35 protein-coding genes are annotated in these 42140 nt (G+C 43.5%); 19 read left to right on the forward strand and 16 right to left on the reverse strand.

What is annotated here, in order from left to right; translation table 11 throughout:
* Positions 1 to 224 precede the first annotated feature (224 nt).
* Positions 225 to 1424 (forward strand): acetate/propionate family kinase, encoded by a 1200-nt coding sequence (locus HMPREF9304_RS00005; protein ID WP_036925402.1) that lies wholly within the window; start codon positions 225 to 227, stop codon positions 1422 to 1424.
* 140 nt (positions 1425 to 1564) lie between these two features.
* Here the strand turns inward: HMPREF9304_RS00005 and HMPREF9304_RS00010 are convergent, their stop codons facing one another.
* The 6 genes from HMPREF9304_RS00010 to rpmH all read right to left on the reverse strand — a co-directional run bounded on the left by HMPREF9304_RS00010 (position 1565) and on the right by rpmH (position 7286).
* Positions 1565 to 2221: a NigD1/NigD2 family lipoprotein gene (locus tag HMPREF9304_RS00010; protein WP_036925405.1), complete on the reverse strand. Its 657-nt coding sequence runs from the start codon at positions 2219 to 2221 to the stop codon at positions 1565 to 1567.
* On the reverse strand, positions 2212 to 3363 hold the full coding sequence (locus HMPREF9304_RS00015; protein WP_036925458.1) for a 1-acyl-sn-glycerol-3-phosphate acyltransferase: 1152 nt from the start codon (positions 3361 to 3363) through the stop codon (positions 2212 to 2214). Before HMPREF9304_RS00015 ends, HMPREF9304_RS00010 begins: the two co-directional genes overlap by 10 nt.
* Positions 3364 to 3370: 7 nt before the next feature.
* The gene (locus HMPREF9304_RS00020; RefSeq protein ID WP_036925407.1) at positions 3371 to 4372 is read right to left on the reverse strand and encodes a D-alanine--D-alanine ligase; all 1002 of its coding nucleotides are present in this window, start codon (positions 4370 to 4372) and stop codon (positions 3371 to 3373) included.
* Positions 4373 to 4391: 19 nt separating this feature from the next.
* Positions 4392 to 5459 carry an RluA family pseudouridine synthase gene (locus HMPREF9304_RS00025; RefSeq protein ID WP_036925410.1) on the reverse strand — a complete coding sequence of 356 codons (1068 nt, stop codon included), beginning with the start codon at positions 5457 to 5459 and terminating at the stop codon, positions 4392 to 4394.
* Positions 5460 to 6299 carry a PASTA domain-containing protein gene (locus HMPREF9304_RS00030; protein WP_036925461.1) on the reverse strand — a complete coding sequence of 280 codons (840 nt, stop codon included), beginning with the start codon at positions 6297 to 6299 and terminating at the stop codon, positions 5460 to 5462.
* 831 nt (positions 6300 to 7130) lie between these two features.
* On the reverse strand, positions 7131 to 7286 hold the full coding sequence (gene rpmH / locus HMPREF9304_RS13880) for a 50S ribosomal protein L34 (protein ID WP_008124876.1): 156 nt from the start codon (positions 7284 to 7286) through the stop codon (positions 7131 to 7133).
* Between the two features lie 190 nt (positions 7287 to 7476).
* Between rpmH and efp the strand changes: the two genes are divergently transcribed.
* The 8 genes from efp (at position 7477) to HMPREF9304_RS00075 (ending at position 14132) form a co-directional block, all read left to right on the forward strand.
* The gene (efp, locus tag HMPREF9304_RS00040) at positions 7477 to 8043 is read left to right on the forward strand and encodes an elongation factor P (protein WP_036925415.1); all 567 of its coding nucleotides are present in this window, start codon (positions 7477 to 7479) and stop codon (positions 8041 to 8043) included.
* Positions 8044 to 8404: 361 nt separating this feature from the next.
* Positions 8405 to 9457, forward strand: coding sequence for a glycosyltransferase family 2 protein (locus tag HMPREF9304_RS00045; protein ID WP_036925417.1), 1053 nt, complete (start codon positions 8405 to 8407; stop codon positions 9455 to 9457).
* A gap of 56 nt (positions 9458 to 9513) precedes the next feature.
* Entirely contained in the window at positions 9514 to 10293 is a 780-nt protein-coding gene (gene radC, locus HMPREF9304_RS00050; RefSeq protein WP_262502953.1) for a RadC family protein, read from the forward strand.
* 67 nt (positions 10294 to 10360) lie between these two features.
* On the forward strand, positions 10361 to 10543 hold the full coding sequence (locus HMPREF9304_RS00055; protein ID WP_036925419.1) for a hypothetical protein: 183 nt from the start codon (positions 10361 to 10363) through the stop codon (positions 10541 to 10543).
* Between the two features lie 216 nt (positions 10544 to 10759).
* The gene (locus HMPREF9304_RS00060; protein ID WP_036925421.1) at positions 10760 to 11542 is read left to right on the forward strand and encodes a ZIP family metal transporter; all 783 of its coding nucleotides are present in this window, start codon (positions 10760 to 10762) and stop codon (positions 11540 to 11542) included.
* Between the two features lie 122 nt (positions 11543 to 11664).
* Complete coding sequence (locus tag HMPREF9304_RS00065; protein WP_036925424.1) at positions 11665 to 11985, forward strand: metal-sulfur cluster assembly factor; 321 nt, start codon at positions 11665 to 11667, stop codon at positions 11983 to 11985.
* A gap of 50 nt (positions 11986 to 12035) precedes the next feature.
* Positions 12036 to 12800 carry a UDP-2,3-diacylglucosamine diphosphatase gene (locus HMPREF9304_RS00070; RefSeq protein WP_036925427.1) on the forward strand — a complete coding sequence of 255 codons (765 nt, stop codon included), beginning with the start codon at positions 12036 to 12038 and terminating at the stop codon, positions 12798 to 12800.
* A gap of 105 nt (positions 12801 to 12905) precedes the next feature.
* Entirely contained in the window at positions 12906 to 14132 is a 1227-nt protein-coding gene (locus tag HMPREF9304_RS00075) for an anaerobic sulfatase-maturation protein (RefSeq protein WP_036925430.1), read from the forward strand.
* 102 nt (positions 14133 to 14234) lie between these two features.
* On the opposite strand, the gene HMPREF9304_RS00080 is transcribed toward HMPREF9304_RS00075, so the two are convergent.
* Positions 14235 to 15191, reverse strand: a complete 957-nt coding sequence (locus HMPREF9304_RS00080) for an NAD-dependent epimerase/dehydratase family protein (RefSeq protein WP_036925431.1) — start codon at positions 15189 to 15191, stop codon at positions 14235 to 14237.
* Between the two features lie 194 nt (positions 15192 to 15385).
* Between HMPREF9304_RS00080 and kbl the strand changes: the two genes are divergently transcribed.
* A complete protein-coding gene (gene kbl, locus HMPREF9304_RS00085) occupies positions 15386 to 16573 on the forward strand; it encodes a glycine C-acetyltransferase (RefSeq protein WP_008124856.1) in 1188 nt (395 codons plus the stop codon).
* Between the two features lie 84 nt (positions 16574 to 16657).
* Here the strand turns inward: kbl and HMPREF9304_RS00090 are convergent, their stop codons facing one another.
* From HMPREF9304_RS00090 to argR, 4 genes are all read right to left on the reverse strand, one after another.
* A complete protein-coding gene (locus HMPREF9304_RS00090) occupies positions 16658 to 18322 on the reverse strand; it encodes an AMP-binding protein (RefSeq protein ID WP_036925432.1) in 1665 nt (554 codons plus the stop codon).
* A gap of 13 nt (positions 18323 to 18335) precedes the next feature.
* Complete coding sequence (locus HMPREF9304_RS00095; RefSeq protein WP_008124853.1) at positions 18336 to 18890, reverse strand: helix-turn-helix domain-containing protein; 555 nt, start codon at positions 18888 to 18890, stop codon at positions 18336 to 18338.
* Positions 18891 to 19183: 293 nt separating this feature from the next.
* The gene (locus HMPREF9304_RS00100) at positions 19184 to 19363 is read right to left on the reverse strand and encodes a PspC domain-containing protein (RefSeq protein WP_028901074.1); all 180 of its coding nucleotides are present in this window, start codon (positions 19361 to 19363) and stop codon (positions 19184 to 19186) included.
* Positions 19364 to 19477: 114 nt separating this feature from the next.
* Positions 19478 to 19951, reverse strand: a complete 474-nt coding sequence (argR, locus tag HMPREF9304_RS00105) for an arginine repressor (RefSeq protein ID WP_008124849.1) — start codon at positions 19949 to 19951, stop codon at positions 19478 to 19480.
* A 328-nt stretch (positions 19952 to 20279) separates the two neighbouring features.
* On the opposite strand from argR, the gene HMPREF9304_RS00110 reads away from it, so the two are divergent.
* From HMPREF9304_RS00110 to HMPREF9304_RS00145, 8 genes are all read left to right on the forward strand, one after another.
* Complete coding sequence (locus tag HMPREF9304_RS00110) at positions 20280 to 21485, forward strand: hypothetical protein (RefSeq protein ID WP_036925437.1); 1206 nt, start codon at positions 20280 to 20282, stop codon at positions 21483 to 21485.
* Positions 21485 to 21856, forward strand: coding sequence for a thioesterase family protein (locus tag HMPREF9304_RS00115; RefSeq protein ID WP_197061614.1), 372 nt, complete (start codon positions 21485 to 21487; stop codon positions 21854 to 21856). Before HMPREF9304_RS00110 ends, HMPREF9304_RS00115 begins: the two co-directional genes overlap by 1 nt.
* Before the next feature lie 678 nt (positions 21857 to 22534).
* Positions 22535 to 23707 carry a FecR family protein gene (locus HMPREF9304_RS00120; RefSeq protein WP_052045774.1) on the forward strand — a complete coding sequence of 391 codons (1173 nt, stop codon included), beginning with the start codon at positions 22535 to 22537 and terminating at the stop codon, positions 23705 to 23707.
* Between the two features lie 67 nt (positions 23708 to 23774).
* A complete protein-coding gene (locus HMPREF9304_RS00125; RefSeq protein ID WP_231564421.1) occupies positions 23775 to 27353 on the forward strand; it encodes a TonB-dependent receptor in 3579 nt (1192 codons plus the stop codon).
* A 12-nt stretch (positions 27354 to 27365) separates the two neighbouring features.
* Positions 27366 to 29147 (forward strand): RagB/SusD family nutrient uptake outer membrane protein, encoded by a 1782-nt coding sequence (locus HMPREF9304_RS00130; protein WP_008124839.1) that lies wholly within the window; start codon positions 27366 to 27368, stop codon positions 29145 to 29147.
* Positions 29148 to 29249: 102 nt separating this feature from the next.
* Positions 29250 to 30122: an endonuclease/exonuclease/phosphatase family protein gene (locus HMPREF9304_RS00135; protein ID WP_197061612.1), complete on the forward strand. Its 873-nt coding sequence runs from the start codon at positions 29250 to 29252 to the stop codon at positions 30120 to 30122.
* Between the two features lie 9 nt (positions 30123 to 30131).
* A complete protein-coding gene (locus HMPREF9304_RS00140) occupies positions 30132 to 32291 on the forward strand; it encodes an alpha-N-acetylglucosaminidase (RefSeq protein WP_081953612.1) in 2160 nt (719 codons plus the stop codon).
* An 80-nt stretch (positions 32292 to 32371) separates the two neighbouring features.
* Entirely contained in the window at positions 32372 to 34927 is a 2556-nt protein-coding gene (locus HMPREF9304_RS00145; protein ID WP_036925443.1) for a glycoside hydrolase family 3 C-terminal domain-containing protein, read from the forward strand.
* 69 nt (positions 34928 to 34996) lie between these two features.
* On the opposite strand, the gene HMPREF9304_RS00150 is transcribed toward HMPREF9304_RS00145, so the two are convergent.
* Positions 34997 to 35620 carry an RNA polymerase sigma factor gene (locus tag HMPREF9304_RS00150; protein WP_036925446.1) on the reverse strand — a complete coding sequence of 208 codons (624 nt, stop codon included), beginning with the start codon at positions 35618 to 35620 and terminating at the stop codon, positions 34997 to 34999.
* A gap of 90 nt (positions 35621 to 35710) precedes the next feature.
* Entirely contained in the window at positions 35711 to 36427 is a 717-nt protein-coding gene (locus HMPREF9304_RS00155; protein WP_036925447.1) for a Bax inhibitor-1/YccA family protein, read from the reverse strand.
* A 258-nt stretch (positions 36428 to 36685) separates the two neighbouring features.
* Here HMPREF9304_RS00155 and HMPREF9304_RS00160 point away from each other — a divergent pair, with 258 nt between their 5' ends.
* Entirely contained in the window at positions 36686 to 37240 is a 555-nt protein-coding gene (locus HMPREF9304_RS00160; protein WP_036925449.1) for a sugar O-acetyltransferase, read from the forward strand.
* 86 nt (positions 37241 to 37326) lie between these two features.
* Here the strand turns inward: HMPREF9304_RS00160 and HMPREF9304_RS00165 are convergent, their stop codons facing one another.
* The 3 genes from HMPREF9304_RS00165 to HMPREF9304_RS00175 all read right to left on the reverse strand — a co-directional run bounded on the left by HMPREF9304_RS00165 (position 37327) and on the right by HMPREF9304_RS00175 (position 41742).
* Entirely contained in the window at positions 37327 to 37971 is a 645-nt protein-coding gene (locus HMPREF9304_RS00165) for a TetR/AcrR family transcriptional regulator (RefSeq protein ID WP_036925452.1), read from the reverse strand.
* A gap of 93 nt (positions 37972 to 38064) precedes the next feature.
* Positions 38065 to 39306: a DUF4374 domain-containing protein gene (locus HMPREF9304_RS00170; RefSeq protein ID WP_036925455.1), complete on the reverse strand. Its 1242-nt coding sequence runs from the start codon at positions 39304 to 39306 to the stop codon at positions 38065 to 38067.
* A gap of 48 nt (positions 39307 to 39354) precedes the next feature.
* Positions 39355 to 41742, reverse strand: a complete 2388-nt coding sequence (locus HMPREF9304_RS00175) for a TonB-dependent receptor (protein WP_197061613.1) — start codon at positions 41740 to 41742, stop codon at positions 39355 to 39357.
* Positions 41743 to 42140: the final 398 nt, after the last annotated feature.

Here is a 42140-nt window from a genome sequence, read left to right on the forward strand (position 1 = left end):
TGAACTCGGAATAATTCATAATTCTTAATTCATAATTCATAAACCAACAACTCGTCAACTTGTGAACTCGTCAACTAAAAAAACTACAAACATGCCAAACTAACTACTCCCCTCCCTTTGGGGGAGGGGCAGGGGGAGAGGCTCTTTTAACTCGTCAACTCGTGAACTCGTCAACTAAAAAAAAACTTATAAACTCATCAACTCAAAAACTTAAAAACTTATAAATGAACATCTTAGTATTAAACTGCGGAAGCAGCTCTATCAAGTATAAACTCTACAACATGACCGATGAGTCAGTGTTGGCTCAAGGAGGTGTAGAACGTATTGGTCTCGATGAGGCCTTTGTGAAAGTAACCTTGCCCAATGGCGAGAAAAAGAAAATCATGCACGACATGCCCGACCACAAAGAAGGCGTGAACTTCGTGTTCTCTTTGCTCACCGACCCCGAGATTGGGGCTATCAAGTCCTTAAACGAGATTGATGCCGTTGGACATCGTGTCGTGCAAGGTGGCGACCTGTACGAAAAATCCACCCTCGTCGACAAGAGTGTGGAGGATGGTATTGAGAGTTTATGCGACCTGGCTCCTGTGCACAATCTTGGACACTTGCGTGGACTTAGGGCTGTTGACGCGCTCATGCCTCACGTTCCGCAAGTAGCCGTGTTTGATAATGCGTTCCATAGCACCATGCCCGATTACGCTTATCTTTATGCCGTTCCTTATGAGATGTACGAGAAATATCATGTACGCCGTTACGGCTTCCACGGAACCAGTCATCGTTATGTGTCACAGCGTGTATGTGAGTTCTTGGGTAAGGATATCAAGGACATGCGCATCATCACCTGTCATATAGGTAACGGAGCCAGCGTTTCTGCCGTCAAAGGCGGCAAATGCGTTGACACGTCAATGGGATTAACGCCGCTCGAGGGTTTGATGATGGGTACGCGTAGTGGTGATATCGATGCGTCGGTCGTTACGTTCTTGATGGAGAAGTTGCACAAAACGCCGCAAGAGATGTCTGATTATCTAAACAAGGAGAGTGGCGTGCTTGGTATTACAGGCATCTCTTCTGACATGCGTGATATAGAGAATGCCGCTGCCGAGGGTAATAAGCGGGCACAGTTGGCACTTCAGATGTACGACTACCGTATCAAGAAATACATCGGAGCTTACGCTGCCGCCATGGGAGGTGTCGACATCATCGTATGGACGGCTGGCGTGGGTGAAAACCAAATAGGAACCCGTTTGGCTGCTTGCAGTAACTTAGAGTTCTTGGGTGTGAAGATGGATGCCGAAGCCAACAAGGTTCGTGGCAAGGAAGCTATCATCTCTGCTCCCGATTCCAAGGTAACGGTTTGTGTGATTCCTACCGATGAGGAGATTGTCATCGCACGCGACACCATGCGACTGGTGAACGGAAAATAATTCTCTCAACATCATGTTGAGCAAAGGGGATATGCCAAACGGTGTATCCCTTTTTTGCTACTGTGCCTATAGGTGGGTGGAACGTCGCTTAGCAAACACAAATTTCAAAGTTTCTTATCGCTTCTAAGTTCTTTCTGCTTTTATTTCAAAGCAAAGCTTTTCTTCACCCAACCGCGATAGGTGTTTACAGAAAAACTGAGGGTATCTCCTTTTTTATAAACGTCTGTGGGGATGCTGATATAAAATGTGCGTGCGTAATAGCTGGGAACGTTGTTTTGATGGTGGAATAAGCGCAAGTCATGGGTCTCCTTGCCATTAGCATGATGCGTGTTCTTTTGGGTGACAATCCCAACTTTCTGCTGCAACATCGTGTCTTCTGGAGTGCCCGTCATCACACCAATTCTTACATTCAGGTACTGTTGCGATTTACTCATCCAACAGCCTTCTAATTGCACAGGGTCGGAAGGAATCCTCTTCGGTGCCTTTTGAGGGCGCAACACCCACACATGGAGGGCTGTCATTCCCACTGTCGATTCTTCGTCTTGGGTGTAATATAGCATCGTGCGATACACGCTGTCTGGTACATGAGCCCACGAACAGGTGAACGGTACCGTGAAAGTTAACTTCTTTCCCTCATCCGTCCATGCATAGTCAACCTTATTCTTTGTCGAAGTATGGATTTCTGTCATCTCGGCACGTAGATACGAGTAGCGTCCATCTCCCTTGTCATAGGAATTGATGGTGCAGGCTGTGAACAGTCCGAGTAGAGCGAAGAGTATTCCATGTTTTATTTGCATGCTGCCCAATAGTTTCTTAAAGGGTTGGCATACATGGTTAGCATACATTTGCGCAGATACAGATAATCTTTGTTGGGTATGTCAATTCTCGAAAGTTGTTTTTCTGTATAAGTTTCAAAAGTTTTTTTATCCTCATTAGAGTAATTGCTTGCAAGATTCTCATTCTCGTTCAACATATCCAGAGCTACGTAGTTGTTCGGGAATAGACGATAGTGGCGATGTATTTCACGATCGATATGTTGAGCAATCATGCCAAAGATTTCTGTCTTAGGTGTATCGGTGTCCAAGGTTTGTAAATAATCATCTATACATGTAGCGCAATGGTAGTGAATATTTCCCTTGTATCCCATGATACCAGTTTGCATGCTCATAACATCATCATGTTCGCCTTTCTTCCAATCAGGATTGTCGCGTTTCAGTTGAAACTCGGCAGCCTTCAGATAGTCGCATGGATCGTATTCGTAGGATATACTCACGGGTACGATATGCAGTTGCGTGAGTCGTTCCACGACACTTCCTTCACCGCCCATTGACATCATCTTTAGAACACTTTCAGAGGTCCTGTCATCCGAGTCTTTTGCACGCCCTTCTCGTTGTGCTATCCATACGTTGTCGTGTTTCTCTTGAATAACGAAGTGCATATACTCCGCCAAACGTTTGCTCGATAATAGCTTTTCACGCATGGATAAGCTACGCTCCACAATGAACGACTTGTTGATGCGCACCAAGTCTTTTACCCATGGTAATGATAACAGATTGTCGCCAATAGCAATTTCGCAGGTGGTTTGAAAACCATTGTCCATGAGTAACTTGCATAAAAAGGCGGAATCTAAAACAATATCCCTATGGTTGCTTACAAATGTATAACGGTACTTGTTGTCAATGCTTCTAATGTCGATATCACAACTCTTAGCTGCTTTTCTCAACAAATTGTCGAGGAAGGGGTATGCCATTTTTTGCTGAAACTCCAAGTTCGTCTTGCAGGATAGTATTTGTTTTGCAATGATGTCTATGGGAATGTGTGGGTATAGATGAGTCAATACCAGTCTAAATTGTTCGCTATCCAGTATACGGTTAAAGACTTTGGGTAGTTCTTCTGGCTCAAATGGACGTATAGCGTCGAACTGATGTGGTATGTTCATGGCAACGTTAAAATTGATTTTCAATAATTTCTGTTAGCACATTTTTTATGTCCAGTCCTGCAGCCCGTACCTGTTGAGGGATGAAACTGGTGGCAGTCATGCCTGGAGTGGTGTTGACTTCGAGCATGTTCACTACGTCGTTCCCTTGCTCATCTTTTGTGATAATGTAGTCAATGCGGATAATGCCGTTGCAGTGTAGAATGTCATAAATCTTGCTGGTCTCTTCGGCAACCTTCTTAGCGGTGTCGTCGGCGATGCGTGCTGGTGTGATTTCCTGCACCTGACCGTTGTATTTGGCATCGTAATCAAAGAACTCATTGCTCGTTACGACTTCTGTTGCAGGAAAGACAACAGCCTTCTCGCTCGTCTTATAACAGCCAATCGACAGCTCCACTCCCTTCATATAGCTCTCAATCATGGCAGCCTCGTTCTGCATGAAAGCAACCCGCAACGCAGGTGCTAACTGGTCTGAGTTCTTTACTTTTGTAACTCCAAAGCTGGACCCATCGGCAACGGGTTTGACAAAGCATGGCATGCCCAACTGTTCCTCTATTTCTTGTTCAGAGAGCATCGATTCTTCACCACGCCTTAGCAAAATGCTTTTTGCCACCTTGACGCCAAACGAAGCCAGATAGCGGTTTAGAACAAACTTGTTGAAGGTCAGGGCTTCCACCAAGACTCCACTGGTGGAGTAGGGAATGTCCACCAATTCAAAGTAGCCCTGTATGATACCATTCTCGCCAGGTGTGCCATGAATGGTGATGTAAGCATAGTCGAAGATAATCGACTTGCCGTTGTGTACAAAGGAAAAGTCATTTCTATCCACTTTGACAGTGCTGCCATCTTCCAAGCACACATTCCAGTCCAGCCCTCGTATTGTGACAATAAATACCTGATAACGTTCTTTGTCAAAGAACGAATAGAGCCCTTGCGCAGAGCGTAAAGACACGTCGTATTCTGATGAGTCGCCACCACAGACGATGGCAATGTTTCTTTTTAACTCTTTCATGTGTAAACTATATGTGATATTATTCTTCAAAAGTGTCTATGGTTGTGCCATGTATGTACACACGCCATTTTTGTATGAGTTGCTGCATGTCCTCGGGTAAGTCGGACGTGAAGTTCATTTCTCGATTGGTTTTCGGATGTACGAAACCCAAGGTCTTGGCGTGTAAGGCTTGGCGATGACAGAGGCTGAGGCAGTTTTGTATAAATGCTTTATACGTTGAGCTACGCTGTCCACGAAGAATCTCCATTCCGCCATATCGCTCGTCGCCAAATAGAGGGTGCCCAATGTGTTTCATGTGGGCACGGATTTGATGTGTTCGCCCTGTTTCGAGGATGCACTCTATCAGCGTGACATAGCCAAATCGCTCTAATACTCGATAATGAGTGATTGCTGTTTTGCCCACAGCACTGTCTGGAGGGAATACGCACATACGCAATCGGTCTTTGGGATCGCGTGCAATATTTCCCTCGATGCGCCCTTCCTCTTCATTGAAATTGCCCCACACCAAAGCGTGGTAGCTGCGGTGGGTGGTCTTGTTGAAGAACTGTAGTCCCAACTTTGTCTTGGCATCTGGTGTTTTGGCAATGACTAACAGCCCACTGGTGTCTTTGTCAATGCGATGAACCAGTCCCACAGCGGGGTCGTTCGCATCAAAGGTTGGTAGGTCTTTGAGGTGCCATGCCACAGCGTTAATGAGCGTGCCATGAAAGTTTCCTGCCCCGGGATGCACCACCATGCCAGCTGGTTTGTTCACTACCATGACTTCGGTGTCTTCGTACACAATGTTGAGAGGAATCTCTTCCGCCTCAATGGTACTGTCGTGTTGAGGCGCATCCAACATGAGCGTAATCACGTCTAACGGACGAACCTTGTAATTGCTCTTTACGGGTTGGTCGTTTACGTGTACAAATCCTGCATCCGCAGCTTTCTGTATGCGGTTACGACTGGAGTGTTTCAGACGCTCAAACATATATTTGTCAATACGCAATGGCTCCTGATTCTTGTCTACCACAACACGAAAATGCTCATACAGCTGCTGGTCATCCTCGTCTTCTATCAGCGATATGTCGTTAGTCTCTTCTAACATCTAATCTTTTTTGGGCGTGTGTACGGGTGTCTTCTGTGGAGAAGGTTTCACCTTCCTTGGTGTTGCTGGCTCCGCAGGTTGAGGGTTCTTGGGGTAGCTCTTCTTGGGGGCTGGCGTTTCTTTCTGTGCATCTTGAGTCGTCTCCCCTTTGGTTGGCGTCTGGTTGGGCTTTGCCGATTCTTCCACAGGTGCGCTCACTTCTACAAACTGGTCCACATCCTCATCTGAAGCGTCATTGTACTCAGGATAAACGGGGTCGATGTAATTTACCGAATCGGCTTCATCCCTCATGCCATTTCCTGCTTGGATAATCAACGAGTCTTCAATCGAAATCCTGTCACCAGCAGCTACGTGCTTTCCTCGCACCAAGATGCCATATACCCAATCCTTCTCCCCAGGGATAAACTGAGGCATTCCCACCTTGAATCCCATTGCAGAGAGTTTTGCCATTGCCTCTCGCAGGGAGCTGTTGTCAATGACATCGGGCAATGTAATAGTGGGTGATTTGGAGGCATTGATGGTGAGATAGATAATACGACCTGCTTTCACCTTTTCACCAGCAGCAGGGCTTTGCTCTAAGACACAATCGGGAGGCAATGTTTTCACGTATCCCGTATCGCTGACAACCGCTTTGAGTCCCATTTGTTTTAAGATGCTTTCGGCTTCAGTGAACGATTTTTTCTTCACATTCGGAATCATGATGGCTTCACCATGGTGGGTGTACCAGTTCAGCCCATAGCGTACACCGATGCCCATAACGAGCACCACCAATAGCATGGCGAGGAGATTTCCCCACAGATAAAAACTTTTCAATTTACCCAAGAATTCCGACGATTTCATTCGCTTTGTCTTAAAACCTGTTGACAATACTGTCTCCATAGAGACCGCAGCCCACGCCTGTTTGCTTATTTTCTATAATAGGTGCAGGTTATTAGTTGCAAAGATAATGTAAACCAAAGATAGTACAAAATAAAACCTTTGCTTTTTTCTGTGTGATGCACGGCAAAGAGTCTCCAACTGACGAAGGGATAAAGTTAGGTCTGTGTCAATGAGCGCCTCTCTTTTATAAGATTTTTGTCCTGTAATTTTACCAAAAAACGACCATTAAAAATCTTCAAAATAGAAAAAAATAATAGGTAGATGATAGGTAAAAGTACCGTGATTTTCTCAAATAAAGGTGTCTCTTTATGCTGGAACATTGATTTAACCTCTTGGAAACACCATTTAGAGAGGTTATTCACATACAATAGTACCATTAAAGCATGCAAATTGGAAGCTTATCTCAATGCTTTAGTCTGCAACAACCGATAAAAATACGAATGAAAAGAGATAAATTAAACGTAATTTAGTGAATATCAGTAAATTATAAACATCGCTCATTTTTAGCGTATTTGAGACCAACTTTGCCGTTGGTTGTTTACACGAGAATTATGGGAGGCGTTTTGTAAAGAAAATTCAGAATTTTTCTATCATTCTGTGCAGCGTACAGTCAATGCTGTATACAGTGGCTCTATGGGTGTTCAAGCAATGAGTTGACGAGTTCAGAGGTTGCGAATGGTTTGCCACTCTTGCGCTCCATCCTCCTACGTTGGATGTTCTTGATACAAAAAGCAGCAAGAAAATAAGAATTTCTTGCTGCTTTTTGACGTAAGGCGTATGGCTTCATGCCAATTACTTACCGTGATTTTCGTCAGAAACGGTTAGCTTTTTACGTCCATGTGCGCGACGGTTTGCCAATACGCGACGACCGTTCTTGGTTGACATTCTCTCACGGAATCCATGCTTGTTCACCCTTCTTCTATTGTGGGGCTGAAATGTTCTTTTCATTGTTTTTTATATTTATCGTTATTGTTTCGTACGCTTTGGGGTGCAAAAGTACTCATTATTTTCGGAATAACAAAGAAATTGACTAATTTTCACCGAAAAAAGACTGCTTTTTTGCAATTTATTTGTAACTTTGCATCGCTTTTATAAGGCATAGAAGAAAAATTATTTTTAAGAACTAAGATAACAAACAATGATTAATTCACAGGAAATTAAGATTGGAACTTGTATTCGTCTTGACGGTAAAATTTGGACTTGTATAGATTTCCAACACAGAAAGCCCGGTAAGGGTAACACTGTCATGATTACGAAGTTAAAGAATGTTTCTGATGGTCGTGTGTTGGAGCGTACTTTTCAGATTAACTTTAAGTTGGAAGATGTTCGTGTAGAGCGTCGTCCCTATCAATATCTTTATGAAGATACTACAGGTTGCATCTTCATGAACCAAGAGACTTTTGAGCAAATACCTTTGCCTAAAGAGGCAGTAACGGGAGGCGATTTTATGAAAGAAGGCGACATCGTAGAGGTGGTAACCGATACCAGCGATGGCAGTGTGTTGTTGGCAGAAATGCCAGTAAAGACAGTGCTTCGCATTACTCATTCTGAACCCGGTATCAAAGGAAACACCGCTACCAATGCCACTAAGCCTGCTACATTGGAGACTGGTGTTGAGGTGCGCGTACCTTTGTTTGTCAACGAAGGCGAGCTGATACAAGTAGATACGCGCGACGGCAGTTATCTGAGCCGTATTAGCGAGTAGTTATTAACTGTATTGTTAAAGCATACCTCTCACTCAAGGAGAGGAGAAGGAGAGAAAGAGGTCACTGCATACGTGCTGTGGCCTCAACTTGCTTTTCATTTGCTCCCCTTGAATGTGTCAAGCATCAACCTGTGGAGCGTTTATTTAGAAAAAAGTACGTTGCTCACAGTTAGCTCGTTTTAGACATTCCCCTCTCGTTAGAGTGTTCATCAAATCGTTAGACAGTTCACCGAATCGTTAGAGTGTTCATCAAAATCTCCGAGCTGCCCGGGTATCAACTCGTGAACTTGTGAACTCGTCAACTTGTCAACTAAAAACCTTGTCAACTTGTCAACTAAAAAACTCGTCACTATCTAAACTTATGAAATACAGTGTTATCGTTCCTGTTTATAATCGTCCAGACGAAGTAGATGAATTGCTGGAGAGTCTTTGTAAACAAGCGTTTACGGATTTTGAAGTATTGATTATAGAAGACGGCTCTACTTGCCCCTGCGAAGAAGTATGTAAAAAGTACGAGCCATTTTTGGACATCAAGTATTTACTGAAGCCAAACAGTGGTCCAGGACAGACTCGCAACTATGGTGCAGAACGAGCTTCGGGCGACTATCTCATCATTTTGGACAGTGATGTGGTGGTGCCTCACGATTATTTCTATGAGATAGAAAAAGAATTGGCAACCTCTCCTGCTGATGCTTTTGGTGGTCCTGACCGTGCACATGCCTCGTTTACGGACACCCAGAAAGCCATTTCTTATGCCATGACCTCTTTCTTTACCACAGGTGGTATTCGCGGTGGTAAGAAACGTTTGGACAAATTCTATCCAAGGTCGTATAATATGGGAATTCGGCGAGAGGCTTTCCAGCAATTGGGTGGATTTAGTAAGATGCGCTTTGGTGAGGATATTGATTTCTCTATTCGTATTTTCAAGGCAGGCTACACGTGTAGGTTGTTCCCCCATGCTTGGGTGTGGCATAAGCGTCGAACCGACTTTAAGAAGTTCTTCCGCCAAGTCTATAACAGTGGTATTGCGCGCGTCAATCTGTACAAGCGTCATCCGAAGAGCTTAAAGTTGGTGCATTTGCTTCCAACTGTGTTTACCTTAGGAGTAATTTTCCTGTGCTTCTTGATGATATTTGGTCTGATTTTATGGTCAGAATCAAGCAGTGTTGCCGAAGGACCAAACGTGGGACTCATTTTGTTCTTGACAGGTCTCTTACCGCTGGTGTTGTATTGCGGAGCCATTGTGATAGATTCATCGGCAAAGAATGAGAGTCTTAAAATTGGTTTGCTCAGTGTTCGTGCCGCTTTTATACAACTGTTTGGCTATGGTTTGGGCTTTATGAGTGCTTGGTACCAACGGTGTATGCGTGGACGCGACGAGTTTCATGCTTTTGATAAAACCTTTTATAAATAAAACTTTGCCATTTTAGGCGAAGCAAGGATGCTAAATCGCCTCAATCATTTCATCCCATGACAGTGCAACGGAAACATAACGCCACAGAGAAAGTTGGCTCTTCGTCCTCGCAAGACAAGCGGGAGGAGGAAGCCACACCGCCTATCTCTGAACGTCTCTCCATAGTTCATTGGGCAGAAGCCGACCGCCCACGTGAAAAGATGGAACGGTTAGGGGCGGGTGCCCTGTCGCCTGCCGAGCTGTTGGCTATCTTGATAGGCTCTGGTTCGGTAGATGAAAGTGCTGTGGATTTGATGAAACGTTTGTTGAACGACTGCAACAATAATCTCAATACATTAGGAAAACAAACCATTCAAGAACTTACACATTATAAAGGAATAGGACCTGCGAAAGCTATTACCATTCTTGCTGCATGTGAGTTGGGTAAGCGACGTGCCATGGAGAAAGCCGAAGAGCGTGCTGATTTAAGTTCGGCGTTGGCGATTTACGAGTACATGCACCCACGCATGCAAGACTTGGATGTGGAAGAGGCTTGGATATTACTGATGAACCAGCGTTACAAGCTCATCAAAGCGATGCGCATCAGTCATGGCGGAATAAGTGAGACCGCTGTGGATGTGCGAGTAATTATGCGCGAGGCAGTGTTGAGTAATGCCACGGTGTTGGCACTTTGCCACAATCATCCCAGCAATCAAGCCTTTCCCAGTACCGAAGACGACCGACTCACGAAGCGTGTTCAAGAAGCCTCGCAATTGATGCGCATCTACTTTCTCGATCATATCATTGTCACCGACGGTCGTTATTACAGTTATCGAGAGGAAGGCAGAGTGTTATAGAGAAACGGATGCAGTGCGGAGAAGGGCACGCCAGTGATGATGGTTTTTATAATAAATGGATAGATGTATGAAGAAATATCTTTTTTTATTTTTGCTCTTGGTAGCTATTTGCTGGTTTTGTAATTTGGTGTATTATTTCTTCTTCCAGTCAGACCAGCTCACCCTTGTCCATGTCATGACCTGGGAAAGTTTCGTCTTTGCGCTACTCGCAACGGGAGCTATTTATTTCGTCAATGGAGGTAAAAAATAGCATTTCTTGGGTTTGTGACAGTTTTATGTGTTTTTAGAGAGCAAACTTTTAATCTTCTTTTTTCAATAATTCTTATTATCTGATAGAAAGAAAAAGCACTTTCTTAGTCCTACTGGCTTATAAATCATAGTTTTTATGTAAATTTGTAACCAGCTTCAGCAAGTATTCTTCAAAATAGAGCATGCTGTTGTTCTTCTCATATCAATATAAGAAATCATGAATAGTGATATACTTTTAATTTTATCAATGCCACTCGCAGGAACTGTATTAGGTTCTGCATTTGTCTTTTTTATGAAAGAACAAATGTCACAGTTGTTGCAAAAAGCTTTGTTAGGCTTTGCTTCGGGCGTGATGGTGGCAGCTTCTATATGGTCGCTCATTATACCCAGTATGGAGCAGTGGGCAGACATGGGTAAATGGCAGGTGTTCCCTGCTGCCATAGGCTTTGCCATCGGAATAGCCTTTTTGTTGCTATTAGATCATATTACGCCTCACTTGCATTTGGGAAGCGTTAAACCAGAAGGACCTCGCTCTCGATTAAGTCGTACAGCCATGCTCATATTAGCAGTGACTATACACAATTTTCCTGAAGGAATGGCTGTCGGTGTAGTCGTAGCAGGTGTTTTACAAGGGGATATTGGTATATCTATTGCAGCAGCGATGACACTTTCATTGGGTATTGCCATACAGAATATTCCCGAAGGAGCTATCATCTCAATGCCGCTGAAAGCAGAAGGAAAAAGTAAATGGTACTCATTTGTAATGGGCAGTTTGAGTGGAGTAGTAGAACCCGTAGGTTCTGCTTTGGTTATCTTATTGGCAGCCTTGCTTACCCCTACGCTCCCGTTTATGCTGTCGTTTGCCGCTGGCGCCATGTTTTACGTTGTGATAGAGGAGCTAATCCCTGAAGCGTCCCAAGGCGAGCATAGCGATTGGAGTACCATTGGTTTTGCGATTGGATTCTTGCTGATGATGACGCTTGATGTTGTGTTAGGCTAAAAAGATTTTTACTTAGTATCCAATGATTACCGTTAATCATATAAAACTTTGTATCTTCTTTTCCCCCTGGCTTTTAGAGTGATTGATATTCGTGTTGCAAGCAAAAAAACTTATCAGATATGATGACTTTACAAGAAAAAACAAACATTGAAGAAAAAATCGTAGATGTACTCAAAACGGTGTACGATCCTGAAATACCAGTCAATATTTTTGATTTGGGAATGATTTATAAAATAGACGTGAAGGACAACCATGCGGTTGATTTAGATATGACCTTCACGGCTCCCAACTGTCCTGCTGCTGACTTCATCTTAGAGGATGTGCGCAGCAAAGTAGAGAGTCTGGATGGAATCACCGCTTGTGTAGTGAACTTAGTCTTTGAACCCGCTTGGGATCAAAGCATGATGAGTGAAGAGGCGAGAGTAGAGTTGGGATTCGATTAAGACCATTAGCGCCTTGCGCTGTCACTTGTATGGATAAATAAAATCAGAGTATGAAAAATGTATATTTTCTTTCGGATGCTCACCTTGGCTCATGGGCGATAGACCATCGGCGCACACATGAGAGACGATTGGTGCGATTCTTAGACAGTATTAAGCATCGGGCTTCTGCTGTTTACCTCTTGGGTGACATGTTCGACTTCTGGAACGAGTACCGCTATGTGGTGCCAAAAGGTTATACACGGTTTTTGGGGAAAATCAGCGAGCTGACCGATTTGGGCGTTGAGGTTCATTACTTTATCGGCAACCATGACATTTGGACCTATGGCTATCTGGAACAGGAGTGTGGGGTAATTCTGCATCGCAAACCTTTGACGACAGAGATTTACGGCAAGGTATTTTATTTAGCACATGGCGACGGCTTGGGAGACCCCGATCATAAGTTTCAACTCTTGCGGAAGGTGTTTCATAATTCTATCTGTCAACATCTTTTCAATGCCATTCATCCTCGTTGGGGAATGTGGTTAGGACAGACTTGGGCAAAACACAGTCGCTTAAAAAGAAAAGAAGGCAAAGAACCTCCGTACATGGGCGAGGATCATGAGTTTTTAGTACAGTTTACCAAACAGTACATGCAGGCTCATGACAATGTGGATTATTACATCTATGGGCATCGACATATTGAACTTGATTTGATGTTAAGTCGTCAGGTGCGAATGTTCATCATCGGAGACTGGATAACACAGTTTACCTATGTCGTCTATGACGGAGAACATATCTTTATGGAGCAATATATAGAAGGAGAATCCCAACCATAAACTAATTCATAAGCAATCAATCAGTCCCTGTGCTGGGCGGATGGTATGTGTCTAAGCTGTTTTCCTGACAGCTTAACAGTTTATCCAAAATCAACGTCATTCAGAATGGAAATAGCTACACCCTTTTCACATCCCCTTTATGTGATGACCAAGCCCGTTGGTGCTTCGTGTAACTTGGCTTGTGAATATTGTTATTATTTGGAAAAATCGAAGCTTTATCAGGGTGACGTGCGGCATGTGATGAGCGATGAACTGTTGGAAAGGTTTGTCAAGCAATATATCGAAAGTCAGACGATGCAGCACATCATGTTTTGTTGGCATGGAGGTGAAACGCTGATGCGTCCGCTTTCGTTTTATGAAAAGGTGGTGAAGCTCCAATGGCAATATGGACAAGGAAAACACATTGATAATACCATTCAGACGAATGGCACACTGATAGATGACCGATGGGCACGCTTTTTTCACAATCATGGGTGGTTAGTAGGTGTCTCAATAGACGGACCGCAAGAGTTTCATGATGAATATCGACGCAGTCGTACAGGGAAGCCTTCATGGCATGAGGTGATGAGAGGCATTCGGTGTCTAGAGAAATATGCGGTAGACTGGAATGCCATGGCTGTGGTGAACGATTTTAATGCAGATTATCCTTTGGAGTTCTATCAGTTTTTTAAGGACTTAGGCTGTCATTATATTCAGTTCACTCCCATTGTTGAGCGTATCTTACCTCATGGTGATGGACGACACTTAGCGTCAATGGCTGACGGTGGCGAAGGGCAGTTGGCTGACTTCTCTGTGTCTCCAGAGCAGTGGGGACATTTTCTTTGTACCATTTTTGATGAGTGGGTGCGCAACGATGTGGGAAAAACTTTCGTACAGCTCTTTGATGTAACCCTTGCCAATTGGATGGGAGTGGATGGTTCGCTCTGCACTATGGCAAAGCAGTGCGGTCATGCAGGAGTAATGGAATACAATGGAGACGTTTATTCGTGCGACCACTTTGTATTCCCTGCTTATTTACTGGGGAATATCAAAGATAAAACTTTAACCGAAATGATGTACAGTGAACGCCAACGTGCATTCGGGCAAAATAAATATTTGTCGTTGCCACAGCAGTGTAATCAGTGCAACTATCTCTTTGCGTGTTATGGGGAATGTCCGAAGAACAGGTTTTCTACCACGAAGCAAGGGGAACCTGGACTGAACTATTTGTGTAAGGGATATTATCAATTCTTCGAACATGTGGCTCCATACATGGATTTTATGAAAGGCGAACTTGAAGCCCATCGTCCTCCTGCGAATGTGATGGAGGCGATTAGGAGAGGAGATTTGTAATATTTGTCTCAAAAATCTCGTCAATCATGAAAAAACAAAAAGGGAGAAAAATTAAATCTTTTCTCCCTATCAATATCATTCGTTGTCATCGAGTCGATGCGCCTAACACCCTAACTTGATGGTAAGCTTTTCTAACATGTCCTTTGTCATACTGTCCAAATCGTAGGTTGGCTTCCACTGCCATTCGTTGCGAGCACAAGTATCGTCCATCATGTTAGGCCAGCTCTCTGCAATACTTTGTTTCAAGGGGTCTACCTGATACACCATTTCAAATTCGGGTTTGTATTTCTTAATAGCGGCATAAATCTCTTCTGGATCGAAACTCATGGATGCGATATTGAAAGCATTGCGATGAATGAGTTTGTCGGGATTAGCCTCCATAATCATCATTGCAGCCTTTAGCGCATCGGGCATGTAAATCATATCCATCTTTGTGCCAGCCTGAATAGGACAAACAAACTGGTCGCCACGCACCGCATTATAATAAATGTCTACAGCATAATCGGTCGTGCCACCTCCGGGAGGAGTGACGTACGAGATAACACCTGGAAATCTTACGGCACGAGTGTCTACACCATATTTATGATAATAGTAATCACTGAGCAATTCAGTGGTTACCTTAGACACTCCGTAGATTGTCTTGGGACGTTGAATGGTGTCCTGTGGCGTCATGTCGTGTGGCGTGGTAGGACCGAATGAACCAATAGAGCTGGGTGTAAACACAGCGCAATGGTTCTCACGAGCCACCTCTAAGATGTTCCACAAACCATCAATTCCTATCTTCCATGCCAACCGTGGCTTTGACTCGGCAACGACCGACAGCAATGCCGCCAAGTTATAAATGGTGTCGATGTGATAAGATTTCACTACTTCTGCAATTTGCTGAGGATTGGTTACGTCAGCAATGGCACAAGGACCGCTTTCTTTCAATTCGCCTGTAGGCTCAGCACCCGGAATATATCCAGCTACTACATTTTCGTTACCATAATTTTTACGTAATTCTCGGGTCAACTCCGAACCGATTTGTCCAGTTGAACCTATTACTAAAATGTTCTTCATTCTATTTGTTTTTGAGAGTTAGCTCTAAAAGATTCTGTTTGCAAAATAACAACTTTTTTTTGACAATGACACATGAAAGACTAAGAATTTGCATGCCCGTCGTTATTTTATTTTATAAAAAATAACACTTAACACGATGTGGTCTCAAAAATATTGCCTTACTTTGTAAATAAAATCATTTAAATCTAAATCTTATGTACGGTAAAATGAAAGAACATCTTAGCCAGAGCCTCGAAAAGCTAAGAGAAGCAGGACTTTATAAAGAGGAGAGAATCATTGAAAGTCCGCAGGATGCGGCAATCCAAGTAAAAGGAAAGGAAGTGTTGAACTTCTGTGCCAATAATTATTTAGGTCTTTCTAATCATCCACGACTCATCGAAGCGTCCAAGAAGATGATGGATCGTCGTGGTTTCGGTATGTCTTCGGTACGCTTTATCTGTGGTACACAAGACGCCCATAAAGAGTTGGAGGCAGCCATTTCTGATTATTTCAAAACCGACGATACCATTCTCTATGCGGCTTGTTTTGATGCCAACGGTGGTTTGTTTGGTGCGTTGCTCACCGATGAGGATGCCATTATATCCGACTCGTTGAATCATGCTTCCATTATCGACGGTGTACGTCTCTGCAAGGCAAAACGTTATCGCTATGCCAATGCCAACATGGAGGAGCTGGAGAAGTGTTTGCAAGAAGCACAGGCACAGCGTTTCCGTATCATCTGCACCGATGGCGTATTCTCTATGGATGGCAATGTGGCACCGATAGATAAAATATGCGATTTGGCAGAAAAGTACGATGCACTGGTGATGGTTGACGAGAGTCACTCGGCAGGTGTCGTTGGTGCTACAGGACATGGTGTCAGTGAACTGACCGATACTTACGGCAGAGTAGACATCTATACTGGCACTTTAGGCAAGGCGTTTGGTGGTGCGCTTGGTGGATTTACGACAGGTCGTAAAGAGATTATTGAGATGCTGCGCCAAAGCAGTCGTCCTTATCTCTTCTCCAACTCGTTGGCACCCGGCATTATTGGCGCCAGTTTAGAGGTGTTCAAGATGTTGAAAGAAAGCAATAGCTTGCACGATCACTTGGTAGAGAATGTGGAATATTTCCGTGACAAGATGATGGAAGCTGGTTTTGATATCAAACCAACACAAAGTGCTATTTGTGCAGTGATGCTGTACGATGCACCTTTGTCTCAGAAGTATGCTGCGAAGTTGCTCGAGGAGGGCATCTATGTGACTGGTTTCTACTACCCAGTAGTACCCAAGGGCGAGGCTCGTATTCGTGTTCAGCTCTCCGCTGCTCATACGCGTGAACAATTGGATAAGTGTATTGCTGCATTTATCAAGATTGGTAAAGAATTAGGCGTATTGAAATAAGATGAATAACATTCGCTATTTTTACAAAAAAAAAACGCTGTGCAGAATTCTGTACAGCGTTTTTTATGCAATATCGTTGGCAATCTATGATTTCTTTTGGTTATCTTTCTCTCTGATTTCCACTCGACGAATTTTTCCACTGATGGTTTTTGGCAGTTCGTCCACAAACTCGATGACACGGGGATATTTGTAGGGAGCCGTTTCGTGCTTCACGTGATTTTGTAACTCCTTGATGAGCGTGTCATCGGCTTTCGACTTCCATTCATCCGCCAATACCACAGTAGCTTTCACCACCATGCCGCGAATGTCATCAGGTACGCCTGTGATAGCACACTCTACAACAGCAGGGTGGGTCATGAGTGCACTCTCTACTTCGAACGGACCGATGCGATAGCCTGAACTCTTGATGACATCGTCCGAACGACCGACGAACCAGTAATAGCCGTCTTGGTCGCGCCATGCCATATCGCCTGTATGGTAATAGCCATGGTGCCATATTTTCAGTGTTAGGTTTTGGTCACGGTAATAGCCTTTGAACAAACCGATTGGTTTTTTATTTCCGATATAGATACAGATTTCTCCCTTTTCACCATCCTCGCATTGGGTGTCATCGCTTCTGAGCAGTTGTACATCATATTGCGGATTGGGTTTTCCCATAGAGCCTGGCTTAGGTGTCTGCCACGGGAATGTTCCTAATGTCATGGTGGTCTCGGTTTGTCCAAAGCCTTCCATGAGTTGGATGCCCGTTAGTTGGAAAAACTTTTGGTACACGGCGGGGTTGAGGGCTTCGCCTGCCGTGGTACAATAGCGCAGGGCACTCAAGTCGTATTTGGAGAAGTCTTCTCGAATCATAAAGCGATAGACCGTTGGTGGTGCGCAAAATGAGGTGATATGGTATTTCTCCATTTGTCTCATGAGTGATGGTGCATTAAACTTCTCATGATCATAGACAAAAACAACCGCTCCTGCAAACCATTGTCCATAGAGCTTCCCCCACACGGCTTTTCCCCATCCCGTGTCAGCCACTGTGAGATGGATGCTGTCTTCTTGCAGATTGTGCCAGTAAACACCTGTTGTGATGTGTCCCAAGGCATATAGAAAGTCGTGCGCCACCATCTTTGGTTCGCCACTGGTACCACTGGTAAAATACATCAACATGGTGTCTTCATTGGTGTTCACGTATTTGGGACGAACAAATGGAGGTGCTTGTTTCCATTCTTTCTCCCAGTTGTGGAAGTCTGGATGTACGGTTTCTCCAATGCTAATCACCGTTTCAACGGTTGGACTCTTGGGTAAGGCTGCTCGAATTTGCTCAATAATATAGGTGTCGTCTGCACAGACAATGGCTTTGACACTGGCTCGCTGATTGCGATAGATGATGTCGTGCGTGGTCAGCATGTGGGTGGCAGGGATGGCTACTGCTCCTAACTTATGCAGGCCCAGCATAGCCAGCCACCATTGGTAATGACGCTTCAAGATGAGCATTACTTTGTCGCCATGCCCAATGCCCAAACTCTGAAAATAAGCAGCGGTCTGGTCTGTTTGTTCTTTTAAGTCTTGAAACGTAAATCTTAACTCTGCGCCTTGCTCATTGGTCCATAGCAATGCTAACTTATCTGGTCTTTCTTCTGCCCATACGTCCATGACGTCATAAGCAAAATTAAAATTCTCGGGTACCTTAAAGTGCAAATTCGCCTTGAAATCTTCCTCTGAAGTAAACGAAGTTTGCGTTAAAAATCTTTCTACCATGAACTTATGTGTTTTAGATAACGATACACAAAAAACGACAAGGCTCGTCATTGACGGCGCGCATGCAGTGCATCTTCGAGGAGTCAAAATAGATGCTGTCACCTGGTTGTAGTACCAGAACCTTGTCTTCTATTGTAATCTCCAGAGTTCCTTCAATGATGATGTCAAACTCTTGACCCTTGTGTGTATTCTTATTATATTTCTCATTATCTGGCAGCGGGTCTACTTGAACTAAAAACGGGTCTACTTTCCTACCCCTAAAGCCACTCGCCAAACTTTGAAATTTGTATTCTTGATGTCTGTCAACGGTCATTCCTTGCCCCTTACGGGTAATGAAATAAGAGCTCATGCGAGGCTCCTCACCAAACAGCAACACGTCGAGCGCAATGCCATAGTGCTTGGATATTCGCGTTAACCGGTAGAGTGAGGGGTCGGCTTCTCCCGCCTCAATCTTTTTGTAATGCTCTGTCGAGATGTTACACAGTTGCGCAATCTCTTCGGCTGGGATGTTCAAGACCTCTCGCAGTCCTTTCAGTCGCTGTCCTATTTGTTTTATTGACTCTTCCATGCGTTGTTATATTAATAATGTGTGGTATTCAGGAAATTCCTGATAGCCGTTCAAAAGTATAAAAACCTTTTGGAATAGAATTTACCTTTTTGTTATGTAGTACTAACAATTGTTGATAAATAATAAAAAATGCACAGACCCTTATTGCCTGTGCATAAAATATAAGATATCGAGAGAAATTGAAGTATTCATTTCTTAGCCTTTACCAAATCTTGCGGACATACTCCCCCCTTTTACACCGACGCAGCGTACACACCGAGTCGATATGTTTGGAAAGGGTTGGCAATGCCATGTTATTTCTTTGGAAGAATCATCCACAAAAGAATGTAGAGAATCACTCCGCTAAAAGCGGTGAACAAGGTGATAACGGCATAAAGCGCACGAACTAATGTTTTGTCTAAATCAAAATATTCGGCAATTCCGCCACATACGCCACCAATCTTTTTGTCATTTGACAATGTCAGTTTTTTCATTTTTCTTTTCCTTTCTTTTAGTGAGTGTTTAGAAGTGTATCGTGTTGCCACCTATGCAGTCTGTGCTTCCCTGTTTTGGGGTAAGGAATGCACAAAATGTTTGGCTGAAATGACTTACATCTTGAAAACTAACTCGTGGAGCAAGTCTATGATTTCAAATTCTTGGACTCCTTCTTTCACCACAATCATTATGGTGTCGTCGCCAGCTATGGTTCCTAATATCTCGGGTATGTTACTGTTGTCAATGTTATAAGCGATACTGCTGGCGTAACCTGGGCGTGTTTTGATGACTCCAATATTCCCAGAAAACTGGATGGACAGAAACCCAGGTGTCAACATCATTTCGCGAGCGGGAAGAGGCTTCTGTACCCTGCGGTACATCGTCTCATTGGGAAGTACATATACGTATCTGCCGTTCATGCTGGCGGCTTTTGCCACTTTCAGCTGTTTAAGGTCGCGGCTCAATGTCGCTTGTGTAACAATAAATCCTTCTGCCTCTAAGGCTTCCAACAATTCTTTCTGACTTCCTATTTCTTGGCTCGATATGAGTAGCTTAATTGCTTCAAGTCTGTCGTTCTTAAATCTCATTTATTGTAACTTTATACGTTTCTATTCACAAAATTAAAAATATCTGCATAATAGGCAAGTAATTTATCGCTAAAAAAGCTTTATTTCGACAATTATTAACAAAAACGATTGATAAATTTGTCGTTTCCAATGCTGTCATTGCATAGATATGTTGGTATCGTATGCTCTCCTCTCTGCTTTATCCGTTGTTTGAGCCGATAGGACTGGCGTGCTGTTTGGAAGTATTCAGGTAGTTGGAGGTCCTTTGAAAAGAGACAAGTATTTTGGAACGTAACGCATTGCATTGTAAAAAAAGTAGTATCTTTGTCCAACAGCAAATCATGAAACGATGAAATTGGTTCAACTAAATGCAAAATGGAGCCTTTGTCTGATAGGGTTCTGTTGTTTCAGTCTTCACCTGTTTGGACAGTCAAAGCGTGCCATGCGTGAACGTGCGATGGCTAAGCCCGAAGTGGCACTGGTGGGAGAGCGATTGAAGAAAGATTGGGTAAAGCTCACCAAGGCACGGTTAGGACTTTATTACCGTCAGCGTACGCTGACCCATAATGGCGTTATAATGCCGTTGTGGTGGGTGACCTACGGTGAAAAACCTGCCGATGGTTACAGCTTGTTTATCTCACTGCATGGGGGTGGTGGAACGACTCAAGAGACGAACAACCAGCAGTGGGAGAACCAAAAATATCTTTACCGTCCCCAACAGGCGGTTTATGTGGCACCTCGTGCGCCATGGAATTTGTGGGATATGTGGTGTCACAAAGGCATCGACCCGCTCTACGAACAACTCATTCAGATGTGTGTGGCTTTCGAGGGCGTCAATCCCGACAAGGTGTATCTTATGGGCTATTCGGCTGGTGGCGATGGCGTGTGGCGTATGGCTCCACGCATGGCAGACTCGTGGGCAGCAGCTTCGATGATGGCAGGACATCCGGGGGATGTGTCATTGCTGAATTTGCGCAACACGCCTTTCATGATTTGGTGTGGTGAACACGATGCTGCTTACAATCGTAATACGTTGGCAGCACAGCGAGGATTACAAATGGACTCGCTGCAGCAGCACGACCCTTTGGGATATGTTCATCAAACACATATTATAAAAGGTGTGGGGCATTGGATGAATCGGGTTGATTCTGCTGCCGTGCCATGGATGACAAAGTTCAGACGCAATCCATATCCAAAGAAGATTGTTTGGCAACAAGCCGAAGTGGTGAAGCCTTATTTCTATTGGTTGGGCGTGCCACCAGCAGAATTGGCACCGGGTAAAATGCTCAGGGCTTATATCCAAGGCAATTGTGTCCACATCACGCAGTGTGATTACACAACGCTTACGCTTTATCTCAATGACGAGTTGGTGGATTTGGATAAGTTCGTCACTGTTAAATACGGCAAGCGAGTGTTGTTCAAAGGACGTCTGAAGCGCAAGGAATCCACGATGCGACAGACACTTTTTGAGCGCAATGACTGGAGTTATATGTTTCCTACCAGTGTCACTGTGACCATGAAACTGAAAAAAGCAAATCTTAAATCGAAAGAATGATGATATTAAAAGAAGGATTATCGCATACCAGTGTTTTAACCGTTACCGAAGCCTATACGGCGCAAGCCTTGGGTTCTGGCGATCTTCCCGTGTTGGGTACACCTGCCATGTTGGCACTCATGGAGAACGCTGCCATGTTGGCTGTGGCAAACGAATTGGATGAGGGGCAAACCACAGTGGGAGGTTATCTCGGTGCATCGCATGTCAAGCCCAGCAAGCTCGGTGCAACTGTAGAGGCTACAGCAACCTTAACAAAGGTAGACCGCCGCAAGCTCTCATTCCATGTTGTCGCAAAGGAGAATGGTGAAGTGATTGGCGAGGGCGAGCATCTCCGCTTTATCGTGGACAGGCAACGCTTCATGCAGGGATGATAAGGCTTCTTGTCTTGTCATGACTTGACGAATATAATGCTTAAGGTTGAGAGAGGAGAAGTGCGCCACTTTTAATATCTACCCTTCCTGATGAGTTGCTTGATGTTCAAATATCATTGATTGTCAGGTAGAGGAAGGTAACTGCCAAATTGCTGGACAAATGGTATAGCATATTTTGAATATTTGAAACCTGTCTTTCCGCCTTTCCTAAATTCATAAAATATGGGTGGCTTTTATCGATGGAGGAGAGCGAGAGTATCATAACTATATCACCGAAGTTTGGTCATTTTCGGTTCCTATTTTGCATAGAAAAACAGCTGAAAGTGTGCTGAATCAATGCTTTAGTGGTTCAATAGTAGCTTAGAAGGAGGCTTATATACATGCAATTGTTGCCTTGACTCAATGCTTTAGTACGCCAAAAGCATTCTCTTTGACAAAAAACATATTCCTTGTCTCGTTTACAGGTTCTTCTTTCCTATTTCACAAGTTTTCATCAATATTTTTTGTCATTTACGTTTATAAAAAAGATGGAGGTGTGGCAAAGTTTTACCACTGGTGAAAAGATGGACTCTAACATCTTGTCTCTCTGTTAAAAGATGTTATTTCTGAAGAAAAATCGTGCTTGTGTGTCTACAAATTCTTACTTACGTTGTCTTACCGTTAAATTTTTGAGTAACCATGGATACTGAAGAACAAATACCTAAGTCTTACGAAGACTTCTTGCTGGCAGAGGATGGCAGTTTTGTCATTTGGCGTCTCACGGGCGATTCTGAATTAGGCGCCCATTGGGAGGAGTACAGACAAAGTCATCCTGAGTTGGAGCAAGAGATACAGAAAGCTATACGTGTTGCCGACAGCATACGCCTTAACGATTTTGTGTACAGTGAAGGCGAAACCTTGCTTCAAAACATTCAATGTAGCATTGCCCAGCAACATAAGCGGCAGCAATGGTATCGTTGGGTGGCTGTTGCAGCCATGTTGGTGCTTTTGGCTCTTCCATTAGGTTATTTGGCTCTTGGACGATGGGGTGCGGATCAGGCTTACCAAGAAAACCTTGTTGCCAAAGCGCAGGGTACAGATGTCGTGCTAACTGTTGGGGGTAAAAGTGTGTCCGTGTCCTCTGCGGATCCCATAGTCGTCAGCAAGGGGTGCGTGTATGGAAGAGACAGGATGAAACCACTGTTGAGCGGTGATAGGTGTAATATATCCGTTCCTTATGGGAAGCATGTTGCGATGTTGCTGGATGATGGCTCACAATTGTGGGTGAATGCCAATACGCAGGTGGAGGTGCCCACTCGCTTTGGTAGAACAGCGAGGGATATAAGGGTGAATGGCGAGGTTTATGTTGATGTGGTGCATCAGCCATCTCGACCTTTTACCGTTTACACAAAGGACATGAATGTGGCGGTTCATGGTACGAGTTTCGGTGTGTCAGCATACCATGATGACAGTACACCATCGGTGGTGCTTGTTAAAGGAAAGGTTACGGTGCAGTCGACTACAGGACAGTCGGTAGCCATGTCGCCAAATGAGCAAGTTCGACTCGTTGGCAACCGTATGGAGAAGCGTGGGGTTGATGTACGTTCATATGTAAGTTGGAAAGATAACTATTTGTTGTTTGATAACACCCCTATAACGGAGGTGTTCCAACAGGTGGGCAAGTATTATGGCATTGTACTTACGGCAGTTGATAGCCATGCAATGCAGCAAAATATTACAGGTAAGTTGTATCTGTCGAACCGTGTCGAAGGCGTACTTGATGCCATTGCCTTGCTCACTCATGCTACATATATTATACATAACAGTAAGGTAGAGTTTTCGAAACGTACGGAAAGAGAGCCATCCACGTAACGAGTGCAGAATAACTTTTGATGATAAAAACTAATAAAATATCACTAACCTAAATTTATAAACTAATATGAATCTATTTAAATCTATGTCTCACGATTTGTCGCCTCAGCGCTACCAGCTGTCGGCAAAGGTCATGGCTCTTGCTGCCATCCTATCTTTCTCTGGCTTGCAGGCGGCTCCTGCGGAAGCCATGAATGAACAAAGTTTAAGAGTTACGCTCAATGTGGCAAACATGACTGTTGCTGACGCCATTAGTAAGATTGAGCGTTCTGGCGGTTATGTATTTGTATATAACGATGATGTTAGGGGAGAACTGAGCAACAAGGTAACACTTCGTAGTAATAACAAGCAGATAGACGATGTACTGCGTCAGCTTTTTGCCAGCACCAACATTGCTTATCGGCGTACGGGAAGACAAGTGACACTCTATAAGGCTGAGCAACGAAGGGCGTCAAAAGAAATTCCAAACAGTCGCCATGGCCGTGAAAAACAAGCTGTGGGGTATGTGGTGACAGGTAAAGTGGTTGACAATGCTGGTGAACCTGTTGTAGGAGCCACTGTCAGAGTAAAAGGTCGCAACATAGCCACGGTGAGCAATGTAGATGGCTTTTTCACGATTGATATGCAAGATGGGAAAGCGCTGGATGTGTCGTATGTGGGCTATCATTCTCAGACAATCAACAAACCCAAAGGAAAAATCACTGTCGTGTTGGCAGAAGATAATGCAGACATTGCCGAAGTGGTGGTGGTAGGTTATGGTGTGAAGAAAAAAGCCAACCTCATAGGTGCTGTAAGTACAGTGACGGCAGATGAGCTGAAAGACCGACCAGTAAACAGTGTTGGACAAATGCTGCAGGGACAGGTACCCAATCTTACTATTACCTTTGCTTCGGGTACACCAGGAGAAGCAACACGTATGAACATACGTGGAGCCACATCTATTGTCAACAGTGGCGCACCGCTGGTGCTTATTGATGGTGTGGAAGGTAATATCGACCGTGTCAATCCCAACGATATAGAGTCTATATCAGTACTAAAGGATGCCGCATCGGCTGCCATTTATGGCGCCAGAGCAGGATTCGGGGTGATTTTGGTAACAACAAAGTCAAACAAGGACGGGCAGGTTCATATTACTTACAATGGGCGGTACAGCTGGTCAGCACCAACCACAAAGACATCCTTCATGACCTGCGGTTATGACGCTGCACGGCTGGTAGACCAGTTTAGCATGGCCATGAACAATAGCAGTTATACTAATTATTCGAAAGCGGATTATGCAGAATTGAAGGCTCGGCGATACGATCAGACGGAAAATCCTAATCGTTCTTGGGTCGTGGTTGGTCCAGATGGAAACTATCGGTACTATGGAAACTTTGATTGGTATCATTATATTTTCGATTTTAAGCAACCTACTTGGAATCATAATTTAAGTATTTCAGGAGGTTCGAATAAGTTTAACTTTGTAGTAAGCGCCAATTACAATCAGCGATTGGGTATTTTCGCCATTAATCCTGACAGATATAATCAAAAAAACTTTATGGCTAAGGTTTCTTCTCAATTAAAACCATGGTTAAAACTTACCAGTACATCAACGCTTTTCCGTTCTGATTATGCTGCACCAGGCTATGATTTTGAAGATGGTGGAAACTTTGACAATCTTTGGCAGCATGCGCTGCCTTATGTGTTGCCTTGTAACCCTGACGGGAGTAACGTTTATACTTATTCACCCTCTGCCAATAAGCCTACGAATGGATTTGTAGCCATGTTGAGAGAGGGGAAGGGGTTTGCCAATGTAAAGAAAACGCAATCGTGCTATGCTGTTAATGCGGATTTTAAAATCTCTGAGGATTTACATGTCATAGGGAATGTAAGTTATAAGTTGAGCTACAAGGATAAAACAACGAGACAGGCAAATATGACCTATTCTGAAAAACCAGAAAAGTATGATAAAGCTACAACAATATTCTTTCAAAACAGACTTAAGGAGTCAAGAAGTGAAGAAGAATATTTGGTGTATGACTTATATGCCAATTATCAGAAAACATTTTCATCGATTCATAGCTTAAATATTGTAGCTGGTGTAAATCACGAAACAGGAAGGTATAAAAATATAGAAGGAAACGTGAAAGATTTGCCCATGTCGTTGAACGATTTGTTCTTGGGTACTGGAGCAAGAGGCGTAAAGGGTGGTCAGCACGAGTACGCATTGCTGGGATATTTTGGTCGACTAAGCTATGATTGTGCAGGGAAGTATCTTGCCGAATTGAATATGCGTTATGATGGCACTTCTCGCTTCCCAAAACAGAAAAGATGGGGATTCTTCCCTTCCGTGGCTTTGGGTTGGAGAATGAGTGATGAAAATTTTTTCTCACCTTTAAGAGATGTTGTAGAAAACTTAAAGTTACGCTTTTCCATAGGATCATTAGGAAATCAAATAACGGATGGAAGGCTTAATGGAAATCCATACTATCCCTATATTAGAAAGGCGAACATTAAGCAATCTAATTTCTTAAATTATATAGCCGATGACAAATTTTTCTATTATGTGGATCTTGCTGCCCCCGTCTCAGGTAGTTTAACATGGGAAAAGATAATAACCACAAATGTAGGACTTGATTTAGGAATCTTGAAAAATAGACTTACAGCAACGGTAGATTTGTATCAGCGCAGGACAAAAGACATGTTGGCAGCATCGCTTACTTTGCCAGGTGTGTATGGGTACAGTGCTCCGTTGGAAAATAATGGTGAACTACGAACTAATGGCTATGAAATAACGTTAAGTTGGAACGATCGCTTCATTCTTAAGGGGAAACCTTTTTATTATGGTTGTTCAGCAGCATTGTCTGATTGTCAATCAAAGTTGGTAAGATATTCTGGCAATCAGACGAAGGTATTGGGCAAAGAATATGAAGGTATGGAATGGGGTGAAATTTGGGGATACAAAGTAAGGGGTATTTACCAAACTGAAGAAGATGTCAGAAGAAGAGCTGTCGACCAAAGTTTTGTCAGTTCTCGTTTTACTAACGGTGCTGGTGATTTGATTTTCGAAGATATTGATAATTCAACAAAGATAGATAATGGGAAAGGAACACTTGAAAACCATGGAGATTTGGTAAAGTTAGGAAATAGTCTTCCACGCTATCAATATAGTTTTACAACACATATGTCATGGAATGGCTTCGATCTATCTTTATTTTTACAAGGTATAGGTAGGCAGCACTTTTATCCCAGTGGAGAGAATTTCGCATTCTGGGGACCTTATTCTCGAATTTATTCATCATTTATTCCGGCTGATTTTGTAAATAGATATTGGACTAAAGAAAATCCCAACTCGTATTTTCCAAGACCAGCAGGTGGAATTGCACGTAATGGGGGAGTTCTCACTAAGGTAAACAATCGATATCTTCAGAATTTGGCTTATTGTCGACTTAAGAATTTTACAATTGGATATACGCTACCAGGTATATTGACGAAAAAGGTAAGTATTGAAAAGATACGTTTTTATTTCAGTGGTGAGAATATGTTTACTTTATCAGCGTTAGACAGTAATTACCTTGATCCAGAACAGATTTCAGGAAAAGGAGGTAGTGGAAATGTTTATCCTTACTCCAAGAGTTTTGCATTTGGATTAGATGTCACATTTTAAATTACAAAAGTCATGAAAGTAGTAAAAATCTTTTATATTTTATCTGTCTTAATCTTTGTTTGTGGCTGTGATTTGGATAGATTCCCGTTGGATTCTTTAGCTCCCGAGAATTATTATAATAATAGGGAAGAACTGTCGATTGCGACAAATAAGTTTTATTCACTTTTTCCAACGGCGGAACATTTGTATGGTGAAACTTCAGATATAATAATACCAACAGTCCTTATAGACGAAGTTCAGGGCATACGAACTGTTCCTACAAGTGGTGGAGGGTGGTCTTGGACATCCTTGTCTGATATTAATACATATTTAATGTATTCTAAACGTTGTGCGGACGAAATGGCAAGAAATGAATATAATGCATTGGCACATTTCTTTAGAGCCTTTTTCTATTTTGAAAAAATAAAGAGATTTGGTGAAGTACCTTGGTTTGATGCACCATTGTCATCTACAGATGCGAAATTATACGAATTGCGTACAGGTAGAGATGAATTGATGGATCATATTCGCAGTGATATGGATGATGCAATAAGTTTTTTGCCAAAGGAGCCTAATCTCTATAAAGTTACCAAGTGGTCTGCATTGGCATTAAAATCCAGAATATTTCTTTATGAAGGAACTTATAGAAAATATCATCATATTGCGGGAAGTGATAAGTTTTTACAACTTGCTGTAGATGCTGCACAAGAATTTGTCCAGAATGCTCCATATTCGATTTATGCTAAGGGAGAAAAAGCGTACCTAAGTTTATTCACATCAAACAAAGCCATTAAGGATGAGGTGATATTGGCACGCAACTACAATATTGATATTAATACGATACATAATATCAATCAATATTTTTTAAGTGCGGGAAGTAAACCAGGCATGAATAAAAAAATAGTCGATTCCTATTTGATGAATGACGGATCGCGTTTTACAGATAAGGTGGATTATAAGCTGATGTCATTTTATGATGAAATGCAAGGTAGAGACCCAAGACTGTCTCAGACTATTGTCACACCTGGATATACAAGGTTAAATAGTGAAAAGCTTTTGTCTCCAAATTTCAATTCTACAACAACAGGATATCAGATTATTAAAGGCGTAACATCTGAAAATGCAGATGGTTGGCATAAGTCTCATAATGATTTCCCATTATTCCGTGCTGCAGAGGTGTACCTCAATCTGGCGGAGGCAAAGGCGGAGCTTGGAACGCTGACACAAGCCGATTTGGACCGCACGATATCTAAGTTGCGGGCAAGGGTTGGAATGCCACCTCTCACAATGGCAACTGCCAATGCCAATCCCGACCCCTACTTGATGAGTGCCGAGACAGGGTATCCACAGGTTGATGGACCCAACAAAGGCGTGATATTAGAGATAAGACGCGAACGAACCATAGAACTTTTTGGAGAGGGTTTTCGCTATGATGACCTGATGCGTTGGAAAGAAGGAAAGGCTTTCGAAAAGCAATTCAGAGGAATGTATGTTCCTGCACTTGATCCAGAAAAGAAGTTTGTCGTGCTGGATCTCAACGGAAACGGGAAAAGCGATGCACTGGATGTTTGTGTGTACGATGGTGAACAAGTGCCAACAGAAAATATGTATCCAGAACTTTCTGGTATTTCTACGTTCCTTAAGCTGGGTGACAATATAGAGTTGGAACATGGAGCTAAAGGGGGAAACATCATTGTGCATGACATTAGGAAGAAGCCGAGGAAATGGAACGAAGGGCGCGACTATCTCTATCCCATTCCGCAAGACCAGGTGACGCTCTATGGAGGAAAGCTTACGCAGAATCCAAATTGGTAACCTCTTGCGTATAATCGTAACAAATATTCACCGCATGTCTTTGTTGAGATGCGGTGAATGCTAAACGCTTTTAACATGAACTATAAAACAATATTACACACTATGATTTTCAATTTACTCTTGGCTTTGGCTCTTTCGGCATGCAGCGGTGCAGACAACAATCATGCGAATGCCGTGATTGATGATGGTTCTGAAATTATAGCTAACGATTATAAATATGTAAAATCGTCAGGCGATATACGCATCATGACCTATAACTCATTCTACTGCAAAGGTAATAACGGAACCCCCACCTTTTCGGATGAGAACACGCATCGTTTTGCTTCTGTAATAGGAGCTTTGGCTCCCGATGTGGTGGCTATTCAAGAACTCGATAGTAGTTGCGTACATCGCAACAAACGTTATCTCTTGGAAGAGATAAGCAAGTACACGGGTATCGATTATGAGCTGTTTTTTGGGTCGGCAGCCAAGTTTGATGGAGGACGTATAGGATGTGGCTTATTGGTAAAGCGCAGCATGAAAGTTGACGATGTGCAGTTTACACCTCTTCCTGGGGATGAGCCTCGTATGCTTATTGAGGCGAAGTTTCCCAAATTTACGGTGTTTGCCACGCATATGGATTTGAATCCCATGAACCGAAAGGAAAGTGCAAAACTCATTAACAACAAAGCCAAGAAATCTGTAGTGCCACTCTTTTTGATAGGTGACCTTAATGATTCCCCAACATGGAAGCCCGAACAGTCTGCATTCCCAGAACTGATGCAGAAGTTCAAGATAGTAAGCGATGTGTCGGGTAGTCTGCCAGAACAGCCTGGTGTGACGATAGACTATGTCCTTCTTGGACAGCAACATGCGGCAAAAATTAAGGTAACAGGTACTCACGTGGTAAGGCGGCTGTCCGTAAAAGGTGAGCAACTCGACCTTTCTACTGCATCAGACCACTATCCTGTATTTGCTGACATACGCCTTAAATAAGCAATCGTTATGTTACACATCTCTCTTAGGTTTTTAGGATTTTTGGCGGTCTTGGGGTATGAGTCATCTTGTTTCGCTCTTGACTTTAGCGGAGTACATGAGATGGTGCATCGCCAAATACCATCTCTTTCTAACCATGTCATTTTTAAGTTGTTGCCACCAGAGCCTAAGGAAACCTTCGAATTATCTACGGAAGGAGACAATGTCGTTGTGAGAGCTAATTCGCTGTCCGCAGCATCGGTAGCCGTCAACTATTACCTTAATCAGGTGTGTCACCAAAGCATCTCGCATTGTGGCGACAATCGGAAGCCTATAGAGCGTGTTGTGCCTATCGCCAAGCCCATTCGCATATCCACGCCTTTTCGTTATCGCTACTCGCTCAACTATTGCACCTATAACTACAGTTATGCTTTTTATAAGTGGAAAGATTTTGAGCGCGAGCTCGACTGGATGGCTCTTCACGGTGTCAATCTAATGCTTGCTCCTTTGGGCATGGAGAAGGTTTGGCAGGAAACGTTGCGAGCCTTTGACCTTGGTGACAATGATATCGCACGTTTTATTCCAGGACCAGGTTATACGGCTTGGTGGCTAATGGGCAATCTCGAGGGATCGGGTGGTCCGATGAGTCAGCAGATGATTGACGACAGATATAAGTTGCAAATCAAAATCCTACGACGAATGCGTCAATTGGGCATTGAGCCTGTCGTGCAGGGATTTCCTGGTATTGTTCCTTCTTTTTTGCACGACAAGTATCCCAAGGCTTGTGTCGTGAGTCAAGGAAAATGGAACGGATTTCAGCGTCCAAGTATTCTGTTGCCACAGAGTCAACTCTTCTACCGTATGGCCAAGGCTTATTATGATAATATGAAAAAGTACTACGGTGCTGACTTGCGTTACTTTGGGGGAGACCTTTTTCATGAAGGGGGGAACGCTAAGGGGGTAGACCTTTCTTCCACGGCATCGAAAGTACAAAAGTGCATGTTGTCGCATTTTCCAGACGCCAAATGGGTATTGCAAGGTTGGAATGACAATCCAGCCCCAGCCTTATTGGCAGGATTAGATAAAAAGCATGTGTTGTTAATCAATCTGGCGGGCGAGATAGACGCATCATGGAAGCAGTCAGATGAATTCGGGCAAACACCATGGATATGGGGAAGTGTCAACCATTTCGGAGGGAAAACCGACATGGGCGGACAACTGCCTGTATTGGTAGAACAACCGCATCGTGCATTGGCAGTCTCGCAGCATGGTAGGCTTAAAGGCTTGGGCATCCTGCCCGAAGGCATACACACGAATCCTGTTGTGTACGACTTGGCTCTGCAAACAGCATGGAGCGATACCGTTCCTTCTGTCGACCATCTGCTGCGTCAATATATATGGTATCGTTATGGAACATGGAACGATGATTTGTACCGAGCATGGCAGTTGTTGGCGAATTCGGTGTACGGTGAGTTCGAGGTAAAGGGGGAAGGCACATACGAGTCTGTGTTTTGTGCACGTCCTTCGTTGCATGTAACCAGTGTCTCCACATGGGGACCAAAGAAGATGCAGTATCAGCCAGAGAAACTCCTTCAGGCTCTTGTCTTGTTCAGGAAAGCGGCAGTACATTTCAAAGGCTCAGAAACATACGAATATGACTTGGTAGATTTGGCAAGGCAGGTAATGGCAAACAATGCACGCAATGTGTATAACCAAGTTGTGCATGCCTACAATGAAAAGGATTCCTTGGCTCTTAACAGGTATAGCTTGACATTTTTACACCTCATTGACTTGCAGGATAGCTTGCTGTCCACCAATAAGTTCTTCTTGTTAGGCAAATGGTTGCAGGCAGCCAGACAGTATGGGGAGAATGAGCAGGATCAAAAGCAGGCTTTGGTGAATGCTCGTACCCTCATTTCTTACTGGGGACCCGATGATGCGACAACGAGGCTTCACGATTATGCCAACAAGGAGTGGGCAGGACTGTTGAAGCAGTATTATGCACCTCGTTGGCGTGCCTTTTTTGCCATGTTGGCAGGGCAGCTTAGAGGAGAGGAACCTCAGACACCAGACTTTTTCTCCATGGAACGAATATGGGCAATGAGTGGTGGCGATGAAGTGATGCAACCCAAAGGTGATTACCTACTGATGGTGGATAGTGTCATAGCAGCTGTGACAGTGAACCAATGATGCAATGGCAGTGAGAAACGCAGTTTGCCAAAAAACATATTGACAGATGACAATCATTCTATATTAAACAAAGAAAAAAAATGAATTATTTACGCCAGACTTTATATATTGCTGTTTTAGCTCTAATTTCTCCATTGTGTATGTCTGCACAAACACTACCGTTTCAACAGAAAACACTCTCTCCACGTGAGCGAGTGAATGACTTGGTAGGGCGAATGACATTGAACGAAAAAATATATATGTTGCAGAGCGACTTCTTTTATCGAGGATGCGAACGTTTGGGAATTCCATGTCTGGAAACAGCTGATGGTCCTTTGGGAGTTGCCTCATGGGGACTCAAAGGCCGAGCTACGGCATTCCCCAGTCAGCTTTCCTTGGCAGCTTCGTGGAACAGGGATCTTGCTTATCGCATTGGTGCCATTTATGCAAAAGAATGGAAAGCACGTGGCATTCAAGTCTTTTATGGACCTGGGGTAAATATCTACCGTTCATCCAAAGATTCTCGAAACTTTGAGTACATGGGTGAGGACCCTTATCTTGCTTCAGAAATGGCAGTTCCTTTCATACAGGGGATTCAGCAAAATGGAATATTGGCAACAGTAAAGCATTTTGTGGCGAACGACCAAGAGTTCGATAGGTATCACGTCAGTAGTGAAGTCTCCGAAAGGGCTTTGCAAGAAATCTACTATCCTCCGTTCAAGGCCGCTATACAGCGTGCTGGAGTAGGGGCTATCATGATGGGGTATAATTTGGTCAATGGAGTATATTGCGCCCAAAACAAACAGCTTATGTCCGACGTGTTGCGACGTAAATGGGGATTTCAGGGAACTATGATGTCGGATTGGGGTGCCACTCATAGCACATTGGAATCTGTTCGGGCTGGATTGGACATGGAACTGGGAACGTTCGATTACCTCAACCAACGACAACTGCTTCCGTTAATAAAGTCTGGTGCGATAAAGACGAGTGAAATAGATTCTATGGTTACCCACATTCTACTGCCTTGCTTCAGATTGGGTTTGTTTGACAAGTCAGTGAGTAGAGATGTTTCCGTGCCTACCTATAATGAGGAGGCTAACCAAACTGCTTACGAAGAGGCATGTGAGGGTATTATCTTGCTCAAGAACAACGATGGAATCTTGCCACTCAAGTCACCAAGTTCTATTGCTGTGATTGGACCTAATGCCAACCCTAATGTCGTGTCAGACAATTGTTATGATGTGAAAGGTTGCTCATATGGTGGTGGTGGGAGTTCAAAGGTTAACCCTTGGTATGTGGTGACTGATTTGGAAGGTATCAAAAAAGCTTTTCCACAAGCACAGGTGTCATATCATGAAGGAGTATCCAACGCATACAAACGTAGATTGTTTAGCAATAGCGTGTTTACAACATCTCAAGGAAAGCGTGGCTTGCAGGCGTGCTATGTGTCGTTGGTTGATTCAGGTAAAGTATCGACTGGTACCCATTCTATAAACCAAATAGACAAACAGATTGACTTCAGGTGGGAGGAAGGTGCCTCAGCGGTAAGGTCTTTAGGTGCTGCCTATCAGGTAGAGTGGAAAGGAGTCATCGCATCAGAACGCAACGATTCTATTCTTATTTTTGTTGATGCACAAGGAGGTTATAGGTTGGATGTTGATGGCAGCACTGTCATAGACAAGAGGCATAGTCAGACGTTTGCCAACCAATGGGTAAAGATTCCTTCGCAAAAAGGACGAAAGCATACAGTGTGCCTCACTTATTGGAATCGCAACTGTCACCCAGCCGAGATAAGGATGGGGTGGGATTATGCGCATGCAGTTGACTATTCTGAAGCCTTGGACTTGGCACGGAAGGCAGATTGTGTGGTCTTCTGTGGTGGACTGGATGCCAGCTTGGAGTTTGAAGGGACTGATAGGTCTTTTGAATTGCCGTATGGACAGGATGCACTTATTCAGGCTCTCATCAAAGCCAACCCTCGTACCATTGTGGCAATGCATGGTGGAGGTGCCATGGATATGTCTGCATGGATAGACAAGGTGCCTGCACTTTTGCACATGCTATATCCTGGACAAGAGGGAGGTACAGCTTTGGGACAGATTCTTAGCGGTAAGGTGAACCCCTCTGCTAAGTTGCCGTTTACCATGGAGCGTAAATGGGAGGATTCTCCTGCCTGTGGCAATTACGATGAAACGCGAATGTTGCGTAAGGTGTTTTATCGAGAAGGTATTTATGTAGGATACCGCGGATATGAGCGCAAGGGCATCAAACCTTTGTTTGCCTTTGGACACGGATTGTCTTACACGACGTTTGCTTACGACAATCTGAGCTTAGTTGTTACAGACAAGAAAAAAGGAATGGTAAAGGTTGCTTTTGATATTACCAATACGGGAAGACAAGACGGAGCTGAAGTGGTACAATTGTATGTGCACGACCCCGTTGCTATGGTTGACAGACCTTACAAGGAGCTAAAGAATTTTGCCAAGGTCTTTCTGAAGGCTGGTGAGACCAGACATGTGGAAATGCTTTTGCGAGATGACGCATTTAAGTATTACCATCCCAAGCGTCATGCATGGGTGTTGGAACACGGAAAATTTGATATTTTAGTTGGGGCTTCCTCGGCAGATGTGAGGCTTAGGGGGTCAATCAAGCTTTAGACAATTTTATGGCAGCCTGATGGCAGGATTGCCTGTAGGTATCTTTAAGGGGATTGTTGTAGGGCTTGCTTACGATGTGGCAAGCCAATAGGTAATGAGGGCGGACAGCAGCGGATTGTGCAGCTGTTTGCCCTTTTCGCGTAATGTAGTCATGGCTCTATACACAATTTTTCGTACGGAATCGGGATGCATGTTCATCAGTAGGGCAATATCATGATAGTCCATGCCGTGCATGTAGCGCAGGTAAATGGCTTCGCGCTGCCGGTCGGTAAGTCCTTCTAATAGCTTGGCAACCGTTTTTGACACGTCTTGGCGTTGCTCCTCGCTTATCAATGTGTCCGTAACGCTTACCTCTGTGGAAAAGTGTATTTGGGTAGTCTCCATGTCGCTTATGTGTGCTTTCTGCTTATAGGTGTTCAGTAAAGTGTTCCTAAACGACTTGAATAAGTAAGCTGTAATGTTGGTAACGTCTTTCAGTCGTTTGCGGTGTGAGTAAAGAGTACAAAATACATCGTGAACGCCATCCTCACAACTAACAGTTTCAAAACCAAGACCTCGCCCATATGCCATTAGTTCTTTCACAAAAAGGCGGTACAGCGAGGAGAATGATTCTGCACGATTCTCCTCGCTGTCACTATTCACAAATAGACGCCAATAGTGTTCACGTTGAAAGTTTTTACCGTCTTTGTGCATGATAAGAAACACCTGCCATTGACAAGAATTCGGTAGGTTGTAGCAGGTATGTTTTGAGGAATGCTGCTCGCTTCCCGTAATTCTTATGCCTTAGTCTCTCTTTCCAAAAATCCTCAGCAAATACAAGAACAGGTTGATAAAATCAAGGTACAATGACAGTGCACCCATGAGTGCAATCTTCTGTGCGCCTTCGCCCATGTCTGTTTGTAGGGCAAGCATTTGCTTAATCTTCTGAGTGTCATAGGCGGTCAGTCCTACGAATATCAAAACACCGATGTAACTTACAATCAAGTCAAAGCCACTACTCTTCACGAAGAAGATATTTACCACGCTGGCAATGATAAGCCCAATCAGTGCCATGAGCAATAACTTTCCTAATGAGGTAAGGTCACGCTTGGTAAAATATCCATAGGCTGCCATGACTCCAAAAGTTCCTGCCGTGATGAAGAACACGCTGGCTATCGATGTAAGGGTGTACGCCATAAAAATAAGTGACAAGGTGGCACCATTGAGTACCGAATAAAGCACAAACAACAGGGTCGCTGTCGTCAGCGAGAGTCGGTTGATGGCTGCGGATACCGTTAGCACCAATGCCAGTTCGGCAATAATCAGTCCCCACAAAATTGCAGGCTTCTGTACCAGCCACATCATGATATTGGGCGATGATGCCACTCCGTATGCCGTTATGCCAGTGATGACCAAAGCCAATGTCATCCATACATATACTTTGCGCATCAAGGCAGGGAATGCCAATGACAACGAACCTTCCTTTTCTCTAATTAGTTTTTCTAACTCTTTTATTTCCATAAATAATTTACTTCTTATTTTTTTGCTAAGATAAATGATTTATAACAAACATGCAAACGCCATGCCATTTTTCCATTAAAAACTACAATAATTAACAATCTTAGCCCTCGTTGTCCACAATAATTCTTATATTTGTAGGCATCATAGATACCTTACAAAAATGATGAGGTCAAAGCAACGGGCACGATGAACACTGTTAGTGCGAATTACTGGTGGACTGTTGCTTGCATTTAGACAAACCGCTCAATTCTTGATGAGATGAAGACAGAATTCCAAAAGATGCGCACAGAGGAGTTATATTCCTTTGCTGACCCAGAAATTGCTGCCAGTCTTGCGCATGCCAAAGAACTGTGTCGCCAATTGCAAACCATGACGATGGATGATGAGCATTATCGTGAAATCATAGAGGAACTTGTTCCTGGCATTCCTTCGTCTTCTGCCATCTGTCCTCCCTTTCATTGCGACCACGGGCATGGCATTGTGATGGGTGAGCATACGTTTCTTAATTATAACTGTACTATCTTGGACGGAGCTTATGTGCGCATTGGGCATCATGTCCTTATAGGTCCCAATTGTCAGCTGTACACTCCGCAACATCCGATGAACTATTTGGAGCGTCGTTTGCCCCAAGAGGTTTCTCACCCCATCAGTATTGGCGATGATACATGGTTGGGCGGGGACGTCATTGTGTGTCCGGGTGTCCATATTGGTAGGCGATGTATCATCGGGGCTGGTTCGGTGGTAGTACATGATATACCCGATGACTGTTTGGCAGTGGGCAATCCTGCAGTTATAAAGAAGCGTCTGCGATAAAACTTCTCCGCTCGGATCTTTTACGATTTACACTTGCGTCTTTTTTTTTATTCCTCAAGAGTGACAGATATTGGAACCTTTGCTGTTTAGTCTTCGGTTTCTAAGTCCAATGTGTCCTGAATGTTCATCATGTATTTCCAGCCACCCACGTCAAATTTAACGTAATCGAGGATAAGGCTTTCTTGTTCTTTGGGTGTCAGATTGTCGTGCATTACAATTTCTTTGATTACTTCTTTCCATAAATTGCAAAGCACACGGAGAAAATGAGGTGATATTTGGTCGTTAATGTACGGATATTGCTGCTTCATTCGTTTGATGTAGTTCATTCCGTCAAAACTTTGTTGTTCTATCATCTTGTCAATGGCATGATGAAGTGAGGTGTTGGCAGCCTCGTTCAGCAAAAGTTTTAATTCATTACGATAGGGAACAACTAACGATGTGACCAATTCTTTCATGCTTTCCAAGTATGAGTCGTATCTGAAAGTGTCTAATGTGGCGTATGACGACTGGTTGGCATTTTGCCGATAGGCTTCAAAGGCTTTTAACAAGGGGTGTATGACACACCTGAACAAATGGTCTTTGTTTTTGAAATAATGATATATGTTGCCAACCGCAATGCCCGAAAGTGATGCAATGCGTTGCATAGATGTGTTTTTCACTCCATTCGCAATAAACTCTTGTCGGGCAACAGCGATGATTCGTTCTTTGATTTCGTCTTTTTGTGTCTGCATGTTGAGCGTATTTTATACTGCGAAAAAGTTTGAGTCTGTTCTTTTGGAATTCTGAAGCAGAAGTGACGAACAGACTCAATCTTCTATTTCTCTTTATTTAGCAAAACTGTAAAAGAAGCTCGGATTACCCATTACTTCCAATACAGGTCCTTTTACTTCCTTTGTTTCTGGATTGTAGGTGTAAAAGCCATTTGCCTTTTTGTTGGCACTCCCAAATACAATTAAATTTTTGTGTTTACCAATGGCTGTTCCTTGAGGGTTGCCAACCTCCATGCCCTCTATCTTGGTAATACTTTTTTTGTATAAATCTATCTCCACGGGTACGTTGGTCATTGATAGATACGGATTGCTCATGGCGTTAGGATCTAAGCCATAAGCGTTTAGATAAGCGTATAGTTTGCCTTTACCTTCGTAGAACATGGTTGCAGCAAATTCACCCTTCTTGACCGATAAGCCTTTTACTTCTGTTTGGTCGAACCGAATGCAGTATGTGGGGTCTATCTCTTCGCTTCCGTTCTTAATGCGGGCAATGCCTCCAGGAAGTTGAGGCATAAAGCCAAATGACCCAATGCAGTTGAAGTATATGTCTTTGTTCTCATCCATGAAGATAGAATTGGCGTCTACGGGGCGTGTTGCAAAACTCATGCCTAAAGATGTGTTGGTAATGTGCTTTTTTACTTGGTCTGTCTTTGTGTCAATCATGGCAAGCTCTATGGTGTTGGAGGTTGGCATCCACTGTGCATTAAACTGATTAAGCCCAACAAACAGCATGCCGTCTCGGATAATCATGGCAGCTGGGGCTACCTTGGTGTCTTTGTGTGCTAAAGAGTTAAGGTCTATCTCTGTCAGTTTTTTCATGGTTTGCGGATTAAATACCATGATTTTCCCCAAACCTTGAAAACTAACGTAAGCCTTTTCTTCATTCAGTTCTACTACATTGCTGGCAGCAGCTCCTGCAGGGATGGACAGTGTGCCTTTTTGTACAAAGTTGCCTTGCGCATCAATGTTGTATCGGGTAATCTCTGCCTTGGAGTTCCCCATATAATCGGGGAAGGAATATAGATTACCACTTGGTGTGATGATAGGTGTTGAACCAAATCCTGTGGGTGTGGCGTTTTTGTTATTGTACTTTCCGGGTGTCATGTCGGCAAGTGCTTGCATGTACACGCTGCCGTTGTTGCCTTCGGGGTTGGTAACTCCTGTTGCAAAAACAATGCCTTGGAAAGCATTGGCACCAGTATTTTTCTTTGATTGGGACGTAGCGTTGTCGTCGCTACCACACGATGCAGCCAGTACGGTAAGAGCAATGGCTGACAATAACATCTTGATTTTCATACGTTTTTTTGTTTTAATGATATAATTAATGAATTGATACTATAAATATTACTTTAATAAATATCTTACTTTGAAAGCTACAGACCGCCCAGGCAAAGGACAATTCAAATCGGATACGACGCGGCGGTTGGCTATATTCTTAACCTTTAGCGTAAAGCTCCATGTACTGTTCTGTAATGTGTGTTCTATGGCAGCATCCACTATCATAGAGGTGGGTATTTTGCGCTCTTGATATTTGCTCATCTCAAAATCGTAGTAATATTGGTGTATATATGAGGCGTCAACCATGATGCGGGTATTCTGTCCTCGACCGCCAAAGATATTCTCCTGATGATATTCCAGCCCTCCATTAGCCATGAAGTAAGGTACATTTGGAATACGCATGTTGTAGGTGGGGTTTTCCACCACTGTGCCGGGAACCATCTTTCGCTTGTCACGCAAGTCTTGGTATGTGGTGTTGGCATATAGATAGAGCATGGGCAATACGTCTCCTTTGGCTTCTAACTCTATTCCCATGGTTTGCACTTCACCAAAGTTTCTATATCGAGCCATGGTAGGTATCATGTCGGGTGTGAAACGTATCATGTCTTTTAAAGTGTTGTAAAAGCTGTTCAACTCCATTTCTATCATTCCACCATCTTTTAATGCTTTGTGGTAGAGCAAGCCAATATTATATCCTGTCGTGCGCTCGGGTTTTAGAGCTGGCGAAGGTAATATGGAATAGCCGTTGCCAATAAGCTCCTCGGTAGACGGTATGCGCACTTCTGAGTTGAACGATGCCTTGACCAACAGTTCGTCGGAGAACTTCCAGCGCATGGCGTTGCTAAAACCCGCAAAGTTTTTTGAACTGCTGACGGGCTTTGGCTCACTAATAGAGTAAGTGGAAATACTCCGTGAGTCGGAACTATATATAAAGTCTTTTATCGTGAATGCGTTTTGAAATCTGCCATTAAAAAGTGTCAAGTCGTACGATAGTCCTATGGTAGTGGATGTCATCCTGCTATGAAAGTTGGCATTGAATCCTAAAGCCTTATCCATAAGCGAGTCGGTGGGAAACATATTCGTATTGTTGGCACATACATTGAGGTTGAGGCTGTGGTGTGCATTGATGAGATAATTTAGGTTGAGCTTGCCGCTCCAATCATACGACTTGTTATCGCCATCGCTTGGATGGCTGCCTTGCTCACCACCAAAAGGCGATACGGCAGGCAGCTGGTTGCCATCCCAGTCGTAGCGACACTTGGCTTTATCTGTCATTCCATATCGTCCGTACGAGAGCAGTGTCTCAAAAGTCAGGTCTAAGCCTGGTGCAAAAAAGTTCTCTTTTTGCAGCTTCAGTGCAGTCATGATGTTTTGTGACTTATTGAAAGCCTCACGAATATATTGGTCAATACCTTGTATCTCTTGTCGGGTGTGGGTAAATATCAGTTCCCATTTTAGTTCGTCAAACCACCATTTGGTGGCTTTCACGGATGCACCACCAATAATCTTGGAAAATTTGTCATGGGTGCGCTTCACGGTTCTTCCATCCAAATGGTCTAAAACCATGTCGTAATCGTTGTCCGAATGGGTGTACACTCCACCAATGCCAAACTGCAGTCCTGTGCGTTGGTTGGTACGCTTCAGAACAGTAGATAATTGGTGAGTGTTGAACGAGCTTATCTCGTACGATGCGTCGAAGTAAAGGGGAGGATACTCTTTGGTTACTACGTTTACGGCTCCACCTAATGCAGAACCACCAAACTTGTAGGGCACAATACCTTTATACACCTCAATGCGTTCTATCATTGAGGTAGGAATGTCATTGAGTGCCACAAAATTATTTAATCCTCCTAAGGGGCTTTCGTCAACAAACATGCCCATGCGCTTGCCTTCCAGCCCTCGTATTGATATGCGTGACGCACTTCCCATACCCCCTGTGTTGCGTACTGTTACCCCTACGGTGCGAGCCAGTACGTCATTGATATTCGTGGCAGTTCCCTCTAATTGCCGTTTGCCTATGACCGATACGGGTAAAGCCGACTGCTTTAGTTGTCTTATCTTATTTTTTCCCAAGATGGTTACACCTTGTAGTGTGTTACTGTTTGCATGTAGACCTATGTTGATGCAAATGCTGTCTTGTTTGTTGAGAAATAAATCTACATTGGTCTTTTTTGTTTTATAGCCGACGTAAGACACCCGTAAGGTAAACTTTCCTTCTTCGCTGATGGGTAGAACATATCTACCTTGTTCGTTACTGATGGCATGCTTCTCCGTCCCTATGATTTCAATACTGGCACCACTCAAGGGGATATGTCGCTGCTCATCGGTAACATATCCATACAGTATGGTTGTACCATGTGTTTGTGCGTTGGCGTTGTAACTTGTGGTGTGGAGCAAGCATAGTATGTAAAAGATACGTAGCAGGCATAAAGAATGTGTTGATAGTTGTTCCATGTTTTTCTTTTTTGGTTTTTGAGGAGTCTTGAATAATGAATGAAATTCAAAACAATTCACAAAAAAAAGATGCACCAACTTAAAGTTGATGCATCTACATATAAATTCTCTACTAAAAGATTTGTCTTTCTTTCGCTTTCTTGCCATTGAAATATTTTTTTTGTTGGCGACAAAGGTACTGCATATAAAATAAATTTGCAATACCCATTTGTAGGTATCTTGAACCATGATGTTTTTTTTTCGATGAGAAGCGAAAGGATTTCTCTCCTTAAATAACCAGAGACAAATGTCGCTTTTGTCCTTTTTTTTTACCATAAAAAAGGGGGCGTCATGGGGCTGTTTTTTCGTTGGAAATGAATCGTTCGTTGAACAACCGTGAGAGAACCGTTGAAGAACCG

It is taken from the genome of Hoylesella timonensis S9-PR14, from assembly GCF_000762405.1.
In the GTDB taxonomy this organism is placed as follows: Bacteria; Bacteroidota; Bacteroidia; order Bacteroidales; family Bacteroidaceae; genus Prevotella; species Prevotella timonensis_A.

Excerpts from the sequence above, each read along its gene's own strand:
- HMPREF9304_RS00005 (WP_036925402.1), top strand. The coding sequence starts at position 225 with ATGAACATCTTAGTATTAAACTGCGGAAGCAGCTCTATCAAGTATAAA.
- HMPREF9304_RS00010 (WP_036925405.1), bottom strand. The coding sequence starts at position 2,221 with ATGCAAATAAAACATGGAATACTCTTCGCTCTACTCGGACTGTTCACA.
- HMPREF9304_RS00015 (WP_036925458.1), bottom strand. The coding sequence starts at position 3,363 with ATGAACATACCACATCAGTTCGACGCTATACGTCCATTTGAGCCAGAA.
- HMPREF9304_RS00020 (WP_036925407.1), bottom strand. The coding sequence starts at position 4,372 with ATGAAAGAGTTAAAAAGAAACATTGCCATCGTCTGTGGTGGCGACTCA.
- HMPREF9304_RS00025 (WP_036925410.1), bottom strand. The coding sequence starts at position 5,459 with ATGTTAGAAGAGACTAACGACATATCGCTGATAGAAGACGAGGATGAC.
- HMPREF9304_RS00030 (WP_036925461.1), bottom strand. The coding sequence starts at position 6,299 with ATGAAATCGTCGGAATTCTTGGGTAAATTGAAAAGTTTTTATCTGTGG.
- rpmH (WP_008124876.1), bottom strand. The coding sequence starts at position 7,286 with ATGAAAAGAACATTTCAGCCCCACAATAGAAGAAGGGTGAACAAGCAT.
- efp (WP_036925415.1), top strand. The coding sequence starts at position 7,477 with ATGATTAATTCACAGGAAATTAAGATTGGAACTTGTATTCGTCTTGAC.
- HMPREF9304_RS00045 (WP_036925417.1), top strand. The coding sequence starts at position 8,405 with ATGAAATACAGTGTTATCGTTCCTGTTTATAATCGTCCAGACGAAGTA.
- radC (WP_262502953.1), top strand. The coding sequence starts at position 9,514 with ATGACAGTGCAACGGAAACATAACGCCACAGAGAAAGTTGGCTCTTCG.
- HMPREF9304_RS00055 (WP_036925419.1), top strand. The coding sequence starts at position 10,361 with ATGAAGAAATATCTTTTTTTATTTTTGCTCTTGGTAGCTATTTGCTGG.
- HMPREF9304_RS00060 (WP_036925421.1), top strand. The coding sequence starts at position 10,760 with ATGAATAGTGATATACTTTTAATTTTATCAATGCCACTCGCAGGAACT.
- HMPREF9304_RS00065 (WP_036925424.1), top strand. The coding sequence starts at position 11,665 with ATGACTTTACAAGAAAAAACAAACATTGAAGAAAAAATCGTAGATGTA.
- HMPREF9304_RS00070 (WP_036925427.1), top strand. The coding sequence starts at position 12,036 with ATGAAAAATGTATATTTTCTTTCGGATGCTCACCTTGGCTCATGGGCG.
- HMPREF9304_RS00075 (WP_036925430.1), top strand. The coding sequence starts at position 12,906 with ATGGAAATAGCTACACCCTTTTCACATCCCCTTTATGTGATGACCAAG.
- HMPREF9304_RS00080 (WP_036925431.1), bottom strand. The coding sequence starts at position 15,191 with ATGAAGAACATTTTAGTAATAGGTTCAACTGGACAAATCGGTTCGGAG.
- kbl (WP_008124856.1), top strand. The coding sequence starts at position 15,386 with ATGTACGGTAAAATGAAAGAACATCTTAGCCAGAGCCTCGAAAAGCTA.
- HMPREF9304_RS00090 (WP_036925432.1), bottom strand. The coding sequence starts at position 18,322 with ATGGTAGAAAGATTTTTAACGCAAACTTCGTTTACTTCAGAGGAAGAT.
- HMPREF9304_RS00095 (WP_008124853.1), bottom strand. The coding sequence starts at position 18,890 with ATGGAAGAGTCAATAAAACAAATAGGACAGCGACTGAAAGGACTGCGA.
- HMPREF9304_RS00100 (WP_028901074.1), bottom strand. The coding sequence starts at position 19,363 with ATGAAAAAACTGACATTGTCAAATGACAAAAAGATTGGTGGCGTATGT.
- argR (WP_008124849.1), bottom strand. The coding sequence starts at position 19,951 with ATGAGATTTAAGAACGACAGACTTGAAGCAATTAAGCTACTCATATCG.
- HMPREF9304_RS00110 (WP_036925437.1), top strand. The coding sequence starts at position 20,280 with ATGAAATTGGTTCAACTAAATGCAAAATGGAGCCTTTGTCTGATAGGG.
- HMPREF9304_RS00115 (WP_197061614.1), top strand. The coding sequence starts at position 21,485 with ATGATATTAAAAGAAGGATTATCGCATACCAGTGTTTTAACCGTTACC.
- HMPREF9304_RS00120 (WP_052045774.1), top strand. The coding sequence starts at position 22,535 with ATGGATACTGAAGAACAAATACCTAAGTCTTACGAAGACTTCTTGCTG.
- HMPREF9304_RS00125 (WP_231564421.1), top strand. The coding sequence starts at position 23,775 with ATGAATCTATTTAAATCTATGTCTCACGATTTGTCGCCTCAGCGCTAC.
- HMPREF9304_RS00130 (WP_008124839.1), top strand. The coding sequence starts at position 27,366 with ATGAAAGTAGTAAAAATCTTTTATATTTTATCTGTCTTAATCTTTGTT.
- HMPREF9304_RS00135 (WP_197061612.1), top strand. The coding sequence starts at position 29,250 with ATGATTTTCAATTTACTCTTGGCTTTGGCTCTTTCGGCATGCAGCGGT.
- HMPREF9304_RS00140 (WP_081953612.1), top strand. The coding sequence starts at position 30,132 with ATGTTACACATCTCTCTTAGGTTTTTAGGATTTTTGGCGGTCTTGGGG.
- HMPREF9304_RS00145 (WP_036925443.1), top strand. The coding sequence starts at position 32,372 with ATGAATTATTTACGCCAGACTTTATATATTGCTGTTTTAGCTCTAATT.
- HMPREF9304_RS00150 (WP_036925446.1), bottom strand. The coding sequence starts at position 35,620 with ATGCACAAAGACGGTAAAAACTTTCAACGTGAACACTATTGGCGTCTA.
- HMPREF9304_RS00155 (WP_036925447.1), bottom strand. The coding sequence starts at position 36,427 with ATGGAAATAAAAGAGTTAGAAAAACTAATTAGAGAAAAGGAAGGTTCG.
- HMPREF9304_RS00160 (WP_036925449.1), top strand. The coding sequence starts at position 36,686 with ATGAAGACAGAATTCCAAAAGATGCGCACAGAGGAGTTATATTCCTTT.
- HMPREF9304_RS00165 (WP_036925452.1), bottom strand. The coding sequence starts at position 37,971 with ATGCAGACACAAAAAGACGAAATCAAAGAACGAATCATCGCTGTTGCC.
- HMPREF9304_RS00170 (WP_036925455.1), bottom strand. The coding sequence starts at position 39,306 with ATGAAAATCAAGATGTTATTGTCAGCCATTGCTCTTACCGTACTGGCT.
- HMPREF9304_RS00175 (WP_197061613.1), bottom strand. The coding sequence starts at position 41,742 with ATGGAACAACTATCAACACATTCTTTATGCCTGCTACGTATCTTTTAC.